This is a genomic window from Pseudomonas sp. S04 (genome assembly GCF_009834545.1).
Lineage (GTDB): Bacteria > Pseudomonadota > Gammaproteobacteria > Pseudomonadales > Pseudomonadaceae > Aquipseudomonas.
The window spans coordinates 5,136,886-5,191,389 of the sequence record NZ_CP019427.1; the positions used below are offsets into that span (position 1 = coordinate 5,136,886).

Annotated in this window: 55 protein-coding genes, 2 tRNA genes and 1 riboswitch (2 of these 58 cut by a window edge); of the genes, 28 read left to right on the top strand and 29 right to left on the bottom strand. The window is 61.2% G+C overall.

Features of this window, described 5'->3' with window-relative positions; all coding sequences use genetic code 11:
- Together PspS04_RS22850 and PspS04_RS22855 are read right to left on the bottom strand one after the other, a co-directional pair.
- Nucleotides 1–129 carry the 5' portion of an OmpA family protein gene (locus tag PspS04_RS22850; protein WP_095168963.1) on the bottom strand. 600 nt of this gene lie to the left of the window's left edge, so only the first 129 of its 729 coding nucleotides appear in the window; it begins with the start codon at nucleotides 127–129; its stop codon lies beyond the left edge, outside the window.
- A gap of 115 nt (nucleotides 130–244) precedes the next feature.
- Nucleotides 245–889, bottom strand: a complete 645-nt coding sequence (locus PspS04_RS22855; RefSeq protein ID WP_095168964.1) for an MBL fold metallo-hydrolase — start codon at nucleotides 887–889, stop codon at nucleotides 245–247.
- Between the two features lie 134 nt (nucleotides 890–1,023).
- Between PspS04_RS22855 and PspS04_RS22860 the strand changes: the two genes are divergently transcribed.
- Nucleotides 1,024–1,230 carry a DUF6434 domain-containing protein gene (locus PspS04_RS22860; protein ID WP_159997913.1) on the top strand — a complete coding sequence of 69 codons (207 nt, stop codon included), beginning with the start codon at nucleotides 1,024–1,026 and terminating at the stop codon, nucleotides 1,228–1,230.
- A 28-nt stretch (nucleotides 1,231–1,258) separates the two neighbouring features.
- On the opposite strand, the gene PspS04_RS22865 is transcribed toward PspS04_RS22860, so the two are convergent.
- Together PspS04_RS22865 and PspS04_RS22870 are read right to left on the bottom strand one after the other, a co-directional pair.
- Entirely contained in the window at nucleotides 1,259–1,759 is a 501-nt protein-coding gene (locus PspS04_RS22865) for a methylated-DNA--[protein]-cysteine S-methyltransferase (RefSeq protein ID WP_159997915.1), read from the bottom strand.
- Between the two features lie 153 nt (nucleotides 1,760–1,912).
- Nucleotides 1,913–3,283: an aspartate aminotransferase family protein gene (locus PspS04_RS22870; protein ID WP_159997917.1), complete on the bottom strand. Its 1,371-nt coding sequence runs from the start codon at nucleotides 3,281–3,283 to the stop codon at nucleotides 1,913–1,915.
- Nucleotides 3,284–3,516: 233 nt separating this feature from the next.
- Between PspS04_RS22870 and PspS04_RS22875 the strand changes: the two genes are divergently transcribed.
- Complete coding sequence (locus PspS04_RS22875; protein ID WP_159997919.1) at nucleotides 3,517–4,437, top strand: LysR family transcriptional regulator; 921 nt, start codon at nucleotides 3,517–3,519, stop codon at nucleotides 4,435–4,437.
- A 15-nt stretch (nucleotides 4,438–4,452) separates the two neighbouring features.
- On the opposite strand, the gene PspS04_RS22880 is transcribed toward PspS04_RS22875, so the two are convergent.
- The 5 genes from PspS04_RS22880 to PspS04_RS22900 all read right to left on the bottom strand — a co-directional run bounded on the left by PspS04_RS22880 (nucleotide 4,453) and on the right by PspS04_RS22900 (nucleotide 14,035).
- Complete coding sequence (locus tag PspS04_RS22880; RefSeq protein WP_095168969.1) at nucleotides 4,453–7,191, bottom strand: LuxR C-terminal-related transcriptional regulator; 2,739 nt, start codon at nucleotides 7,189–7,191, stop codon at nucleotides 4,453–4,455.
- Between the two features lie 223 nt (nucleotides 7,192–7,414).
- The gene (locus PspS04_RS22885) at nucleotides 7,415–8,779 is read right to left on the bottom strand and encodes a DUF1329 domain-containing protein (RefSeq protein WP_159997921.1); all 1,365 of its coding nucleotides are present in this window, start codon (nucleotides 8,777–8,779) and stop codon (nucleotides 7,415–7,417) included.
- Between the two features lie 27 nt (nucleotides 8,780–8,806).
- Nucleotides 8,807–10,681 (bottom strand): DUF1302 domain-containing protein, encoded by a 1,875-nt coding sequence (locus PspS04_RS22890; protein WP_159997923.1) that lies wholly within the window; start codon nucleotides 10,679–10,681, stop codon nucleotides 8,807–8,809.
- Nucleotides 10,682–11,018: 337 nt separating this feature from the next.
- Nucleotides 11,019–12,701, bottom strand: coding sequence for a fatty acid--CoA ligase (locus PspS04_RS22895; RefSeq protein WP_095168972.1), 1,683 nt, complete (start codon nucleotides 12,699–12,701; stop codon nucleotides 11,019–11,021).
- 149 nt (nucleotides 12,702–12,850) lie between these two features.
- Nucleotides 12,851–14,035, bottom strand: a complete 1,185-nt coding sequence (locus tag PspS04_RS22900) for an MFS transporter (RefSeq protein ID WP_095168973.1) — start codon at nucleotides 14,033–14,035, stop codon at nucleotides 12,851–12,853.
- 86 nt (nucleotides 14,036–14,121) lie between these two features.
- On the opposite strand from PspS04_RS22900, the gene PspS04_RS22905 reads away from it, so the two are divergent.
- Nucleotides 14,122–14,895, top strand: coding sequence for an AraC family transcriptional regulator (locus PspS04_RS22905; RefSeq protein WP_095168974.1), 774 nt, complete (start codon nucleotides 14,122–14,124; stop codon nucleotides 14,893–14,895).
- On the opposite strand, the gene PspS04_RS22910 is transcribed toward PspS04_RS22905, so the two are convergent.
- On the bottom strand, nucleotides 14,879–15,508 hold the full coding sequence (locus tag PspS04_RS22910; protein WP_159997925.1) for a LysE family translocator: 630 nt from the start codon (nucleotides 15,506–15,508) through the stop codon (nucleotides 14,879–14,881). The two genes, PspS04_RS22905 and PspS04_RS22910, sit on opposite strands and share 17 nt — an antisense overlap.
- 91 nt (nucleotides 15,509–15,599) lie before the next feature.
- Here PspS04_RS22910 and PspS04_RS22915 point away from each other — a divergent pair, with 91 nt between their 5' ends.
- The 3 genes from PspS04_RS22915 to PspS04_RS22925 all read left to right on the top strand — a co-directional run bounded on the left by PspS04_RS22915 (nucleotide 15,600) and on the right by PspS04_RS22925 (nucleotide 18,445).
- Nucleotides 15,600–16,565, top strand: a complete 966-nt coding sequence (locus PspS04_RS22915; RefSeq protein WP_159997927.1) for a 2-hydroxyacid dehydrogenase — start codon at nucleotides 15,600–15,602, stop codon at nucleotides 16,563–16,565.
- 33 nt (nucleotides 16,566–16,598) lie between these two features.
- Complete coding sequence (locus tag PspS04_RS22920; RefSeq protein ID WP_095168977.1) at nucleotides 16,599–17,597, top strand: class I SAM-dependent methyltransferase; 999 nt, start codon at nucleotides 16,599–16,601, stop codon at nucleotides 17,595–17,597.
- A 51-nt stretch (nucleotides 17,598–17,648) separates the two neighbouring features.
- A riboswitch (yybP-ykoY riboswitch) is annotated at nucleotides 17,649–17,772 on the top strand.
- Nucleotides 17,773–17,860: 88 nt separating this feature from the next.
- The gene (locus PspS04_RS22925) at nucleotides 17,861–18,445 is read left to right on the top strand and encodes a TMEM165/GDT1 family protein (protein WP_095168978.1); all 585 of its coding nucleotides are present in this window, start codon (nucleotides 17,861–17,863) and stop codon (nucleotides 18,443–18,445) included.
- A gap of 36 nt (nucleotides 18,446–18,481) precedes the next feature.
- On the opposite strand, the gene PspS04_RS22930 is transcribed toward PspS04_RS22925, so the two are convergent.
- From PspS04_RS22930 to PspS04_RS22945, 4 genes are all read right to left on the bottom strand, one after another.
- On the bottom strand, nucleotides 18,482–19,300 hold the full coding sequence (locus PspS04_RS22930) for a M48 family metallopeptidase (RefSeq protein WP_159997929.1): 819 nt from the start codon (nucleotides 19,298–19,300) through the stop codon (nucleotides 18,482–18,484).
- Between the two features lie 110 nt (nucleotides 19,301–19,410).
- Entirely contained in the window at nucleotides 19,411–20,031 is a 621-nt protein-coding gene (locus PspS04_RS22935) for an SOS response-associated peptidase (protein WP_095168980.1), read from the bottom strand.
- Nucleotides 20,032–20,066: 35 nt separating this feature from the next.
- Nucleotides 20,067–20,327, bottom strand: coding sequence for a putative signal transducing protein (locus PspS04_RS22940; RefSeq protein WP_095168981.1), 261 nt, complete (start codon nucleotides 20,325–20,327; stop codon nucleotides 20,067–20,069).
- Nucleotides 20,328–20,339: 12 nt separating this feature from the next.
- Complete coding sequence (locus tag PspS04_RS22945; protein WP_095168982.1) at nucleotides 20,340–20,522, bottom strand: CPXCG motif-containing cysteine-rich protein; 183 nt, start codon at nucleotides 20,520–20,522, stop codon at nucleotides 20,340–20,342.
- Nucleotides 20,523–20,662: 140 nt separating this feature from the next.
- Here PspS04_RS22945 and PspS04_RS22950 point away from each other — a divergent pair, with 140 nt between their 5' ends.
- Nucleotides 20,663–21,829: a 1-acyl-sn-glycerol-3-phosphate acyltransferase gene (locus PspS04_RS22950; RefSeq protein WP_159997931.1), complete on the top strand. Its 1,167-nt coding sequence runs from the start codon at nucleotides 20,663–20,665 to the stop codon at nucleotides 21,827–21,829.
- Nucleotides 21,830–22,064: 235 nt separating this feature from the next.
- Here PspS04_RS22950 and PspS04_RS22955 read toward each other — a convergent pair whose 3' ends face one another.
- On the bottom strand, nucleotides 22,065–22,349 hold the full coding sequence (locus tag PspS04_RS22955) for a hypothetical protein (protein ID WP_159997933.1): 285 nt from the start codon (nucleotides 22,347–22,349) through the stop codon (nucleotides 22,065–22,067).
- 174 nt (nucleotides 22,350–22,523) lie between these two features.
- Here PspS04_RS22955 and PspS04_RS22960 point away from each other — a divergent pair, with 174 nt between their 5' ends.
- The gene (locus PspS04_RS22960) at nucleotides 22,524–22,730 is read left to right on the top strand and encodes a hypothetical protein (protein ID WP_095168985.1); all 207 of its coding nucleotides are present in this window, start codon (nucleotides 22,524–22,526) and stop codon (nucleotides 22,728–22,730) included.
- A 70-nt stretch (nucleotides 22,731–22,800) separates the two neighbouring features.
- On the opposite strand, the gene PspS04_RS22965 is transcribed toward PspS04_RS22960, so the two are convergent.
- Entirely contained in the window at nucleotides 22,801–23,385 is a 585-nt protein-coding gene (locus tag PspS04_RS22965) for a YajG family lipoprotein (RefSeq protein ID WP_095168986.1), read from the bottom strand.
- A gap of 182 nt (nucleotides 23,386–23,567) precedes the next feature.
- Here PspS04_RS22965 and PspS04_RS22970 point away from each other — a divergent pair, with 182 nt between their 5' ends.
- A complete protein-coding gene (locus PspS04_RS22970) occupies nucleotides 23,568–23,801 on the top strand; it encodes a hypothetical protein (RefSeq protein ID WP_159997935.1) in 234 nt (77 codons plus the stop codon).
- A gap of 711 nt (nucleotides 23,802–24,512) precedes the next feature.
- Entirely contained in the window at nucleotides 24,513–26,021 is a 1,509-nt protein-coding gene (gene mqo, locus PspS04_RS22975; RefSeq protein WP_159997937.1) for a malate dehydrogenase (quinone), read from the top strand.
- A 67-nt stretch (nucleotides 26,022–26,088) separates the two neighbouring features.
- Here the strand turns inward: mqo and PspS04_RS22980 are convergent, their stop codons facing one another.
- The 3 genes from PspS04_RS22980 to PspS04_RS22990 all read right to left on the bottom strand — a co-directional run bounded on the left by PspS04_RS22980 (nucleotide 26,089) and on the right by PspS04_RS22990 (nucleotide 27,607).
- Nucleotides 26,089–26,376: a PA4642 family protein gene (locus tag PspS04_RS22980; protein ID WP_095168989.1), complete on the bottom strand. Its 288-nt coding sequence runs from the start codon at nucleotides 26,374–26,376 to the stop codon at nucleotides 26,089–26,091.
- Nucleotides 26,377–26,439: 63 nt separating this feature from the next.
- Nucleotides 26,440–26,928, bottom strand: coding sequence for a hypothetical protein (locus PspS04_RS22985; protein ID WP_095168990.1), 489 nt, complete (start codon nucleotides 26,926–26,928; stop codon nucleotides 26,440–26,442).
- Between the two features lie 121 nt (nucleotides 26,929–27,049).
- Nucleotides 27,050–27,607, bottom strand: coding sequence for a hypoxanthine-guanine phosphoribosyltransferase (locus PspS04_RS22990; RefSeq protein WP_095168991.1), 558 nt, complete (start codon nucleotides 27,605–27,607; stop codon nucleotides 27,050–27,052).
- Nucleotides 27,608–27,771: 164 nt separating this feature from the next.
- Between PspS04_RS22990 and upp the strand changes: the two genes are divergently transcribed.
- Nucleotides 27,772–28,410: a uracil phosphoribosyltransferase gene (upp, locus tag PspS04_RS22995; RefSeq protein WP_095168992.1), complete on the top strand. Its 639-nt coding sequence runs from the start codon at nucleotides 27,772–27,774 to the stop codon at nucleotides 28,408–28,410.
- Nucleotides 28,411–28,412: 2 nt separating this feature from the next.
- Complete coding sequence (locus PspS04_RS23000; protein WP_159997939.1) at nucleotides 28,413–29,687, top strand: uracil-xanthine permease family protein; 1,275 nt, start codon at nucleotides 28,413–28,415, stop codon at nucleotides 29,685–29,687.
- Between the two features lie 83 nt (nucleotides 29,688–29,770).
- Here the strand turns inward: PspS04_RS23000 and hemH are convergent, their stop codons facing one another.
- Both hemH and PspS04_RS23010 read right to left on the bottom strand, forming a co-directional pair.
- Nucleotides 29,771–30,799 (bottom strand): ferrochelatase, encoded by a 1,029-nt coding sequence (hemH, locus tag PspS04_RS23005; protein ID WP_159997941.1) that lies wholly within the window; start codon nucleotides 30,797–30,799, stop codon nucleotides 29,771–29,773.
- Between the two features lie 13 nt (nucleotides 30,800–30,812).
- A complete protein-coding gene (locus tag PspS04_RS23010) occupies nucleotides 30,813–31,715 on the bottom strand; it encodes a TIGR01777 family oxidoreductase (RefSeq protein WP_159997943.1) in 903 nt (300 codons plus the stop codon).
- Nucleotides 31,716–31,911: 196 nt separating this feature from the next.
- Here PspS04_RS23010 and PspS04_RS23015 point away from each other — a divergent pair, with 196 nt between their 5' ends.
- From PspS04_RS23015 to PspS04_RS23040, 6 genes are all read left to right on the top strand, one after another.
- Complete coding sequence (locus PspS04_RS23015) at nucleotides 31,912–32,898, top strand: NAD(P)/FAD-dependent oxidoreductase (RefSeq protein ID WP_095168996.1); 987 nt, start codon at nucleotides 31,912–31,914, stop codon at nucleotides 32,896–32,898.
- 146 nt (nucleotides 32,899–33,044) lie between these two features.
- Nucleotides 33,045–34,007, top strand: coding sequence for a YbgA family protein (locus PspS04_RS23020; RefSeq protein ID WP_095168997.1), 963 nt, complete (start codon nucleotides 33,045–33,047; stop codon nucleotides 34,005–34,007).
- Between the two features lie 6 nt (nucleotides 34,008–34,013).
- Nucleotides 34,014–34,946, top strand: a complete 933-nt coding sequence (locus PspS04_RS23025) for a MerR family transcriptional regulator (RefSeq protein WP_237234941.1) — start codon at nucleotides 34,014–34,016, stop codon at nucleotides 34,944–34,946.
- Nucleotides 34,947–34,966: 20 nt separating this feature from the next.
- On the top strand, nucleotides 34,967–36,412 hold the full coding sequence (gene phrB / locus PspS04_RS23030) for a deoxyribodipyrimidine photo-lyase (protein WP_159998920.1): 1,446 nt from the start codon (nucleotides 34,967–34,969) through the stop codon (nucleotides 36,410–36,412).
- A 72-nt stretch (nucleotides 36,413–36,484) separates the two neighbouring features.
- Complete coding sequence (locus tag PspS04_RS23035) at nucleotides 36,485–37,267, top strand: SDR family NAD(P)-dependent oxidoreductase (RefSeq protein WP_159997947.1); 783 nt, start codon at nucleotides 36,485–36,487, stop codon at nucleotides 37,265–37,267.
- 92 nt (nucleotides 37,268–37,359) lie between these two features.
- A complete protein-coding gene (locus tag PspS04_RS23040; RefSeq protein ID WP_159997949.1) occupies nucleotides 37,360–37,665 on the top strand; it encodes a YkgJ family cysteine cluster protein in 306 nt (101 codons plus the stop codon).
- Nucleotides 37,666–37,689: 24 nt separating this feature from the next.
- Here PspS04_RS23040 and PspS04_RS23045 read toward each other — a convergent pair whose 3' ends face one another.
- From PspS04_RS23045 to hemA, 6 genes are all read right to left on the bottom strand, one after another.
- Complete coding sequence (locus tag PspS04_RS23045) at nucleotides 37,690–38,208, bottom strand: acyloxyacyl hydrolase (RefSeq protein ID WP_159997951.1); 519 nt, start codon at nucleotides 38,206–38,208, stop codon at nucleotides 37,690–37,692.
- Between the two features lie 106 nt (nucleotides 38,209–38,314).
- Nucleotides 38,315–39,106 carry a glutamate racemase gene (gene murI / locus PspS04_RS23050; RefSeq protein WP_095169002.1) on the bottom strand — a complete coding sequence of 264 codons (792 nt, stop codon included), beginning with the start codon at nucleotides 39,104–39,106 and terminating at the stop codon, nucleotides 38,315–38,317.
- Nucleotides 39,099–39,854, bottom strand: coding sequence for a molybdopterin-synthase adenylyltransferase MoeB (locus PspS04_RS23055; RefSeq protein WP_159997953.1), 756 nt, complete (start codon nucleotides 39,852–39,854; stop codon nucleotides 39,099–39,101). The genes murI and PspS04_RS23055 overlap by 8 nt, the downstream gene beginning before the upstream one ends.
- The gene (gene prmC / locus PspS04_RS23060) at nucleotides 39,848–40,678 is read right to left on the bottom strand and encodes a peptide chain release factor N(5)-glutamine methyltransferase (protein WP_159997955.1); all 831 of its coding nucleotides are present in this window, start codon (nucleotides 40,676–40,678) and stop codon (nucleotides 39,848–39,850) included. Before prmC ends, PspS04_RS23055 begins: the two co-directional genes overlap by 7 nt.
- Nucleotides 40,679–41,761: a peptide chain release factor 1 gene (gene prfA, locus PspS04_RS23065; protein ID WP_095169005.1), complete on the bottom strand. Its 1,083-nt coding sequence runs from the start codon at nucleotides 41,759–41,761 to the stop codon at nucleotides 40,679–40,681.
- Nucleotides 41,758–43,047 (bottom strand): glutamyl-tRNA reductase, encoded by a 1,290-nt coding sequence (gene hemA, locus PspS04_RS23070; protein WP_095169006.1) that lies wholly within the window; start codon nucleotides 43,045–43,047, stop codon nucleotides 41,758–41,760. The genes prfA and hemA overlap by 4 nt, the downstream gene beginning before the upstream one ends.
- A 304-nt stretch (nucleotides 43,048–43,351) precedes the next feature.
- Between hemA and PspS04_RS23075 the strand changes: the two genes are divergently transcribed.
- The 8 genes from PspS04_RS23075 to ychF all read left to right on the top strand — a co-directional run bounded on the left by PspS04_RS23075 (nucleotide 43,352) and on the right by ychF (nucleotide 50,265).
- Nucleotides 43,352–45,076, top strand: a complete 1,725-nt coding sequence (locus tag PspS04_RS23075; RefSeq protein ID WP_095169007.1) for a tetratricopeptide repeat protein — start codon at nucleotides 43,352–43,354, stop codon at nucleotides 45,074–45,076.
- A 4-nt stretch (nucleotides 45,077–45,080) separates the two neighbouring features.
- Nucleotides 45,081–45,698, top strand: a complete 618-nt coding sequence (lolB, locus tag PspS04_RS23080; RefSeq protein WP_095169008.1) for a lipoprotein insertase outer membrane protein LolB — start codon at nucleotides 45,081–45,083, stop codon at nucleotides 45,696–45,698.
- Nucleotide 45,699: 1 nt separating this feature from the next.
- Nucleotides 45,700–46,551 (top strand): 4-(cytidine 5'-diphospho)-2-C-methyl-D-erythritol kinase, encoded by an 852-nt coding sequence (gene ispE / locus PspS04_RS23085; protein WP_159997957.1) that lies wholly within the window; start codon nucleotides 45,700–45,702, stop codon nucleotides 46,549–46,551.
- Between the two features lie 36 nt (nucleotides 46,552–46,587).
- A tRNA-Gln gene (locus PspS04_RS23090) sits at nucleotides 46,588–46,662 on the top strand.
- Nucleotides 46,663–46,708: 46 nt separating this feature from the next.
- Nucleotides 46,709–47,650, top strand: coding sequence for a ribose-phosphate pyrophosphokinase (locus tag PspS04_RS23095; protein WP_003171603.1), 942 nt, complete (start codon nucleotides 46,709–46,711; stop codon nucleotides 47,648–47,650).
- Between the two features lie 139 nt (nucleotides 47,651–47,789).
- On the top strand, nucleotides 47,790–48,389 hold the full coding sequence (locus tag PspS04_RS23100) for a 50S ribosomal protein L25/general stress protein Ctc (RefSeq protein WP_095169010.1): 600 nt from the start codon (nucleotides 47,790–47,792) through the stop codon (nucleotides 48,387–48,389).
- Nucleotides 48,390–48,557: 168 nt separating this feature from the next.
- Nucleotides 48,558–49,142 (top strand): aminoacyl-tRNA hydrolase, encoded by a 585-nt coding sequence (gene pth, locus PspS04_RS23105; protein ID WP_095169011.1) that lies wholly within the window; start codon nucleotides 48,558–48,560, stop codon nucleotides 49,140–49,142.
- Between the two features lie 22 nt (nucleotides 49,143–49,164).
- Nucleotides 49,165–50,265 (top strand): redox-regulated ATPase YchF, encoded by a 1,101-nt coding sequence (gene ychF, locus PspS04_RS23110; protein WP_095169012.1) that lies wholly within the window; start codon nucleotides 49,165–49,167, stop codon nucleotides 50,263–50,265.
- A 296-nt stretch (nucleotides 50,266–50,561) separates the two neighbouring features.
- Here ychF and PspS04_RS23115 read toward each other — a convergent pair whose 3' ends face one another.
- A complete protein-coding gene (locus PspS04_RS23115; RefSeq protein WP_095169016.1) occupies nucleotides 50,562–51,767 on the bottom strand; it encodes an MFS transporter in 1,206 nt (401 codons plus the stop codon).
- Nucleotides 51,768–52,017: 250 nt separating this feature from the next.
- On the opposite strand from PspS04_RS23115, the gene PspS04_RS23120 reads away from it, so the two are divergent.
- Both PspS04_RS23120 and ggt read left to right on the top strand, forming a co-directional pair.
- A tRNA-Met gene (locus PspS04_RS23120) sits at nucleotides 52,018–52,094 on the top strand.
- A gap of 147 nt (nucleotides 52,095–52,241) precedes the next feature.
- Nucleotides 52,242–54,086: a gamma-glutamyltransferase gene (ggt, locus tag PspS04_RS23125; RefSeq protein ID WP_159997959.1), complete on the top strand. Its 1,845-nt coding sequence runs from the start codon at nucleotides 52,242–52,244 to the stop codon at nucleotides 54,084–54,086.
- Nucleotides 54,087–54,154: 68 nt separating this feature from the next.
- On the opposite strand, the gene PspS04_RS23130 is transcribed toward ggt, so the two are convergent.
- A protein-coding gene (locus PspS04_RS23130) for a GNAT family N-acetyltransferase (protein WP_159997961.1) crosses the window boundary here: on the bottom strand, nucleotides 54,155–54,504 show its 3' portion. It continues 127 nt past the right edge of the window; the window shows 350 of its 477 coding nt (coding positions 128–477); the start codon falls outside the window, past its right edge — the gene reads right to left on this strand; it ends in the stop codon at nucleotides 54,155–54,157.

A 54,504-nucleotide genomic window follows, 5' to 3' on the forward strand; every position in this document is an offset into this window, starting at 1 on the left:
GGCGGTTTTGCTCATGCCCGTGGAGCCACCGTCGGCCTGACCCTGGTTGTCATAAGGGTTAGGGGACGCACAGCCCGACAACAAGGCCACGGCAGTTGCGACAATAATCAAACGACGCGAGGTGAACATGGAGAGCTCCTACTTTTACATTCTGTGGTGCAGCGGACGTTAGCAATGGACCCCTGCGGGCGTTGGAACACGGCAACCGGCAAAAATTCCGTGGCGACCTGTAACACCGGCAGTCCTAGGCGCGGACAAACGGATTTTCACGCATCTCGTCGCCCAGGCGGGTATCGGGACCATGCCCGGTGACCACCGTCGCCTCTTCATCGAGGGTGTACAGGCGTTGCTTGATCGAGCGCACGATAGTCGCCTGGTCACCGCCCCACAAATCCGTGCGCCCTACCCCACGCCGAAACAAGGTGTCGCCGGCTATCAGCAGCTTAGCCTCTGCAAACCAGAAACTCATGGAACCCGGTGTGTGACCTGGTGTGTGCAACGCCACACCACAGCCGCACGCCAGCTCTTCATCATCATCCAGCCAGCGATCCGGAGATGGCACCGGGGTATAGGGCACGCGAAACATCTGGCATTGCATCTCCAGGTTGTCCCAGAGGAACTGATCCTCCTTGTGCAGATGCAGGGTAGCACCGGTTTTTTCCTTCAGTTGGCCCGAAGCCAGGAAATGATCCAGGTGCGCATGGGTATGAATGATGCTCACCACCTTCAGGCCCAGGGCCTCGAGGCGCGCCAGGATCAATTCATGATTGCCACCCGGATCGACGACGATGGCCTTTTTGGTGATCGGGTCGCCAATGATCGTGCAGTTGCACTGCAAAGGGCCGACGGGGAAGGTTTCGCGGATCAGCGCGGGTTTGGCAGCGTCCATGGATGTTCCTGGAAAAAATGGATCGGCTATTCTGGCACAGCCCGCGACAATCGCCGATGGCAGGCCGGTAACAAAACGCCCCCGGCCCTGGCATTCGCCAATGCCTGAACTGCCGCCCCAACACGGACACACCCATGACGTTCAACTGGCACAGCGAACTACTGACAAGCGCAACCCCGCTCGACAAACACTACAAAAACACCCAGAACGTCCGTCGCTTCATGCACGAGCACTGCGGCGCAGACTTGCGCTTCGACCGCGACTTCATGGCCTGGATCCGCAGCGGAACGCCTGCAACCCTGGGCGATGTGGTCGATGAGTGGCGGCGTCGGCAACCGTAGCCGAAGGGCCGCGTATCTAATCCCCCTCTCAAAACGCCAACTGCAACGTCTCCTTCCCCTCCAGCCCCAACAGGTACTGCTTGGCCTCCAGGCCGCCGGCAAACCCGGTCAGGCTGCCTGATGCGCCAATCACCCGGTGGCAGGGGGTGACGATCGAGATCGGGTTCTTGCCGTTGGCGGCGCCCACCGCGCGGACGGCCTTGGGGCTGCCGATCTGTTGGGCGATCTGGCTGTAGCTGCGGGTTTCGCCGAAGGGGATGGTCAGCAGGGCCTGCCAGACCTTTTGCTGGAACTCGGTGCCAACAAAGTCCAGTTGCAGGTCAAAGTGCTCGCGCTCACCGGCGAAGTACTGCTGCAGCTGGCGTTCGGTTTCCTGCAGCAGCGGGCTGTGGATATCTTCCAGCAGCGGGCCGATGCGCACGCGGTTGAGGCGTTCGTTTTCCCAGAGGATCGCGCAGAGTTTGTCGCCGCTGGCGATCAGGGTCAGGGTGCCGACCGGTGACGGCATCCGTTTGAATACGTATGACATGGGTGACTCCTGGATCCGACTGTTCAGGTGCGGTCGTTGAGTGTTGTCAAAGAACGTATTCAGGGTAATCCAGGATTCAAACGCAAGAACTACGTTTCTTGCGTTTGAATTTTCCAGGCGGACAGGGGCCCGCGACAAGGCCTTCAGAAAGGGTTAGAGCCGGCCATACTCCTGCGCCGTGCGATCCAGTGCCCGCAGTGTCTTGGCGACCAGTTCGTCGACTTCTTCGCGGCTGGCGATCAACGCCGGGGCCATGATCATGCGCCCTAGGGTGGAGCGGATGATCACTCCCTCTTCAAAGCCCAGGGTTCGGCAGCGCCAGGCGATGTCATTCTCGTTGACAAACCGTTTACGGCTGCCCCGATCCTCGGCCAGTTGCAAGGCCGCGACCATGCCCACGCCCTGGATATCGCCCACCAGCGGGTGCTGGCCGAACACTTCGCGCAGGCACTGTTGCAGATAAGGCCCGATGTCATCCTTGACCCGAGTGACCACTCCTTCGTCGCGCAGTGCCTTGAGATTGGCGATCGCCACCGCGGCGGCCACTGGGTGCCCGGAATAGGTCAGGCCGTGGGCGAATACCCCGCCCTGCTCCACCAGCACCTGAGCCATTTTCTTCGACAGGATCAGCCCGCCCATGGGGATGTAACCCGAGGTCAGGCCCTTGGCGATGGACAGGGTATCGGGCTCGAATCCGAAGTGCTCATGGGCGAACCATTCGCCGGTGCGACCGAAGCCACCGATCACTTCGTCGGCACACAACAACACGTCGTACTGGCGGCAGATGCGCTGAATTTCCGGCCAGTAACTCTCTGGTGGAAAGATCATCCCGCCCGCGCCCTGGAAGGGTTCGGCGATGAATCCGGCAACCTTGTCGGCCCCCAGCTCGAGGATCTTGGCCTCCAGTTGTTGCGCCGCCCGCAGGCCAAATTCGGCCGGGGTCAGGTTGCCTTCATGGGCAAAAAAGTACGGCTCGTCGATGTGCGCGATGTCCGGCAGCATGCCGCCCATCTCGTGCATGAACTTCATGCCGCCGAGCGCCGTGGCCGCCAGGGTCGAACCGTGATAACCGTTCCAGCGGCCGATCATCACCTTCTTCTCGGGCTTGCCGAGCACCTGCCAGTAACGGCGCACGGTGCGGATCAGCACTTCGTTGGCTTCGGAACCGGAGTTGGTGTAGATCGCGTGGCTGTAATGCCCCGGCAACAGGCTGAACAGCAGCTCCGACAGCTCGATGACCTGCGGGTGGGTAGTGTGGAAAAACATGTTGTAGTACGGCAACTGCTCGAGTTGCCGGGTCGCCGCGGCGGCCAGGTCCTTGCGCCCATAGCCCAGATTGGTGCACCACAGCCCCGACATGCCATCCAGGTAGCGCCGCCCGTCGTTGTCCCACAGGTGCAGGCGCTCGCCTCGCACCATCACGCGCGGCCCTTCGTCGTTGAGGGCTTTCTGATCGACGAACGCGTGGATGTGGTGTGCAGCGTCGGCGGCCTGGTAGTCGCGGGTTTCACGTGGGGTGGTCATCGCCAGTTCTCCGTTGTGGTGATCGATAGTGGCCTAGGTACCCGCAGGGCAAAAATAGTAAAAATGTGTTCGCAGGCGATGAAAAAACTAGGCAGCGATTTCCCCCATGCGCGCGTCATGTGGTTATTGTTCAGGCATGACCCAATCGTCGCCCACGCGGACCTGGGCGGTGCGCAAATTGCTTGGGATCAGCGGTCGAGACCGACACCTGCCCCATCACCCCGAGGTTTGCCGTGGCTGCCTACAATCTGCGTCAACTGAAGTACTTCATCACTACCGTGGAATGCGGCAGCGTCGCCGAGGCCTCGCGCAAGCTGTACATCGCCCAGCCGTCGATCTCCACGGCCATCAAGGGCCTGGAAGACAGCTTCGGGGTGCAGTTGCTGATCCGCCATCACGCCCAGGGCGTCTCCCTCACCCCCAGCGGCGCACGCTTCTATCGCAAGGCCCAGGAGCTGCTGCGCATGGCCAAGGAGTTCGAGCAGAACGCCCTGGCCGACAACGATGTGGTGTCCGGGCAGATCGACATCGGCTGCTTCGAGACGGTGGCACCGTTGTACCTGCCGCAACTGATGGCCGGGTTTTCGGCGCTGTACCCGGGGGTGGAGATCCGCATCCGCGATGGCGAACAGCAGGAGCTGGTGCAGGGGCTGACATCGGGTGCCTTTGACCTGGCGATCCTCTACGAACATGACCTGGATGGCACCATCCAGACCGAACCCTTGATGCCGGCGCAACGCCCTTATGCCCTGCTGCCGGCCGATCACCGCTTCGCCCAGCAGGCCCAGGTGTCACTGCGCGACCTGTGTCTGGAGCCGATGATTCTGCTGGATGTGCAGCCGAGCCGGAGCTACTTCGTCAGCCTGTTCGATGAGCTGGGGCTGACCCCACGAATCGCCTTCAGCTCACCCTCGATCGAGATGGTGCGTGGCATGGTCGGCCAAGGTTTCGGTTTTTCGATCCTGGTCACCCGGCCACATTCGCAATGCACCTACGACGGGCAAAAGGTGGTGTGCGTGGACATCGTCGAAGACGTCACCGGTTCCGGGTTGGTGGCCGCCTGGCTCAAGCGCGGGCAATTGACCAAGCCGGCGCAGTTGTTTGCCGATTACTGCCGGGAGCAGTTGACGGCCAAGGCCCTGGGATCGGCCTGATGTGACGAGCCCTGGTCAGGCCAACAGTCCCAGTTCTTTCGCCCGGGCCACGGCCTGGGTGCGACGCTCGACGCCGAGCTTGCTGTTGATGTGGCTGGCGTGGGTTTTCACCGTGTGCAACGAGATGAACAACTGATCGCTGATTTCCTGGTTCGAACAGCCCCGGGCAATCAGTTGCAGCACCGCTTGCTCACGAACGCTGAGGGCTTCGCCGCCGGGTTGGCTCTCAACGCTTTCGCGAATCGCGACGTGAGGCAAGTGTTCCATCAGGCTCTGGCGCAGAGCCGTGGGTGGACAGTGGGCCAGTTGCTCACGCAGCCAGTCCGGTCGCTCGCGCAATAACCCATCAAAAGGCTGCAACACGCCACCGCTGGCGGCCTCGAACGCCTGGGCCATGGCCCGACGTGCTTCTGGCTCGCGCCCATGGCCCAGCAACAGGCTGACTTTCTGAATCAGCGCCATCACGCTGAGCATCTGCCGCCCACTCTTTTGCCCATGCTCGAACAAGACATTGAGACGCCCTTCGGCCAGCATCGGCTGGTTTTGCATCGACTCCAGCAGGGCTTGCTGCAACTCGATGTGCAGGGGCATTTGCGGGTGGAATTCGGGGGGCGCCGCGGCCTGTTCGCCGTTGTAGGTCTGGCCCAGGCGTGTCAGCCAGGCGCCGGCCAGGTCGGTACGCCCCTGGGCCAGCCACAGTTCACATTTGACCAAGGTCAGCATGGCCAGGTAGTAGATCGGCGGCACGTCCCAGATGTGCATCAGCCGCTCGGCCTCGGCCAGTTCGGCGAACGCCTTGGCAAACTCGCCCCTGCTGCCTTCCAGCCGGGCGATCACGCTGTGGCCGATCAGCACGCTGATGTCGCGGCAGGCCCGTGCTTCCGTCAGGCCGGCGTGCAGGCGGGCAAGCCCGAGTTCGGGTTGCAGGCGCAGGACCAGTAGGAAGCCTTCATACAGGGTCAGGCGCGCGCGCACCGCATACAGCCGTTGCGGCGACAGGCCCTGCAAGCGTTGCTGGCCCTGGTGGACTTCGTCCAGGGCACGCAGGATTTCCCCTCGCGCCTGCAGCACCCGGGCGCGGTCGTAATGGGCCAGCGCTTCGAACAGGGGATTACCGACCCGTTGTGCCAGCTCCAGGGATTCGCGGTTCAGCTCTCGGGCACGCCACAGGTCGGCGTCGGCGATGGCCAGGTTGGACAGGGTCGACAGGCACATCAGCCGCTGGCCATAGCGTTTGTGCGGCAGGCTTTGCAGGGCCTCGGTGCAGTACAGCAAGGTCAAGTCGCGCTGGCCGCGGCCACGGGCGATGATCCCGCTCAAGGCTAGCCACTGCGCCAACATGGATTTTTGCGCGGTGGCCGATGGCGCCGGCAGGAACCGGCTGAGGTGGCTGGCCAACTCTTGCGCAGCGTCCAGTTGGCAGGCAAGGCCCAGGGCCCAGCTGTACAGCACGATCAGCCGTGGGGTGCTGACCAGCAGGCTGTCGGGCAAGTCCATTTTCCAGCGCAGCAACATGCCGACGTTCTGTTCGGCCAGCAGTTGTTCTTCGGACAGGTTTTGCACCAGGTTCGCCGCCACATCCAAGTGCCCGGCCCGCAAGGCCTGCTCTACGGCTTCGTCGAGCAGGCCCTGGGCATTGAACCAGCGACACGCCCGCAGGTGCAGGCTGGCGACGGGCACCATGGCGTTAACGGTCGGGCGGCTGCGCAGCAGGTCGGAAAACAGGTGGTGATAGCGGAACCAGTGCCCCTGCTCGTCGAGCGGGACCAGGAACACCTGGTGGGACAGCAGGTAACGCAGGATTTGCGCACTGTCGTGGGCTTCGCGCACCGCGTCGCACAGTTCGCTGCAAAAGCGCTCCTGGGGCGCGGTGTCGTAGAGGAAGGCCTGGACCTCGGCGGGCAGGCAATCGATGACTTCTTCGAGCAGGTAGTCGCGGATCAGCCCTTCACCACCGTGCAGTGGCGGTGGCAGTGTTGCGCCATTGCCGGCTTCCGACGCCGCGAGCAACCAGAAGCGTAGCCCCGCCACCCAGCCTTCGCTGCGCTCAATCAGGCTTTCCAGCGCCTCGCCACGCAGCGAACTGCTGTGCCGGTTCAATAGGGCCAAGGATTCGTCGTGCGTCAGGCGCAGGTCCTGCTCGTGCAGTTCGAGCAATTGCCGCGACAGGCGCAAACGGGCCAGGTGCCAGTCTGGCCGCTGGCGACTGGTTACCAGCACCAGCAGGCCATCGGGCAGGTGATTGAGGAAAAACTGCAGGCAGCGGTCCAGCACCGGGCCCTGGGCCAGGTGATAGTCATCCAGCACCAGCAACAATGGGGCGCTGGGCGAGAGCTGGACCGCCAATTCGTCGAGTAGCCCGTCCAGCCACTCTTCGAAGGCGAACGGTTGATGACGCTGGCGCATTTTCAGCAGGCCCAGGGCCTGGGCGCCCAGCCGAGGGAAATAGTGCTGCAGGCCTTCGAGCAACCGCTCGAGAAAACGCCCCGGGTCATTGTCACGGGGGCTGAGTCCCAGCCACAGGCTTTGCCAGTGGTCCGGCAGGCTCTGGCAGAACTCCACCGCCAGTGAGCTTTTACCAAACCCGGCCGGGGCGCTGACCAGCAGCAGTCGCCCGGTCAAACCGGCACTCAGCCGCTCGCACAACCGCGGCCGCAGGATGTGGCCGTCGGGCAAGGGGGGGCGGTAAAAGCGCCCTTCCAGCATCGGCACGGCCGGGCCAGGAGGGCTGTGGATTCGGAACAGGTCAGTCATAGCCAACTCTTATTGAAGTGCTGTTGTCGGCATTGCAGATGTCCGCAGACTAGCGGCAAACCGCCAGGGTTTGAAGGCAATTGCTACAAATGGCTACAAAAAGTCTGAGCGCCCTCTGCCGCCGTCACCGATTCGGTGGGTGTCGATCACTTTATCCAAGGCAAAAAAAACGCCCCGAACCAGTCGGGGCGTTTTTCGAGGATGCGGCCTCTGGTGCAGCGTATTAGCGAACACCTTCCTGACGCAGTGCGGCCGGGGTGAAATCGCTGGTGGTGGCGGTGAAGCCGAAGTCGTAAGCCTGTTTCTCTTCGTTCTTCATGCCCAGTGCCAGGTAACGGCCGGACTGCAGGTCGTAGAGGGTTTCCAGGGCATACCACGGCACTTGTTTGTCGTAGTAGTCCTCGGCATGGGCTTCGGCCACGCGCCACAGTTGACCACGACCGTCGTAGTGGTCGATTACCGCAGCTTGCCAGGTGTCTTCGTCGATGTAGAAGTCACGCTTGGCGTAGATGTGACGCTGGCCTTCCTTCAGGGTCGCAACCACATGCCACACGCGGCGCAGCTCGTAGCGGGCCAGGTCCTGGTTGATGTGCCCGGCCTTGATGATGTCGGAGTACTTGAGCTTCGGATCGTCAAGCTTGTAGCTGTCGGAGGCGATGTACATCTCTTTCTTGCCTTCGAGCTTCCAGTCGTAGCGGTCCGGTGCACCGTTGAACATGTCCAGGTTGTCGGAGGTCCGCAGGCCGTCGGCTGCAGTACCCGGGCCATCATAGGACACTTGCGGGGCACGGCGCACACGACGCTGGCCGGCATTGTAGACCCACGCCGAACGCGGCTCTTTGACCTGGTCGAGGGTCTCGTGGACCAGCAGCACACCACCAGCCAGACGCGCCGGCGCGGTTACTTTCTGCTTGAAGTAGAACAGGATGTTGCCCGGGTTTTTCGGGTCGTAGTCCTTCATTTTGTCGCGGAACACGAACTGGTCCTGGAAGTACACCAGGCTGTAGGAGCCGTTGGCTTGCGGCGTGGCCTGGGTGACCAGGCGGGTCACGCTGCCACCACGGTAGCGGGTGATGTGGTTCCAGATCACTTCCACACCGGTTTTCGGGATTGGGAACGGCACGGCCGTTTCGAAGTTTTCCAGGCCGTTGCCACCCGATACAAGGGTGGTGTTGGTGGCGTTGCGCTTGATGGACGCGAACACTTCAGGCGGCACGGTGGCGCCACGGTGAGAGGTGTACACCGGCATCTTGAAGGTTTCCGGGTAACGCTTGAACATCGCGTATTGGCCCGGGGCCAGCTTTTCCTTGTACTTGTCGACGTTCTGCGCGGTGATGGTGAACAGCGGTTGCTCGCTGGCATAGGGATTGGACAGGAAGCCCTTGCTGTCTACCGTGCCGGCATTCTTGGCCAGGGGTTTCCAGCTCGGAATCGAGCCGTCGGCATTGCCGGTCATTTCTGCGCCCATCGGCGTCAGGCTCTTGCCCAGCTTATCGGCTTCGGCTGCCGGAACGGCGCCCATGACGCCGGTCGCCAGCAACGAAAGCCCCAGTCCTGCGACGTACACCAGATTCTTGGTTATTTTCATTTCTTGTTCGTCCTGAAGAAGCAGTGCTTAGAAGTTCACGCCGACGCTGAGCGCGACGAAGTCACGGTCATCCACGGTGGTGTACTTGCCGTCGAAGAAGTTGGTGTAGGCCAGGCTCGCGGTGTAGGTGTTCTGGTACTCGGCATCCAGACCCAGGCTGACGGCCTTGCGACCTTCCTCGAAGTTGCCGCCAGGACCAGGCGAGTAGCCGCTGACGTCATGGGACCAGGCCACGTTCGGCTTGAGGTTGACCCCGGCGAATACGTCGTTGTAATCCCAGATCGCACGACCACGGTAGCCCCAGGAGGTTGGCGTGGTGAAACCTTCATCGTTGCAATTGCGGGTCGCGTTGTTGGTGGCGGTCCCTGGACCGGCACCGGCGATGGTCCGGCCGTTGAGGAATTCGCAGGAAGCACCTGGCAGTTCGCCCGGACCATAGACCGGGTCACGGCCGTAACGGACATCGGAGGTGCTTTCCAGCCCACCGACGTGAGTCACGCCGACTTCACCGACCACGGTCAAGCGGCTGGCGCCCATCACCTGGTCAAAGAAGTGCGTCAGGGTGGTCTGGAACTGGGTCACTTCCTTGCGGCGATAGCCGTGCAGGTCGGAACCCGGTGCTGCCGACAGCAGCGAAGCGTTGGCCAGCGCGCCGCCCAATGGACGAACCCCGGCGAACAGGATGTCGGTGGAGTTGAGTTGTACCGGTGCATTCGGACGGTAGCTCAATTCACCTTGCCACGCCGTGCCGGTAGGCAAGGTGGTGGAGAAGCTCAGGCCGTAGAGGCGAATGTCTTCAGGGTATTCGACGAAGTACTGCGAGTTGCCCGCCACCAGCAGTGGCCCGAGCGCAGCGAATGGCCCCGGCAACGACGCGGCGGTGTTGTAGACCGACTGCGAGGCCCCCGTGGCGCTGAAGATCGGCGCACGGCTGTGGTAGTTCATGAAATAGGCACCGAACTCGGTGTCCAGCGGATCGAACATGTACTTGAAGGACGCGCCCCACTGGCCGCTGTCCCGTGCATCACGGTCCGGACCGCGGCGCACCAGCACACCTTCCTCATTGACGTCGACACCGTTCGCAGCCAATGGCCCCAGGGCGATGGCCGGAATGGTCGAGCGCTTGTTCAGTACGCGCAGGTTGTTGTCGCAACCGTCGGCGACGATGTCCGGCTGGGAGAAGAAGGTGCCGCAGTTATCGACAACGGTCTGGTCCCATTCCAGTTGATAGAACGCCTCGGCCGAGAGGTTTTCGGTCAGGCTCTGGGACACGTAGAACATGTTGACCGGGATCAGGCCTTCCTTGATCTCGGCACCCGGACGACGGAATGCGGACACATCGATCGGGTTGATCGAGTTGATGCCGCCGCCGATGAAGGTACTTTCACCCCAACTGACCACCTGTTTGCCCAGACGCACGGAGCCCGGCTGATCGGCAATCGCGTAGTTGTGGTAGACGAAGGCGTCGAGGATCTGCCCGCCGGAGGACTTGGCGCCTTCCTTGCGGTTGTCGTTGCTGACGTCCTTGAATTCCAGCTCTTCGTTCTGCAGCGCGAAGTCATACCAGTACTTACCCCGGACAAACACGCCGGTGTCACCGTACTTCAGTTCAAGGTCATGAATGCCTTTGAAGATCTTCGAGAACGCTTGCCCGCTCTTGAAGTTCAAGTGGCCGTCATCGGAGGTCTGGGACAGACCGTGCCCACCGTTGTTGACGCCGATGAGGTTCTTGTTTGGCGATTGGGTCGACACACTCATGCCCAACGAGAGGGACGAGTCGAATTGACCTTCGATTTCACCAACGTTGAAACTGACGCCGAATGCAGGCCCGGCGAGCGTAGAGGCGAGACTGACCGCCAAGGGCAGTTTCGCCCGGCGCCAGAACTGGTTTACTGATGTCATCGACGCTACTCCATGTGCTTTTATTGTTATGGCAGTGAGCACTTTTAAAAACGCTCTGGAGGACAGTGAGCCATGCGCTCGCGAAGTCATCCAAAGTTGCATCGCCCCTGTTCGTGCGTGCGTCTCGCTCTTAAAAATCCTTGAACGGACTATATCCAGCAGGCTGTACTGCTTGATCCCTCTAAAGTGTGATTTGCAGCCCCCAACCACTCTGGAACGGTCCTTCTGCCAGTCCGGCAGATGCCGGCACGGCAAGGATGGCTGAAAATTCGGAATTAACAAGCCAAGCGCTTGCTTGGTGGGCGTGTCGTGCCCTTTCGGGCACGACACAGGAGACTTAAAGCGTCGACAGGAAGGTGCTGTTGTTGGCCTGCCACTGTGTGATGTCGAGGCGAATGCGTTTCTTGTCGAGCTTGCCGACACTGGTCTTGGGAATTTCCGTAACAAGGGCGATCTGACTCGGGATGGCCCACTTGCTCAGGTGGCCCAATTCGACGAATGGCTTGAGGTGCTCCTTGAGTTCCTTGGCCCCAATCACGTGGCCCTCACGGATCACCAACAAGGCAAACGGGCGCTCTCCCCACTGCGGATCGGGAATGCCCACTACTGCTACTTCACGTACCGCCACGTGCCGGCTGATCAAGTCCTCGAGGTCCAGGGACGAGATCCACTCGCCGCCGGTCTTGATCACGTCCTTGATCCGGTCGCGGATGTCGATCACTCCCATGCTGTCCAGGGTCGCGACGTCCCCGGTATGCAGCCAGCCCCCGGCCCAGAGTTCTGCGCCCTTCTGCGGCTCGTTGAAATAACCTTCGGTGAGCCACGGTGCGCGCAGCACCAACTCGCCCTGGGACTCGCCATCGGCCGGCAGAAAGTTACCCTCGGCGTCGATTACTGCCGCATCCACCAATGGCACCGGCACCCCGGCCTTGATCCGGTAGGTGGTGCGTTCGTCCTCGGTACCGGCCATCAACTCATCGTTGAGGTGGGCACAGGACACCAGCGGCCCGGTTTCCGACATGCCGTAGGCCGCAGTGAGCTGAATCCCCTTGGCCTTGGCCGCTTCGTACAGCGCACGGTTCAGCGCGCTGCCGCCAATGACGATTTTCCAGCCCGCAAAATCGGTGTTTTGCGCCGCCTTGGAGTTGAGCAGCATTTGCAGGATGGTCGGTACGCAGTGGGAGAAGCTGACTTTTTCCTTGCGCCACAGCTCCACCAGGTATTCCGGGTCGTAACGGCCAGGGTAGACCTGCTTGAGGCCAAGCATGGTGGCCACATAAGGCAGGCCCCAGGCGTGGACGTGGAACATCGGGGTGATGGGCATGTACACATCGTTGGTCCCCAGCAGGCGCACGCTGTCGATGCTGCCCATGATCGTCGACACGCCCATGGTGTGCAGCACCAGTTGCCGGTGGGTGAAGTACACCCCCTTGGGGTTGCCGGTGGTGCCGGTGGTGTAGAAGGTAGTCGCTACCGAGTTCTCATCGAAGTCGGCGAAATCGTACTGCGGGCTCGCCCCCGCCAGCAGTTGCTCGTACTCACCCACCAGGTTTGGCAGCTCGGCAGTCTTTTGCGGCAAGTCGGTGAGCAGGAGGGTTTTCTCCACCGTGGTCAGGTGCCCGGCGATGGCCTGGTACAACCCGACGAACTCACTGTTGACCAGCACGAAGCGGTCCTCGGCGTGGTTCATGGTGTAGAGGATCTGCTCAGGCGACAGGCGTACGTTGATGGTGTGGATCACCGCGCCGATCATCGGGATGGCGAACATGCATTCCAGGTAACGATGGCTGTCCCAGTCCATCACCGCCACGGTATCACCGGCCTTGACCCCTGCCGCCGTCAGCACGTTGGCCAGCCGCGCGACGCGCTCGATCAGGGTCGGATAGCTGTAGCGCAACTGGTCGCGGTAGACAATCTCGCGGGTTTTCTCATACCGACTGCCCGACATCAGCAATCGCTTGATCAACAGCGGGTATCGATAAGCACCTTCGGCTGGCGGAATAACGCGAGTCTGCAACATAAGCATCCCTTTCATCTGACTGCACGGTCTTGGCGTAAAGACTGCACTTTAGTCAGCCTGGACGCGCGCTAAATCAGCCAAAGGAATGATTTGAGAACAGGGCAAATGCTGGCTCTAAGCCAGCACCGCTGTGGAAAAGACGCCCTCCGTCAGGCCGCTTGTCCTACTGCTGCCTCGGCCGGTGTGCGTGGGAATATCAGCGCCGAGAGGAAGGTCAAAGCAGCAAAACCGGCCAGGATCAGGTACAGCCCGACAAAACCCTGGCGGGGCTCGACAAAGGCAATCAGTGGGATGGCCGTGGCGCTGGCACCGAAGGACAGGCAGTAGCGCAAGGCGAACACCCGCGATTGCCATTGCGGCGCAACGAAGTTGGCGACCATCGCGTCATTCACCGTGACCTGCCCGAACACCACGAACATGAAGGCGGCACCCAGCACTATGACGGCCGAGCCCTCGACATAAGCCATGGCAAACAACAGCGGGGCCTGGCACAGGGTGAGGAGCATGAACGGCCATTTCAGGCTGAAGCGATGCAACACCCGACCGATACTCAACTGCGCCACCGCGCCAAAGGCGTAAGCCAGGCTGACCACCACCCCAAGGGTTTGCGGTGAGGCGAACAGGTCATGCAGGCGTTCCTGGAACAACTTCGGATAGGTCATGGTCGTGGCATTGAACACCACGCCACCCGTGGCGGTAGCCAGGGCCAGTACCCCGAACACCATGACCATGGAGATCCGCTGGCCCGCGGCGCCCTTGAGAGGGGCATGGGCGCGCACGGGAATCGGCTCCTCGCGTACCTGCAAGGCAAAGCCGATGCCCAGGGCGATGGCGGCGACACCCGGCAGGATAAACGCCGAACGCCAGCCAAACTGCGCCACCAGCAAACCGGTGACCAAGGCCGAAAACGCCACCCCCAGATTGCCCCACATGCCGTTGATGCCAATTTCCCGGCCTCGGTTCTGGGCGTAGGCCACCAGCATTGCAGTGCCAACCGGGTGATAAATCGCGGCAAACACCCCGATCAGCGTCAACCCCAGGACCAGCATCGGCGCAGAGCTGCTCAGGCCGGTGAAAATCGCCGAGGCGCCAATCCCGAAGAAAAACACCAGCATCATCTGGCGTCGGCTCCAGTGGTCGCCCAGCCAACCCGCCGGCAGCGAACAGGCACCAAAGGCAATGAACCCACCCAGGGACAGGCCGATCATGGCGGCGTAGTCCAGGCCAAAGACCTCGGTCATGCCCAGCACTGCGGCGGGGAAAATCAGCATGAACATGTGGTCGATCACATGGGCGGCGTTGATGTAGCGGATGACATTTCTGGGTTGATGCATGGCGGCACACTATTCGTTGAGGGTGTGGCGTTATGCTAAGTTGGCAATAACACGCATTCCTGACAACAAACTCATCGAATCAGACAATGTTAATCAGCCACTTCCACCATGGCCCGGTCAGCGCCCATCCGCGGGATTACCCGGATGGCGCGCATCAGGAGCGACATATCCATCGCGAGGCGCAATTGCTGTACGCCATGTGCGGCACCATGCGCGTGGTCACGGCCCAAGGTGCGTGGGTGATTCCGCCGACACGGGCGGTGTGGATTGCACCGTGGATCGAGCACGAGATCTTCATGTCGGGCAAGGTCTGCATGCGCTCGCTGTTCATTGACCCCGAACTGTCACCCGCCAACCTCAGCCAATGCTGCGTACTGGCCGTCACCCCGTTGCTGCGCGAGCTGATCCTGAAGGCGGTGCAAGCCCCCCGCCATGCAAAGAACCCGCTGATCCAACAGTTGATGCTCGAAGAAATTGCCGGCCTGGAAAACCTCCCGCTGCACATCCCCATGCCCGAGGACCGACGCTTGCAAGGGATCTGCATGGCCCTGCTGCAAACCCCCGACCATCCCAATACCCTGGAAGATTGGGCGCAACAGGTCGGTGCCAGTTCACGCACCCTGGCGCGACTGTTCCAGCAACAGTTGAAGATGAGCTTCAACGCCTGGCGCCAGCAACTGCGCCTGATGGAAGCCCTGCCGCGACTGATCGCCGGGCAAAGCGTGCAGAGCGTTGCCGATCAATTGGGCTATGGCAGTGCCCGAGCCTTCAGCGCGATGTTCCGGCGGTTGCTGGGGCACAACCCCCGGGAATACCTCGGCGCGCTGAATCAGCTCAGCGCGATCAATGCATCTCGGTAAAGGCCAGCTTCACACCGATGGCGATCAGCACCACCCCCATCATGCGATCGAACCAGTGCCCCATGCGGGCAAATCCGGCGCGCACTCGCTGCTGGCTGAACAGCATCGCCACCAGGCAGAACCAGATGGCAGTCGCCACGGCCAGGTAGATGCCATAGCCGGCCTGAATCGACAGCGGCGTATGCGGGTTGATCACCACGGTGAACAGGGACAGGAAGAACAGCGTGGCCTTGGGGTTCAGGCCGTTGGTGACGAAGCCCGAGGTAAAGGCGCCGCGCGCCGTACGAACGCCGGCTTCCTTGTGCAGGTCTTCAGTGGCTGGCTTGGCCGGCTGCGCGCGCAGGGCCTTGTAGCCGATGTACAGCAAGTAGGCCGCCGCCAGCCACTTCAGGGCGTTGAACAGCACGATCGACTGCGACACGATCAAGCCGATGCCCAGCAACGAGTAACCCACGTGCAGGAAGATCGCGCTGCCTACCCCCAACGCCGTCCAGGTACCCGCGCGCCGACCGTGGGTCACGGACTCGCGCACCACCACGGCAAAGTCCGGACCGGGACTTGCGACGGCCAGCAGGTGAATCAGGGCAACAGTCAAAAACTCTGTCCAGTACATTGGAGCTCCTTGAGGGCAAGCGTAACTATTTATTTCATCTGGTAGGCTCGGCAGATTACGCCTTCAGACTCACGCGCAAAAGGTACAGTTAATGACGAACAATCGCCGCGCCGTTTTCCTTGATCACCCATCACTGGACTTGGGCGACCTCGACCTCAGTGCATTGCGCGACTGCTTCAGCGAACTGCAACTGTTCGCCCAGACCGAGCCCGGACAAGTGGCCGAACGCCTGCAAGGCGCCACGGTGGCGATCACCAACAAGATAATGATCGATGCCAGTGCCATGGCCGCCAATCCGGACCTGAAACTGATCCTGATCACCGCCACCGGTACCAATAACGTCGACCTCGCCGCCGCCCGCGCCCAGGGGATTACCGTGTGCAACTGCCAGGGCTACGGCACACCGTCGGTGGCCCAGCACACGATCATGCTGCTGCTCAACCTGGCCACCCGCCTGGGTGACTATCGCCAGGCCGTCGACGCAGGCCGCTGGCAGCAGGCCAAGCAGTTCTGCCTGCTGGACTACCCAATTGTCGAGTTGCAAGGCAAAACCCTCGGTCTGCTCGGCCACGGCGAACTGGGCGGTGCGGTGGCGCGACTGGCCGAAGCCTTTGGCATGCGGGTGGTCTCGGGCCAGCTTCCTGGCCGCCCAGCCCGGATCGACCGGATGCCGCTGGATGAGTTGCTGCCCCAGGTCGACGCCCTGACCCTGCACTGCCCGCTCAACGAACACACTCGCCACTTCATCGGCGCCCGCGAACTGGCGCTGCTCAAGCCCGGCGCTTTCGTGGTCAACACGGCGCGTGGAGGCCTGATCGATGAACAGGCGTTGGCCTATGCCTTGCGCAGTGGCCACCTGGGAGGGGCAGCCAGCGATGTGCTGAGCGTCGAGCCGCCGACCGCCGGCAATCCGCTGCTGGCCAGCGATATCCCGCGCCTGATCGTCACCCCGCACAACGCCTGGGGCAGCCGCGAAGCGCGCCAACGGATCGTCGGCCAGTTGAGCGAAAATGCCCGGGGCTTTTTCAGCGGTACACCGCTGCGGGTCGTCAGTTGATAAACTGCCGCACTTTTTTTCAAGGAGCAGAGTATGGATCCGCGCAGTGAAGTACTGCTTCGACAGGCTGAATTGTTTCAAGGCAACGTGCTGCTGGCCGGTTTGCCTGCCGACGACTTGCTGGGAAAGTTGCCCGACGCCCATGGCTGGTGCTGGCACGCCGGCGATCAGGCGGCCCTGGACGCGCGTTTTGCCGAGCGCAGCCATTTCGGGGTGAACGCGCCCACGCGTGAGTTTGCAACGGCGGTGCTGTTCCTGCCCAAGTCCAAGGACCTGACCGACTACATCCTCAACGCCCTCGCCTCGCGCCTGGCCGGTTGTGAACTGTACCTGGTGGGGGAAAAACGCAGCGGCATCGAAGGCGCCGCCAAGCAGCTCAACCCATTCGGCAAACCACGCAAGCTCGACAGCGCGCGGCACTGCCAGTTGTGGCAAGTGACCGTGGCCAATGCACCTCAAGCCAAGTCCCTGGAAAGCCTGGCGCAGACGTATGAGTTGCCGCTGGCCGAAGGCCCGTTGACGGTCATCAGCCTGCCGGGAGTGTTCAGCCACGGTCGACTGGATCGCGGCAGTGCCCTGCTGCTCGAGCATCTCGACAAGCTGCCCAGCGGCCATCTGCTGGACTTCGGTTGTGGTGCCGGCGTACTGGGCGCGGCGGTCAAGCGCCGTTACCCGCACAACACCGTGACCCTGCTCGACGTCGACGCCTTTGCCGCCGCCAGCAGCCGCCTGACCCTGGCAGCCAATGGTCTTGAAGCCGAGGTCCTGACCGGCGATGGCATCGACGCTGCCCCCATGGGATTGAGTGCGATCCTGAGCAATCCACCGTTCCATGTAGGTGTCCACACGGACTACTTCGCCACGGAAAACTTGCTGCGAAAAGCGGTTAAACATCTGAAAACTGGCGGCGAACTACGACTGGTAGCCAACAGTTTCCTGAAGTACCAGCCGCTGATCGAAGAGCACCTGGGGCAGTGTTCGATCAAGGCCGAAGGACAGGGTTTCCGCATCTACCGGGCCAAGCGCGGTTAACTCACCGGATGAAAAAGAAGGCTTGCCGAATGGATTTTGCCTAGGCAGAATCCGCTCCGTCCTAGGGGAGTAGTCTCCCACGAGCGCCATGCTCGTCCGGCATACGTCAACATACTTGGTCAACAGGCCATGGCGTATGCGACCCAAGCGTCCGCACAGACGGACCGCAGGGTTTGACAAGACCTATGACACGCACACCTTACCCGGGGCGGGAAGGCTGTACGTGTCATAGCCGTGTCGACCCGCCCCTTAGGAAAACCCTGATGCTGGATTCGCTACTCGTTCCTACCGCAATCGTTGCCTTGGCCGAAATCGGCGACAAGACGCAACTGCTCGCGCTTATTCTCGCCGCCCGCTTCCGCAAACCCTGGCCGATCATCGCCGGCATTGTCGCCGCGACCCTGGCCAACCACGCCGCCGCTGGCGCCGTGGGTGCCTGGTTCGGCAGCTTCTTCTCGGATGCGACCCTGCACTGGATTCTCGCCGCCAGCTTTGCCGCCACCGCGCTGTGGACCCTGGTGCCGGACAAGATGGATGACGATGAGACCAGCACCGCCCGCAAGTTCGGGCCGTTCCTGACCACGCTGATCGCATTCTTCCTGGCGGAGATGGGGGACAAGACCCAGGTCGCCACGGTGATGCTCGCAGCGCAATACCCGGAACTGTGGCTGGTGATCATCGGCACCACCGTCGGCATGCTGATCGCCAACGTACCGGTGGTGCTGGCGGGTAACTTTGCCGCAGACAAACTGCCCCTGACCCTGATCCGACGCCTGGCGGCATCGGCATTCCTGATCCTGGCGATCGTCGCGGTGTACAAGGCGATGCAGAGCAGTGGCTGGGTTTAAGACGGATGGCGCGGCGCTACAAGCGCCGCACACTCCTCAGGACTTCTTGGCTTGCTGATACAGCGGCATGACTTTCGGAATCGCCGCCTGCAACGAGGAAATCCGGCTGGCCGAGGCCGGGTGCGTACTCATGAACTCCGGCGGCGCACCCTCGTTCAGTTTGCTCATCTTGTTCCACAAGGTGATCGCGGCGTTCGGGTCGTAGCCGGCACGGGCCGCCAGCTCCAGGCCGATCAGGTCGGCTTCGTTCTCGTTGGCCCGGCTGTTGGGCAAGGTCATGCCGTAGTTGGCCACGGTATCGGCCAGGGCCAGGGTGTCCTGGCCCAGACCGAGCAAGGCACCCGCACCCTGCTTGGCCATTTCGATGCCATAGGCCTTGGACATCGCTTCACGGCCATGCTCGCGCAGGGCGTGGGCGATTTCATGGCCCATGATCGCGGCGATTTCATCGTCGTTAAGTTTCAGCGTATCGATCAGCCCGGTGTAGAAAATGATCTTGCCGCCAGGACCGCAGTTGGCGTTGAGTTCATCACTCTTGATCAGATTGACTTCCCACTTCCACTGCGCCGAATCCGGACGGAATACCGGGGCCTGGGCGATCAGACGAGTGGCGATGGCCTGGACTCGCTTGGCATCACTGCTGGTCCTGTCCAGCACGCCCTTGCTGCCCGCCTCGCCCACGGTCTTCTGGTAAGACTGGGCGTACATCTGGTTGACCTCGTCGGTCGACAGCATGCTGAACATCCACTGCGAGCGCTCTACGCCCACGGCCCCGCTGCTGGTGGTGTTGACCGACTGACAACCACTGAGCAACAGACTGACGCCCAGCGCACACACAACCCAATTCTTGTTCATGAATACACTCCCTGAAAACATGGCGCGTATCGTAGGCGGTGGCGGGAGTCGGCGCCAGATGTAACAGACGCGCAACCCATCATTAACCGAGTGAAACGTGGCGCAGCGACTCAACCTGGGGTCAGGCACTCCGGGGCATTGAGCTTGGGGTCATTGACCAGGTTCGCCAGTACCCGCTCACGCAGGGCCGCGGGCTCGCTGGCAAGCAGTGCCTGCAGGGCATGCAGCGGAGTCTGCGGGTCAAGCCAGGCCTCCTGGCCGGCAGCGTCGAGAATCAATGGTCGCCGTTGGCTGGCCGCCGGTTGGGTAATCACCGCCGTGCTCAACCACAGTTGTTCCTGCACTGGATAGGCTTCCCAGATGGCCGCAAAAAACAGCGACGATCCCTCACCCGGAGTCAGCCAATACGGGCGCTTGCGCGCGGTGCCGCGCCATTCGTAAAAACCGTTGGCCGGCAGCAGGCAGCGCCGCTGACGGAAGGCCTCACGAAACATCGGCTGTTCGGCGACAGTTTCCGCCCGGGCATGGGCCGGCGTCTTCGACAGGTCAGTCAGCCAGGGCGGCGTCAAACCCCAACGGGCACGTGCCAACGTGCGCTCACCGGCTTCGGCACGCAGGATCAGCACCGAAGCATTCGGCGAAATATTCCACTGCGCCTGCTGATCGGCCGGAAAACCGGGCAAGGCCGCGAACGCGGGGTTCCAGCGAAACAGGGCAAAACGTCCACACATGGGGCAACACGACTCTTGATCAAACGAACGTCAGCCTAACAGACCAGCACGCCCGGGAAGCTATCCGGTTCGTCGCCGGGCATCGGCAACGCCGCATTGTACGCGGCGATCAGCTCACGGGCGTATTGCGCCTGATCATTATCCACCGCCAGGCCCAGCAGGCCGAACACCGGCAACTCCCCCGCCGCCCCGAGCAGATCACGCCCCACCAGGTGGGCCTCGACCCCTTCGCTGGCCAGCATCCCTTGCAGCAACTCACCTTCCATCAGGTTTTCCGGCTCGTAGATGCGCTGCATAGAGGCCACTCCTCACTCGTTTTCACTGTGAACTTCGAGCATCCATTCCTGACCATCGGTCTGCAGCGTGAACACTATCGGCCGACAACACACCGGGCAGTCCTCGACATACGTCTGGTCGCCCCCGGACAAATCCAGGACCGCTTCGGCGTCTTCACCACAATAAGGGCATTCATAGTGCTCGGTTTCCAGCATCGCGGTCTCCCAAGTGACTTGTGCGTATAATCGCCGGTCTATTTGCAGGGCTATTTTTGTTTGAGCAGATTTTTCAGACCGTACCCTGTGTGGATTTGATCCAATCCATTACTTACCCTAGCCGTTTCTAACAAGAGAGCATGATGGGCGAATTCGATGCCATCCGACCTTACGACGACAGCGAAGTCCCAGCGGTGCTGGCACGGCTGCTGAGCGACAAGGCGTTTCTAGATATCCTCACCCACTTTCGCTTTCCGCGGTTTGCCGGCGCCTTGGGCTGGATGCTCAAACCCCTTATAGCTCATCGGCTGCGCCGTGAGTTCGCGGGTGTCAGCTCGGTTGCCACGTTGCAGGACAAAGTCGAGTTCTATGTCGACCACACCATCGAGCGCGCCACCGACGGCGTGACCTATACCGGTGTCGAGCAATTCAAGTCCGGCAGTGCCTATCTGTTCCTGGCCAACCATCGCGACATCGTGATGGACCCGGCCTTCGTCAATTACGCGATCTATCACGCAGGCCTGCCCACGCCGCGCATCGCGATTGGCGACAACCTGCTGCAAAAGCCCTTCGTCAGCGACCTGATGCGCCTGAACAAGAGCTTCATCGTGCACCGCTCCATCAGCGGTCGACGGGAGAAGATGGCGGCCTATCAATTGCTGTCGGCGTATATCAACCACTCGATTCGCAACGATTGCCAATCGATCTGGATCGCCCAGGCCGAAGGCCGCGCCAAGGACGGTGACGACCGTACCGAATCGGCAATCCTCAAGATGTTCCACATGAGCCGCAAGGACGAGCCGTTTGCCGAGGTGATCCTGTCGCTGAACCTGACCCCGGTCTCGATCAGCTACGAGTACGACCCGTGCGACCAGGCCAAGGCTCGCGAGCTGTACATCCGCGCCACCACCGGCAGCTACACCAAGGAGCCCGGCGAAGATGACGTAAGCATCGCCAAGGGCATTACCGGCTACAAGGGCCGGGTCCACGTGAACTTTGCCGCGCCGATCAGCGAGCGATTCGAAGACACCAAGCAATTGGCAATCGAGATGGACCGGCAGATTCTCGGTGGCTACCGCCTATTCCCGGTGCACTACCTGGCCTATGCCCAGTGGCAGGACGCCGACCCACAATTGAGCGTGCCGAGTGCCGCCGAGCTGTTCCCGGCCGACGAACTGGCCAAGGCCCGGCAAGAATGGCAAGACCGCCTCGCGGCGTGCCCCGAGGAGCACCGTCCGTTCCTGGTGCTGCAGTACGCCACCCCTGTGCGTAACCAGTATCGGGTCAAGGCCGGGCTCCCCCTGTAGGGCTCTGCCGGCAATAAAAAACGGCGCCTTGAGCGCCTAATGCCGATCAGTTAAACCCTTTTGTAGGAGCGGGTGCCCGCTTGCGGCTTGCTCGCGAAGAACTCAACGGCGCCGCGTTTATACTGAATACACGCGTTATCGTTGACGTTTTTCGCGAGCAAGCTCGCTCCTACAATTGACAGCGTCGCTTAACTGATCGGCATTACGCCTTGAGCGCCGTTTTTTTATCTGTGCATCAGACCCGGGTGCTGATCCACGACACCAGCAGCGCCAGGCCCAGGCAGGCGAAACCAAAAGCATAGAAGACGCGATTCAGGCGCAAGGTGGCGATGCTCGCCAGATGCATCTGGTTGTCGGCACTGGCACGCCCGGCCTGGGCTGCCAGGCTGGCCCGCGCCTGTTGCTCGCGGCGACGGGTCGAGTGAAGCAGCCAACCACCCGGGCAGGCGAACAGCAGTGCGAGGAGGTTGATCAGCTTGGCGGGATGAGCGGAAAACAGCGACCAGAGTTGCAGTGACATCGTGGACCTCAATCGAAACAGGGCATGCGCGGCGCGAATTCTACCCAAACCCGCACTGTCTGCCCGGGCTTTCCGACAAAAAACCAAACATCTGCCTGACTAATGTTCTGCGTCACGGCTTCGTCATCTAAATACGCCAGTCTGTCGCCCCTCGAAACCGACACGGAGCTTGTCATGCTGCACGCCGAAAACCAGGACCGCCTGTACCTCATCACCCCAACCGACGAACAACAGGCCCTCGTCGGCAGCCTGGCCTTCAATGTCCAGGATCGTCACTGGCTGGTGTATTGCGCCCTGGGCGGACACCAGCATGCCGACTTGCCGGAAACCGACCTGCTGACCGGAGTGAGCGTGCTGGATTTCTATTCGCAGGCAGCGTGAGCGGCTCCCACAGACATTAAAAAACCCGGGCCATGACTGGCACCGGGTTTGGTAAACGCACTACAAAGCGTTACTCGGCCAGGATCTGACCCACAGTCGGGTCCTTGAACAGGCGGGTCAACGCATCACTCAACACATCGCTGACCAGCTTGGTGTTGGTCTCCTGGTTCGGCGCCATGCCAAAGCGCTGGTCCAGCGAGGCACCGTAACGCCCGCTGTAACGACGACCGGCGTTCTGCACATCGGAGCGGAAGGTCGCGCCAATGGTGGCCTCGGTCACGTACATGCCTTCCTTGGGCGACTGATACTTCAGTTCCGCCAGGGTCACCGTCAACTGCGGGGCATTCAGCGCATTGGCGGTCGGGGTGAAGCCCAGCAGCCGCACAGCTGCTTCGGCCTGGGCCTGTAGCTTGGGCAGGATCTGCGCGCTCTGCACTGTGATCGCGCTGGTTTCAGGGTACAAACCACCACGGGTGCCCAGGGTCGGCGACGGACGACCGTCCACCACCTTCACCACCACCGGCTGGCCACGCCCGACCGGTGCCAACTGAGTCGTCAGTTTCGGCTCCGGGGCGAGTTGTTGCGGGCTGTGGGCGCAGCCAACCAGGGTCAAACTGGTCACAGTGATCAAACCGAACAACAGGCGTTGCAACATGCGTTTCTCTCCAGAATCAGGCACAGACAGACGCGCAGTATAGCGGTCGGCACCGGCTGCAAACCAGCAACCCTGAACACCGGCTGAAGACTTGTGCAATGTCATCGCGCGCGACTGCTCGGTCACGGGAGTGTCATGCCACACTGCTAACTTCAACGCTGTCACTGAACGAGGGCATCGCCATGCATTTTCTCTGGTCGCTTTTCGCTCCACGCCGCACCTATCGTTACTTCGCCCGACTCGACAGCGCCGAACGCTGCCTGGCATTCAAGCACTGCCAGGTGCCTCCGATGGGCGATGGCTGGGTCGAAATCAATGAGATTCGCCCCCACTGGTTGCACCAGCCACTGCCCGCCAGCGCCCGCCTGAGCCAGCGCATTCGTCGCCTCAGGTTGCACTCGGCACTGGCCGGCTGACCGAACGGCTAATAAAAGTCATTAAACACGACCATTTCCCTGCGTTTCTTCGCTACAATCTCCCCCCGATTATAAGGACGTCTCCTGATCGGGCCTCGCAGCACCGCTGATACCTGCGTATTGGCACCCCCGCACCGCCCACAGAGAGCCGCCCACACAGATCGAGTGAAGCTGGCGAGCTTGCTGTTTATCTTGCAAACCACCACTTTTCGCGAATCTGCAGAGCTGTCATGACGCTCGGCCACTGAGCTGTTTGCCCGTTTTTAACGCGGGTCCGGTGCCAGGCGCAGATAGCCCTTTTTGAGGTTCACGTCTTCAAAAGAGCGTGAAAAAACGGGTTTTCACAACTTCACAAGAGTGTGGCGAGCAAATGAATAGTTTTGCGTCTGAATATGCACCATTAGCGTCTACAACAGCCCAACGACACAGGACCGGATACGCCTCGAATACCGGAGCCTGAAGCCTGTCCGCTACGGATTTGGTTGCACAAACGGACGTATCGACCATAAGTCGAATTGCCTGCCGCGCGCTGAAATGAGTTCATGGGAACCCTGAGGCCAGTAGGTAACGTCTGTCGAAGTTGCGATAAATTGCGAAGATTCGGACATGGCGATCCTGGCCATGGGTGACCTGGGGCTCTACAGAGCATGCCCCGTAACTCCTGGCAGCTATGCCGACAATTTGGTGCTGCAGATTTTGGAGACGCGTTAAATGGCGCATAACGAAGCAGTCGACGTAGTACTGGTTGGGGCCGGCATCATGAGTGCCACCCTCGCTGTACTGCTCAAAGAGCTCGACCCCGCGATCAAGCTGGAAGTCGTCGAGCTGATGGATTCCGGGGCCGCGGAGAGTTCCAACCCGTGGAACAACGCCGGTACCGGTCACGCCGGCCTGTGTGAGCTGAACTACACACCACAGGCCGCTGACGGCAGCGTCGACATCAAGAAAGCCGTGCACATCAACACCCAGTTCGAGGTGTCGAAGCAGTTCTGGTCCTACCTGACCCGCAAAGGCACCTTCGGCTCGTCGAAATCCTTTATCAGCCCGGTCCCGCACCTGAGCTTCGTGCAGGGTGACGCTGGCGTGTCGTTCCTCAAGGAACGCTTCAGCGTGCTGAAGAAGCACCATGCGTTCGCCGACATGGAATACACCGAAGACAAGGCCAAGATGGCCGAGTGGATGCCCTTGATGATGCCTGGGCGTGACGCTGGCGAGACCCTCGCCGCGACCCGCGTGATCAACGGCACCGACGTCAACTTCGGCAACCTGACCAATCAACTGCTCAAGCACCTGACCAGCGCCGGCGATGCCCAGGTCAAGTACTGCAAGCGCGTGACCGGCCTCAAGCGCAATGCCAACGGCTGGACCGTCAGCATCAAGGACGTCAACAGCGGCAACAGCCGTGAAGTCGACGCCAAGTTCGTGTTCCTCGGCGCCGGCGGCGCGGCCTTGCCGTTGCTGCAGGCCTCGGGCATCGAGGAAAGCAAAGGTTTCGGCGGTTTCCCGATCAGTGGCCAGTGGCTGCGTTGCGACAACCCGGAAGTGGTCAAGCATCACCAGGCCAAGGTCTACAGCCAGGCCGCGGTAGGTTCGCCGCCCATGTCGGTACCGCACCTGGACACCCGTGTGGTCGATGGCAAGACGTCCCTGTTGTTCGGGCCATACGCCGGTTTCACCACCAAGTTCCTCAAGCACGGATCCTTCATGGACCTGCCGCTGTCGGTACGTGCCGGTAACATCGGACCGATGCTGGCCGTGGCCAAGAACAACATGGACCTGACCAAATACCTGGTCAGCGAAGTGATGCAATCCATGGAACAACGCCTGGAGTCGCTGCGTCGCTTCTACCCTGAAGCGAAAGCCGAAGACTGGCGCCTGGAAGTGGCCGGCCAACGGGTGCAGATCATCAAGAAAGACCCGAAAAAAGGCGGCGTGCTGCAGTTCGGCACCGAACTGGTCGCAGCCAAGGACGGATCGCTGGCCGCCCTGCTCGGCGCTTCGCCAGGTGCTTCGGTGACCGTTTCGATCATGCTCGAGCTGATCGAGAAATGCTTCCCGGGCAAAACCAAGGGCGAATGGGCTGGCAAACTCGCGGAAATTTTCCCGGCCCGTGAAAAAATCCTGGAAACCGACGCTGCGCTGTATCGCAAGATCAACGCGCAGAACAACGTCGCCCTGGAGCTGGTGGAAGCCAGCAGCGAGACTCCAAGCTTCGCTTGATCCTCGCCCATGAAAAACGCCCCGCTCTCAATGAGAACGGGGCGCTTTTTTATGGCCTTGAAAAAGCTCAGCCGCGGGCTTTTTCGATCAGCTCGATGTACTCGGCGCTGTTGCGCTGATCCTTGATCACTTCGGCGAAGGTCTGGCCATGCTCATCCTTGCCGTCCAGGTCGTAGCCGGCTTCGACAAAGAACGTCAGGAAACGCTCGAAATCGTCGATGCGCAGGCCGCGATAAGCCTTGATCAACTTGTGCTGGGACGGTGAAGTCGCGTCAACCGGTTCGAAATCGAGGAACAACTTGATCTGCTCATCGCCGATCTCGTCACCAATCACTTGTTTCTTATCTTTACGCATTGCCGACTCCAGCTCGCAGACATTTCACGGGGCAGGCAGTTTACCCCCGCCCTGCCCGATGCCTCAACGACCACGCTTCACTGCACCCGTGTGCAGGTCTGCCCAAATGTGACCATTGGCGTAGCTGAGAAACTGACAATAGACCGTGTCGTTGCGCAACAGGTCCAGCACCACCCGGTACTGGGCCATGGGGTAAAACAGGGTGAGGGTGCGGGTATTGGCGTCGTAGATCGGCTTTTTCAGGCTTTTGCTTTCGCCGTCGAAATTCACCAGCACCTGGCTGATGGTGGCCCCCTTGTTCAGGGGCTTGCCCTTGAGGCGAATCAGCACCGGCGAAGTCACCGGGATCGGCTGCTGATTGGACTGGCGCTGGCTGCCCACCACCACCGAATACTCAGTGACCTGCAACAGTTGCTGCTGCTCGGGCGAGGTGTCGCGCAGGGTCAGGTCGTCGGGCGGCAGGAATTGCCCGTGCATGACCGCAGGCGCGGCCGCCAGTGGCAGGCTGAGGCTCAGCAACAGAACGGCGCAACTGCGGATCAAAAGGCTCATGACGGGCTCCAGAATCGGGCCCAGCACTGTAGCAGCTGACGCAGCCTGCGTCCGGTGGTGCAGCCTTCTCGACCCATTGAGCAACGAGTGCCTGATCGAGAAAGCTGCGGCGCGTTCCGGCTTACATACCTTTAACGGCAAAAATCCCGTTGGCGTTGCGCCAGTAGCCTTTGTAGTCCATGCCGTAGCCGAAGATGTAACGGTCAATGCAAGGCAGCCCGACGAAATCGGCCTTCAGGTCCGGACGCGCCTTGCGGTCGTGGTCCTTGTCGATCAGTACCGCGGTGTGCACTTTGCGGGCACCGGCGTGTTTGCAGAAGTCGATGATCGCGCCCAGGGTGTGCCCTTCGTCGAGGATGTCGTCGATGATCAGCACGTCACGGTCGATGAACGAAACTTCCGGCTTGGCTTTCCAGAACAGATCGCCGCCGCTGGTTTCGTTGCGATAGCGCGTGGCGTGCAGGTAGGACGCTTCCAGCGGGAAATGCAGATGGGTGAGCAACTTGCCAGAGAAGATCAGCCCGCCGTTCATCACGCAGAACACCACGGGATTGCTGTCAGCCAGCTGTTCGTTGATGAGCGCACCGACACGGGCGATAGCCGCCTCGACTTCAGCTTCGGTGTACAGGCAGTCAGCCTCTCGCATGATTTGACGGATATGCTCGAGATCAGCGGACATTGTGCTCTCCAAGGGGTGGCGGATTCGGAAAAGCGAGCAAAGGTACGCATCCCGACCGGTCGAATCAAGCGTTTCTGGACTAACGTACTGAATGTCTATAGGACAACAACCCCGGATAGATTAATCTAGGCCGGTTTTTTTGCCCGCCGCCGGAGCCTTTCCCTATGCCCATCCGTGAGATCCGCCATCCGCTGATCCGACACAAACTTGGCCTTATGCGCCGCGCCGACATTAGCACGAAGAATTTCCGTGAGCTCGCTCAGGAAGTCGGTGCCCTGTTGACCTACGAGGCAACCAAGGACCTGCCCCTGGAAACCTACGACATCGAAGGCTGGTGCGGTACCGTATCGGTCGAGAAAATCGCCGGTAAGAAAATTACCGTGGTCCCTATCCTGCGCGCCGGCATCGGCATGCTCGAAGGTGTCCTGAGCCTGATCCCGGGCGCCAAAGTCAGCGCCGTGGGCGTGGCCCGCAACGAGGAAACCCTCGAAGCCCACACCTACCTGGAAAAACTGGTTCCAGAAATCGACGAACGACTGGCCATGATCATCGACCCGATGCTCGCCACCGGCAGTTCCATGGTTGCCACTATCGACCTGCTGAAAAAAGCCGGCTGCAAGGACATCTGCGCCATGGTCCTGGTCGCAGCCCCCGAAGGGATCGCGGCTGTCGAGAAGGCTCACCCGGACGTGACCATCTACACCGCCTCGATTGACGAAAAACTCAATGAACACGGCTACATCATTCCGGGCCTCGGCGATGCTGGCGACAAGATCTTCGGCACCAAGCAGAAGGACGCGTGAGCATGCAGGATGAGTTCAACGACCCGCTCTGGCGCCAGGTCCTGTCGGGCGCCCAGATGCTGTTCGTGGCGTTCGGCGCGCTGGTGTTGATGCCGCTGATTACCGGCCTCGACCCCAACGTCGCGCTGTTCACGGCGGGCCTGGGGACTCTGCTGTTCCAGCTCGTTACCGGGCGCCAAGTGCCGGTGTTCCTGGCTTCGAGCTTTGCCTTCATCACCCCGATCATTCTTGCCAAGGGCCAGTTCGGCCTGGCGGCAACCATGGGCGGCGTGATGGCGGCAGGTTTTGTCTACACCTTCCTGGGCCTGGCCGTGAAGATCAAGGGCACCGGTTTCATCGACCGCCTACTGCCTCCGGTAGTGATTGGCCCGGTGATCATTTCGATCGGCCTGGCCATGGCGCCGATTGCCGCGAACATGGCCATGGGCAAGGCCGGTGACGGCAGCGAGCTGATTCACTACCAGACGGCGATGATGATCTCGATGCCGGCGCTGCTGACCACCTTGATCGTGGCCGTGTTCGGCAAAGGCATCTTCCGCCTGGTGCCGATCATTTCCGGGGTGCTGGTGGGCTTTGGCATGGCGTTCTACTTTGGTGTCGTCGACACCGCGAAGATCGCTGCCGCGCCCTGGTTTGCCTTGCCGCACTTCACGGCACCGGAGTTCAACTGGCAGGCGATCCTGTTCATTGTCCCGGTGGCGCTGGCTCCGGCTATCGAACACATCGGCGGGGTAATCGCCGTCGGCAGCGTGACCGGTCGCGACTACCTGAAAAAACCGGGCCTGCATCGCACCCTGTTTGGCGACGGTATCGCTACCACGGCAGCCGGCATGCTCGGCGGCCCACCCAACACCACCTACGCCGAAGTCACCGGCGCGGTGATGCTGACCAAGAACTACAACCCGAAAATCATGACCTGGGCGGCGATCTTCGCCATCAGCCTGGCGTTTGTCGGCAAGTTCGGTGCGCTGCTGCAAAGCATTCCAGTACCGGTGATGGGCGGGATCCTGTGCCTGTTGTTCGGCTCGATTGCCGCGGTGGGCATGAACACCATGATCCGCCACCAGATCGACCTGGGCGAAGCGCGCAACCTGGTGATTGTCTCGGTCACCCTGGTGTTTGGGATCGGCGGTGTGCTGATCGGCACCGGCACCGGCCCCGACGACTTCGGCCTCAAGGGCATCGCCCTGTGCGCGATTGTCGCGATCGGGTTGAACCTGCTGTTGCCGGGCAACGACGGCTGGAAGAACAAGCAGCCGGATGAGCCGCTGCTCTAAGGGCTTTACTGCCTGAAAGAACGTTATCGCGGGCAAGCCTTGCTCCTACAGGAACATGGCTTGCCCGCGATGCTTTCGGCCTTCTACAAAACCACTGGCGCCCTTTCACACAGGGTGTTCAACGCCTGCGCCCACTGCGGCTCATCGTTGAGGCACGGCACCAGTACCAACTCCTCGCCCCCCGCCTCGCGGAACTGCTCCAGGCCACGGTCACCGATCTCTTCCAGGGTTTCGATGCAGTCGGCGACAAACGCCGGGCACATCACCAGAATCTTCTTCACCCCACTTTTCGCCAACTCGTCGAGACGCGCTTCGGTGTAGGGTTCGATCCATTTGGCACGCCCCAGGCGCGACTGGAACGACACCGACCACGTGCCATCCGGCAAGCCCAGGCGTTTGGCAAAGTCTGCCGCCGTGCGCAGGCATTGGGCGCGATAACAGGTGGCAAGCACCTCTGCTGGCGCTGCGGCGCAGCAATCGCCACTGTTACTGCATTCAAAGCAATGACCCGGATTGAGCTTCTTCAAGTGCCGCTCCGGCAGGCCGTGAAAACTCAGCAGCAGGTGATCGTAATCCTGTTCCAGATAAGGCCGGGCGCTGGCCACCAGGGCGTCGAGGTACTCCGGCTGGTCGTAGAACGGTTGCAGAATCGCGAACTGCACCTCGAGTTTTTTCTCGCGCACCACCCGCTTGGCCTCCTCGATCACCGTAGTCACGGTGCTGTCGGCAAACTGTGGATACAGCGGCGCCAGGGTGATTTTCTTGATGCCTTGGGCGGCCAGTCGAGTCAGCACCGTCTCGATCGACGGCTCGCCGTAGCGCATCGCCAGTTCGACCGGTCCCTGGGTCCACTGCGCCTTCATGGCCTGCTGCAAGCGCCGGCTGAGTACCACCAGCGGCGAGCCTTCGTCCCACCAGATCGAGGCGTAGGCATGGGCCGACTGTTCCGGGCGCTTGATCAAGATCAACGACACCAGCAGGCGCCGCACCGGCCACGGCAGGTCAATGACGTAAGGGTCCATCAGGAATTGATTGAGGTAGCTGCGCACGTCCGCCACCTGTGTGGAAGCGGGTGAACCCAGGTTGACCAGGAGCAACGCGTGATCGGTCATGCAACGTCCTATTTCAAAGGCGGCTGGACAGGTCGTCCAGAGCCGCACGCAAATCAGTGAAACGAAAGGTGAAGCCTGCCGCCAGTAACCGCATCGGGGTCACCCGCTGGCCGCCCAACAGCAATAGCGACAACTCACCGAGCCCGACCTTCAACACGAACGATGGCAGGGGCATGAAAGCCGGCCGGTGCAGGACACCGGCCAGCGTCTTGGCAAATTCGCGATTGCGCACCGGTTTTGGCGCGCAGGCATTATAAGGACCGCTGGCCATATTCTGATGCAGAAGAAAATCAATCAGCGCGATTTGATCGTCGATATGAATCCATGACATCCACTGCCGGCCATTGCCGATAGGCCCGCCCAGCCCCGCTTTGAAGGGCAGGCGCAGGCGCGACAAAAAGCCGCCTTCGGCCGACAGCACCAGCCCGGTCCGCACCAGCACCACGCGCAGGCCCAGGGCCTCGGCGCGTTGTGCGGTCTCTTCCCAGGCGATGCACAGCTGGCTGGCGAAGTCCTCGCTAACCGGTGGCGAATCCTCGGTCAGCTCACGCTCGCCGCCATCGCCGTACCATCCCACCGCCGACCCGGAAATCAGCAAGTGGGGTTTTTGCTCAAGGCTTTCCAGCCAGGCCAGCAGGGTTTCAGTCAGGCTGATCCGGCTGCTCCAGAGCAACGCCTTGCGCCTATGGGTCCAGAGTCGATCGGCAATCGGCGCACCCGCCAGATTGATCAAGACATCCACCGGCTCCTGTCCGATCTCCTCCAGACGCGCGATGCCTCGCACCTGGGCGCCACACAGGGTCGGCACTTTTTCGGGTTTGCGACTCCACACCGTCAGGCTGTGGCCCTGACTCAACCAGAGTCGGCAAAGCTGGCGTCCTATCAATCCAGTACCGCCGGTCAGCAATATGTGCATGACATGTTCCTCGCGTGGCGTTTTACCTCGATCACTAGTCTATTTTTATAAGCAGGGATGTTTCGGATCGGGCGGGCTCTGTGATTAACAATAGGCCAAGCTGTCAGAACGAGAACGCTGAAAGTTATACCAAAAAATATAATTGTACAGGTTTAACCCTAAGCGTAGCCTGAAGAGAAAGGTAAACGAGGCCCCTATGACTCTACCCATCGCAATTATCGGCACCGGCATCGCCGGACTCTCCGCCGCCCAGGCTCTGCAAGAGACCGGCTACGTCGTGCAACTGTTCGATAAAAGCCGTGGCAGCGGTGGGCGCATGTCGAGCAAACGCAGCGACGCTGGCGCACTCGACATGGGGGCGCAGTATTTCACCGCCCGCGACCGGCGCTTTGTCACTGAAGTGCAGCGCTGGCAAGCCAACGGCTGGGTCGCCGAGTGGACACCGCAGCTCTACAACTTTCAGGGCGGCCAGCTCAGCCCGTCGCCAGACGAGCAGACCCGCTGGGTCGGCACGCCGCGCATGAGCGCCATTACCCGCGCCCTGATTGGCGACCTGGAAGTGCACTTCGCCTGCCGCATCACCGAGGTCTATCGTGGTGAACAGCACTGGCATCTGCAGGATGCCGAAGGCTTCACCCACGGCCCCTTCAGCCATGTGGTCATCGCCACACCCGCCCCTCAGGCCACAGCCCTGCTGGCTGCCGCACCGAAGCTGGCCGGGGTCGCCGCCGGGGTGAAAATGGACCCGACCTGGGCCGTCGCCCTGGCATTCGATACGCCGCTGGATACCGCTATGGAAGGCTGCTTCGTGCAGGACAGCCCGCTCGACTGGCTGGCCCGCAACCGCAGCAAACCGGGGCGCGACAACAGCCTGGACACTTGGGTGCTGCACGCCACCAGCAGTTGGAGCCGACAACACATCGACCTGTCCAAGGAAGCGGTGATCGAACAACTGCACGGCGCCTTTGCCGAACTGTTGCACAGCGCCATGCCCGCCCCGACCTTCAGCCTGGCTCACCGCTGGCTGTATGCGCGCCCTGCCAGCAGTCACGAATGGGGCGTACTGGCCGATGCCGACCTGGGCTTGTATGTGTGCGGCGACTGGTGCCTGTCAGGGCGGGTCGAAGGCGCCTGGCTGAGTGGCCAGGAAGCCGCCCGCCGCTTGCACGAGCATCTGCAGTAGTCGCTTCCCGTAGCTAGGCTTTGGCGGCTACGGGGGCGCTCGATAAAAGCTATACAAAAAAATTGACTTGTACACCTTTCGACCTATGATCAAAACATGTTGTACAGCGAACAGCGCTTGTACAGGTTTTAATCCGAGGTCTGCCGATGTCGAGTGAATCCCCGCGCAAGCCGAAAATTGCCATCAGCGCCTGCCTGATGGGCGATGAGGTGCGCTACAACGGTGGGCATAAAGAATCCCAGCTCTGCAGTCGTACCCTCAGCAATTATTTCGAGTTTGTCCCGGTGTGCCCCGAAGTCGCCATTGGCCTGGGAATTCCCCGCGAGCCGATTCGCCTGGTCGGCGATCCGCAGCACCCGAGCGCCATCGGCAGCGTCAACCGACAACTCGACGTCACTCAGCCGCTGGCCGACTACGGGCAACGCATGGCCGCTGAATTGACCGATCTGTGCGGTTACATCTTCATGCACAAATCCCCGTCCTGCGGCCTGGAACGGGTCAAGGTCTATCACGCCAACGGCAATCCGCAGGACGGTGGTGGCCGGGGTATCTATGCCGCGGCGTTTTGTGCCCGCCACCCGGACCTGCCGGTGGAAGAAGACGGCCGACTCAACGATCCGGTGCTGCGCGAGAACTTCCTGACCCGAGTGTTTGCCTACGCCGCCTGGCAGGATTTGCTGCAGCAGGGTCTCAGCCGCCATGGCCTGACCGACTTCCACGCGCGCTACAAGTACCTGCTGATGGCCCACAACCCGCTGCAGTACAAGGCCCTGGGCAAACTCCTGGGCAGCATGGGCCAGAGCGACCCCGCAGAACTTGGCCCGCGCTATTTCAGTCTGTTGATGAAGGCGCTCAAGCAATGCGCCACCCGCGGGACCCACAGCAATGTACTGCAGCACCTGTGCGGCTATTTCAAACAGAGCCTGAGCGTCGAGGACAAACAGGAAGTCCAGCACGTGATCGGCCAATACCGCCTCGGCGTCGTGCCGCTGGTGGTCCCGCTGACCCTGCTCAAGCATCACCTGCGTCATCATCCCGATCCGTACATCGCGCAACAGGTCTACCTGCAGCCGCACCCGGAAAACCTCAGCCTCAGAAATGCGATTTGAATGAACATGCCCAGCGCTACTCACACCCAAGAGCCCGACACCGACTACCAGCAGGCGCTGGACGAAGGCTGGCTGCCGATCCGCGAAGTCGCCCGCGTGACCGGCGTCAACGCGGTCACCCTGCGCGCCTGGGAGCGTCGCTACGGGCTGGTGGTGCCGCAACGTACCCCCAAGGGTCACCGGCTGTTCTCGGCCGAGCATGTGCAACGCATTCACGACATCCTGACCTGGCTCAATCGCGGCGTCGCGGTGAGCCAGGTCAAGCAGTTGCTGGACACACCGCAAGCGTTCAGTTCGCCGGTGGAAAATGACTGGCAGATCCTGCGGCAAAACCTCGCCCAGGCCATCTTTCGCCTGGCCGAGCGCCAGGTCGATGACCTGTTCAACCAGGCCATGGCCCTGTACCCACCACGGACCTTGTGCGAGCAACTGCTGATGCCATTGCTGGCAGAGCTCGAACAACGCTGGCAAGGGCAATTCGGCGCACAGATGGAGCGCACGTTTTTCTACAGCTGGCTACGCAGCAAGTTCGGTGCGCGGATCTACCACAACAACCGCCAGTTACGCGGCGCCCCACTGCTGCTGGTCAATCACTCCGACCTACCGCTCGAACCTCACCTGTGGCTCTGCGCCTGGCTGATCAGCAGCGTCGATTGTCCGGTGGAAGTGTTCGACTGGCCTTTGCCGGTGGGTGAACTGTCCCTGGCGGTCGAACACCTGCAAGCGCGCGCGGTGCTGCTGTATTCGAGCAAAACCAGCAACCTGAAACAGCTAACGAAACTCCTGAACAATGTCAGTTGCCCAAAGCTCATCGTCGGACCAACGGTATGTATCCACCAGGCCGGTTTGTCCGAGATCGCCACTGAAATCGCTGATGTATTACTGGCCGACGATCCCCTGTCGGCTCACCAGGTATTGATTCAGCGAGGACTGATCTGATGTCCAGTGCGCAAGCGACCCTGCAATTGATCTGGCTGCGCAGCGACCTGCGCCTGCATGACAACACGGCTCTGAGCACCGCCGCCAATCGTGGCCCGAGCGTCGCGGTGTATCTGTTGAGCCCCGAGCAATGGCTGGCCCATGACGATGCCCCCTGCAAAGTGGATTTCTGGCTGCGCAACCTGCGCGAACTGAGCCAGGCGTTGAGCGCTCTGAATATCCCGCTGCTGATCCGCAGCGCCCCTGCTTGGGACGATGTACCCCGAGTGCTGGCACAGCTGTGCAGCGAACTGAACGTCGAAGCGGTTCATGCCAACGAAGAGTACGGCGTTCACGAAACCCGCCGGGATGCCGCCGTTCGCCTGGCCCTCGACACCCAAGGCATCACCCTGCATCGCTATCTGGATCAGTTGCTGTTCCAACCTGGCAGCGTCCTGACCAAGACCGGTGGCTACTTCCAGGTCTTCAGCCAGTTCCGTAAAGTCTGCTACGCCCGCCTGCACGGCGCTCTGCCACGATTGGTGACGGCACCCGGGATGCAAGCGCCGACGGGTATCGACTGCGACCCGGTCCCCGAGCAAGTGCAAGGTTTCACGCCCTCGAGCGAGCAGCTTCGCGCACTCTGGCCGGCCGGTGAGGATGAGGCGCAGCGACGCCTGGAGCACTTCACCGATGCCCAGATCAACTACTACAAGGACGAACGCGACTTACCGGCCAAACCCGGTACCAGTCAGCTTTCAGCCTATTTGGCAGCCGGGGTGATTTCGCCTCGCCAGTGCCTGCATGCGGCGTTGCAAGCCAATCAGGGCGAGTTCGAAAGCGGCAGCGTCGGCGCTGTTACCTGGATCAACGAACTGCTGTGGCGCGAGTTCTACAAACACATTCTGGTCGGCTACCCCCGTGTTTCCCGGCACCGCGCCTTTCGCCCGGAAACCGAAGCCCTGGCCTGGCGGGATGCGCCCGACGAACTGGCCGCCTGGAAGGAGGCGCGCACCGGCCTGCCGATCATCGACGCCGCCATGCGCCAGTTGCTGGAAACCGGCTGGATGCACAACCGCCTGCGGATGGTGGTGGCCATGTTCCTGACCAAGAACCTGTTGATCGATTGGCGCGAAGGCGAGCGGTTTTTCATGCGTCACCTGATCGACGGTGACCTGGCGGCCAATAACGGCGGCTGGCAATGGAGTTCGTCCACCGGGACCGACTCTGCGCCCTACTTCCGGATTTTCAATCCGATCAGTCAGTCGGAGAAATTCGACACCGAAGGCCTGTTCATCAAGCACTGGCTGCCGGAACTGGCGGGGCTGAACAAAAAAGATATCCACAACCCGGCCGCCATGGGCGGGTTGTTTGGCGTGGCGGATTATCCGCTGCCTATCGTCAACCTCGGCCAATCGCGCGAGCGCGCACTGGCAGCCTTCAAACGTCTGCCCACGCGTCTTGAGGTGAACAGTTCAGAGGGATGACGGATGGCGATACTTTGCCTAGAGTTTCCCCAGACCAACGATTCGGGATGACGGCTTGAACAGGAGCAAAGGATGATTCGGATACCCACACGACGTTATTGGTTAACCGATGCCAGCAATGGCCTGGGTGCCGCCCTGGCCGAGCATCTGCTCAAATCCGGTGCGCACCTGGCGTTGAGCGCTCGCGCCGTGGCTCCCCTCAAAGCCTTCGCCCGCCGCTACCCTGGGCAAGTACTGGTAGCCCCTGGCGACCTGACCAACAGCCAGACCGTGCGCGAGATCGGTGAGCAGATCCAGCAGGACTGGGGCGCGCTGGACACCGTCATCCTCAATGCCGGGACCTGCACGTACGTCGACGCCGCGCAGTTGGACACCAACCTGATCGAACACCTGGTGCGCTGCAACCTGCTTGCCAGCAACTATTGCATCGACGTTGCCTTGCCGCTGCTGCGCACGGGCATCGCGCCGTACCTGGTGGGCATAACCAGTTCTGCGACTTACCTGTCACTGCCGCGAAGCGAAGCCCAGGGAACGTCGAAAGCCGGCCTGCGTCACCTGTTCAAAGCGCAGCGCATCACGCTGGCCGAGGACGGCATCGAAGTCACCGTGGTCACCCCAGATTTTATCGCCAGCCCCCTTGGCGGACACGATGTCTTGCCACTGCCGTTGAGCTGGACCGCCGACAAGGCTGCCCGCTACATCATCGACAACCTCAAGTTGCGCCCGCTGGAACTGCCCCTGCCGGCGCTGTCCATGACCGCGCTGTGGCCGCTGTCGAAACGCCCCGGTGAAGGCCAACTGGCGATTGGCAAACCCATGGCCTGGAGCGCGCCACCGATCAAGGACCTACCGTAACCCCCCACGGACGGTCCCGCCTGGGCGCCCGACAAGCGAGCGTCCGTCAGTGCTTTCACACAGGCGCAGCGCACTGCCTTACACTGGCGCCCATGAATACCATCCCCCTCACCGAAATCGTCGAGCCGGCGGTCACTTGCTCGACGTGCGCGGCCTGTTGCTGCCAGCTCGAAGTGATGCTGATCACCGACACCGGCGTGCCCGAGCGCTTTATCGATACCGACGACTGGGGTGGAGAAGTCATGCTGCGCCTGGACGACGGCTGGTGCGCAGCGCTGGATCGGGACACGATGATGTGCACCATCTACGAAAAACGCCCGCTGATATGCCGGGAGTTCGAAATGGGCGCACCGGAATGCATCGAGGAACGCCTGGGGATAACTACGGCCTACAGGTGATGGCGTTCCTTCGCCAGCAAGGTCCTATAGGGCCATGGTGTAGTGCAAGGCGTAACTTTCGACGCCGTCGTTGGGACTGCTGATCCCGGCGTTGGAGTAATGGGTGGCGCGGATCCCCACCTCATGTCCACCGGCAAAACGCAGGCCGGCGCCAAAGCGGTCTTCGAACTGGAAGGCCGAGCCGAGCTTGTTGTTCTCAACTTCCGTGTGGGCAAAAACAGCCACCCCGATGCCGACTTCAAGATAGGGCCTGAGCGATTCCCCGGCGAACTCATACACCAGCACCGGCGAGAACGACAGGCTGTGGTTGCTTGTCCTCTTGTCACCATCCCAAAAGGTGTAGGCCCCGTCCCAGTAGCCGGTCAGACGCCCAACTTCGCTCTGCCACCAACTCTTGTCCCATTCAGACTGCAGCCCCAGGCGATACGTCATGGTCGAATCACTGGTTTGCCCGACTGCAAACTCGATACCCGCCGCTTGTGCGCTGTAGCCATGCCCCAACAATACGGCCGCAAGCGCAGCCAGACAGAACACTCGCTTCATAGGAAACATCCTTTTTATGCGAACGATTGTTTTAGGTTTTTTTGCGTAACAGACGCTGTAATAGAATCTCGCCCCCAAGCAGAAGTTCAGCTGAATTTCAGCGTGTCTACTGGTTGAAGCTTTGCACAACGCCACCGTTATGCCAGAGCAGCGGCAGGATATTTCTCAGGTGCTCGGGACTAGCGCTGGTCCAGAATTGCGCGGGTTGGGCAGGACCGTCCGCCAGCAGTTCACGCTCAGCGAGCAAGCGCTGGGTTTGCCGGGCAACGGCAGCGCCGGTGTCGATCAGACTGATGTCGGCGGGGAGCATTTGCGCGAGGATTGGCTTGAGGAAGGGGTAATGGGTGCAGCCGAGGATAATCGTGTCGCAGCCCTCGTCCAGCAGGGGCTGCAGGTAGCTGCCCAGCAACTGGCGCAACGCCGGGCTCTGCAAGTCACCGGCTTCGATCAACTCCACCAGGCCCGGACACGGCTGGGTGACTACCCGTACATCGGTGGCGAAGCGGTCGAGCAAGGCGGCGAACTTGGCACTCTGCAAGGTTCCGGTGGTGGCCAGCACGCCGACTACCCCGCTGCGGGTCGCCGCCGCTGCCGGCTTGACCGCTGGCTCCATGCCGACGATGGGCCACGACGGGTAGTCGCGACGCAAATCCGCCACGCCGGCCACGGTTGCCGTGTTGCACGCCACGACCATGGCCTTGGCGCCTTGGGCCTGGAGAAAATCGGCCATCACTGCGCAGCGTTGGCGAATGAACGCCGGGGACTTCTCGCCGTAGGGAATGTTGCCGCAATCGGCCACGTACAGCAGCGACTCATTGGGCAGCAGCCGGTGAATCTCCGCCAGCACCGACAGCCCGCCAACGCCGGAATCGAACACGCCGATAGGCGCCTCACGCATGTTTGGCACCACAGACGCTGCAGCTCGGATCACGCTTGACCCGCAGCTCACGGAACCGCGTGCCGAGGGCATCGATCAACAACAAGCGGCCCACCAGCGGCTCACCAAAGCCCACCAGCAGTTTCAACGCTTCCAGGGCTTGCAGGCTGCCGACCAGGCCCACCAGCGGGCCGACCACGCCGGCTTCGCTGCAGGTCAGTTCGGCCTCGCTGCCGTGCCCGTACAGGCAGTGGTAGCAGGGGCTTTCGGCGCGACGCGGGTCGAACACCGACAACTGACCTTCCAGACGAATTGCCGCGCCGCTGACCAAGGGCTTGCCCGCCGCCACGCAGGCCGCATTCACGGCTTCGCGCGTGGCAAAGTTGTCGGAACAATCGAGCACCAGATCGACCGCCGCTACTGCCGCCGCCAACGAGTCGGCGTCCAGCGCGGTGCGATGGGCAACCAGTTGGATCTCGGGGTTGATCGCGCTCAAGCGACGGAGCGCCGAATCAACCTTGCTCATGCCGACGCTGTCGGTGTCGTGGATGATCTGGCGCTGCAGGTTGGTCAGGTCGACTGTGTCGAAATCCGCCAGGTGCAATTCACCCACGCCCGCAGCCGCCAGATACAGCGCCACCGGTGCACCCAAGCCACCAAGGCCGATGATCAACGCGCGGCTTTGCTTGAGTCGCAACTGGCCGTCAATGTCGACGTGCTGCAACAGAATCTGCCGGCTATAGCGCAACAGCTCTTGATCATTCAGCACGGCAGGCGCCCCAGGCTGATCCGTTGGTGACCGCCGAGGTCCACGCGGCTGTGGACCTCTACGAAATCCTGGGCCAGCAGTAAATCACGCACGGCTGCCGCCTGATCGTATCCATGTTCGAGCATCAACCAGCCACCGGCATCGAGGTGTTGCGGCGCCTGGGCGATAATCACCCGCAAATCATCCAGGCCATCGGTCCCGGCCACCAGCGCGCTGGCCGGTTCGAAGCGCACGTCACCGGCAATCAGGTGCGGGTCGGCGGCAGCAATGTACGGTGGGTTGCTGATGATCAGGCTGTAGCGATGGTCCTTGAGGGCATCGAACCAGTGACTGCTGAGCACTGTGACGTTATGCAGATGCAGGCGCTGGCGATTGCGCTCGGCCAGGGCCACCGCCTCCAGCACGCGGTCCACCGCCGTCACCTGCCAGGCCGGACGCTCGCTGGCCAGCGCCAGGGCGATCGCCCCGCTACCGGTACCCAGGTCGAGCACCTTGGCCGGTGTCGCCGGCAACAGTTCAAGGGCGGCTTCCACCAGTAACTCGGTGTCCGGACGTGGGATCAGCGTATGCGGTGCGACCTCCAGGTCCAGCTTCCAGAAGCCCTGTTGCCCGAGGATATAAGCCACTGGCTCACCGCCGCGACGACGCTGCAGGTAGTGGGCAAAGGTCAGTGCGGCATCACTGGGCACGATGCGCTCGGGCCAGGTGTGCAGGAAGCTGCGGGATTTGCCCAAGGCAGCGGCCAGCAGCAGTTCGGCATCCAGGCGCGCGGTAGGCGAGTCAGGCAGGTCGGCTGCGCGCAACAAACTGGCAATGATGGTCATTTATTCACCTATCGCCGCCAGTTGGTCCGCCTGGTACTCGGCCAGCAGTGGCTCGATCACGGCATCAACGCCACCGGCGAGGATTTCATCGAGGGAGTACAGGGTCAGGTTGACCCGGTGGTCGGTGACTCGACCCTGGGCGAAGTTGTAGGTGCGGATCCGCTCGGAGCGATCACCCGACCCCACCAGCAGTTTGCGCTCGCTGGCGATGGCATTGGCCGCCGCGCTGGTCTGCTGGTCGTTCAACTTGGCCGACAACCAGGACATCGCCCGCGCCCGGTTCTTGTGCTGCGAACGCTCTTCCTGGCATTCGACCACGATGCCGGATGGCAAGTGGGTGATACGAATCGCCGAGTCGGTCTTGTTCACGTGCTGACCGCCCGCACCAGAGGAGCGGTAGGTGTCGACCCGCAAATCCGCCGGGTTGATCTCGATCGCTTCCTGCTCGTCCGGCTCCGGCAACACCGCCACGGTGCAAGCCGAGGTGTGGATCCGGCCCTGGGATTCGGTGGCCGGGACCCGTTGCACGCGATGCACACCGGATTCGAACTTCAGCTTGCCATAGACATTGTCGCCTTCGACCCGGGCGATGACTTCTTTATAGCCACCGTGCTCACCGATGTTCTCCGACAGGATCTCGACCCGCCAGCCACGCCGTTCGGCATAACGCGAATACATGCGGAACAGGTCGCCGGAAAAAATCGCCGCCTCGTCGCCACCGGTGCCGGCACGAATCTCGAGGAACACGTTGCGCCCGTCATTCGGGTCCTTGGGCAGCAGCATGCGTTGCAGGCTGGCTTCCAGTTCGAGCAGTTGCTCCTTGGCTTCGCGGACTTCTTCCACGGCCATTTCGCGCATGTCCGGGTCGCTGTCCTTGAGCAGGGCCTGGGCCCCTTCGAGGTCGCCCTGAACCTTGAGCAACTGTTTATAGGTGGCGACAATCGGCTCGACTTCCGCGTATTCCTTGGAATAGGTGCGGAACTTGTTCTGATCGGAAATGACTTCGCCATCGCCAAGCAAGGCGGTCAGTTCCTCGAAACGGTCCTGGAGGATGTCCAGCTTATTGAGCAGTGACGCTTTCATTGCGGTTTTTTATCCGAAGAGCTATCCGACGCGCCCTCACCGAGGGCAAAGAGTTCCTGGGCCATGGCCAGCGCATCGAGGCGGCCTTCGGCAGTCAGCTTTTTCAACTGCACGCTGGGCGCGTGCAGCAGTTTGTTGGTCAGGCCACGAGCCAGTTGCACCAGCACGTCCTCGGCGCTGCTGCCATTGGCGAGCAGGCGCTGGGCCTTTTGCAATTCTTCATCACGCAGGCGTTCGCTCTGTTGACGATAGGCCTTGAGCACATCGACCGCAGCCAGTTCGCGCAGGCGCACCATGAAGTCGTCGGCGCCGATTGCCACCATCTCTTCCGCTGCCTGGGCTGCACCCTGGCGACTCTTGAGGTTTTCGGCGACCACTTCGTGCAGATCGTCGACGCTGTACAGGTAGACGTCGTCCAACTCACCCACTTCCGGCTCGATATCTCGCGGTACGGCAATATCGACCATGAATATCGGCTTGTGCTTGCGCAGTTTCAAGGCGCTTTCCACGGCGCCCTTGCCCAGGATCGGCAACTGGCTGGCGGTGGAGCTGATCACGATATCGCTGCGCACCAGTTCCGCCGGGATGTCCGAGAGCAACACCGCGTGGGCGCCGAACTGTTCAGCCAACAGGCTCGCGCGCTCCAGGGTTCGGTTGGCGACCACGATGCGCTTGACCCCCAGTTCGTGCAAATGGCGGGCGACCAGGGTGATGGTCTCGCCGGCGCCGATCAGCAACGCCTGGCTGCGTTGCAGATCACTGAAAATCTGTTTGGCCAGGCTGACGGCGGCAAACGCCACCGACACCGGGTTCTCGCCGATGGCCGTGTCGGTGCGCACCTGCTTGGCGGCATTGAACGTCGCCTGGAACAACCGCCCGAGCAATGGGCCGATGGTGCCGGCCTCACGCGCCACGGCGTAGGCCGATTTCATCTGGCCGAGGATCTGCGGCTCACCCAGGACCAGCGAGTCGAGCCCGGAGGCGACCCGCATCATGTGACGAACTGCCGCATCATCTTCGTGCACATAAGCACTCGCGCGCAGCTCTTCGAGGCTCAAATGGTGATAATCGGCCAGCCAACGCAGCACGGTATCGGCACTCAGTTGATCCTGTTCTATATAGAGTTCGCTGCGATTGCAGGTGGAGAGGATCGCAGCTTCGCGGCTGTCGGTGAGTCGGCAGAGCTGCTGCAAGGCCTCAACCAGCTGCTCCGGAGTAAAGGCCACGCGCTCGCGGACGTCTACGGAAGCAGTCTTGTGGTTAATACCGAGTGCAAGGAAGGCCATTCAAGATCGCTGATGATGTCGAGAAGCCGACAATTGTCCTACTTCGCCAGACCGAGAACAACCACCGTTAACTATTGTCCTACTACCTTGTGCCTTTATAGGTGCATGAAGGAGCGAGGTTGCTCGCGAAAAACTCAAGGCATCGCGCTATTTCAGGGTGCCCGCGTCAGCGTTGACAACCATCGCGAGCAAGCCGCAAGCGGGCGCCCGCTCCTACATAAAGAGATAAAGAGCGCCCCGGTTATGTTTGGCCGAAGGCTTGTGTCATGATGATCCGACCGCAGGTTAGTCGTCCTCTTCCTATATGAATAGATCTTCCGCGTTGCTCCTCGCTTTTGTCTTCCTCAGCGGCTGCCAGGCCTTAGCGCCCGTTTCGACGGACGGTACGCCGCCGGTCGCAGGCAGCACAGCAGCCCCTGAAAAGCCCAAGGTTTACAGCTCCTTCAGCGAAGAGACGATCTTCAGCCTGCTGAGTGCCGAACTGGCTGGCCAGCGCAATCGTTACGACATTGCCCTGGACAACTACGTGACCCAGGCCATCAACACCCAGGACCCGGGCATTTCCGAGCGGGCATTTCGCATTGCCGAATACCTGGGAGCTGACCAGGCGGCACTCGATAGCGCACTGATCTGGGCCAGAAATGCCCCAGAGGACCTCGAGGCACAACGCGCCGCCGCCATCCAGCTGGCGCGCAGCGGCCGTTATGACGACTCCATGGTCTACATGGAGAAAGTCCTGCAGGGCAAGGGTGATACCCATTTCGACTTTCTCGCCCTGTCGGCCGCCGACACCGACCAGGACACCCGCGACGGCCTGATGAACAGTTTCGACCGTTTATTGCAGCGCCACCCGAACAACGGCCAACTGATTTTCGGCAAGGCCCTGCTGCTGCAACAGAATGGCGACTCCCAAGGGGCGCTGAGCCTGCTGGAGAAAAATCCGCCGGAAGCTGGCGAAGTGGCGCCGATCCTGCTGCGTGCGCGCTTGCTGCAGAGCCTCAACCGGGGCGATGAAGCACTGCCGCTGATGGAAAAAAGCATCCGCCAGTACCCGGACGACAAGCGCCTGCGCCTGACCTATGCCCGCCTGCTGGTGGAACAGGACCGCATGGATGACGCCAAGACCGAGTTTTCCAGCCTGGTCCAGCAGTACCCGGATGACGATGAGCTGCGCTACTCCCTAGCCCTGGTATGCCTGGAAGCCAAGGCCTGGGACGAGGCCAAGGGTTACCTGGAAGACCTGATTGCCCGGGACAGCCACGTCGACTCCGCGCACCTGAACCTGGGGCGCATTGCCGAAGAGCGCGGCGACCCCCAAGGTGCCTTGATCGAGTATGCCCAGGTCACGCCAGGCAGCGAGTACCTGCCAGCCCAATTGCGCCAGGCCGACATCCTCATGGAAAACGGCCGTAGCGTCGAAGCCCAGAGCCGCCTGGCCAAGGAACGTGACGAGCAGCCGGACTACGCGATCCAGCTGTACCTGATCGAAGTCGAGACCCTGGCTGCAAACAAGCACGAAGACCGCGCCTGGAGCGTGCTCGATAAAGCCTTGAAGCAGTACCCGGACGATCTCAACCTGCTCTACACCCGCGCCATGCAGGCGGAAAAACGCAACGACCTGGCGCAGATGGAGCGTGACCTGCGGCAAATCATCAAGCGCGACCCGGATAACGCCATGGCATTGAACGCCCTGGGTTATACCCTGTCCGACCGTACGACCCGCTACGCCGAAGCCAAGACGTTGATCGAACAGGCGCACCAGTTGAGCCCGGAAGATCCCGCCGTCCTCGACAGCCTCGGCTGGGTCAATTTCCGCCTGGGCAACCTCGACGAAGCCGAGCGGTATCTGCGCCAGGCCCTGGAGCGTTTTCCCGACCAGGAAGTCGCCGCGCATCTGGGTGAAGTCCTGTGGGCCAAGGGCAAACAGCGAGAAGCCAAACAAATCTGGGCCAAATTCCTCAAGGAACAGCCTGACAGCCCTATCCTGCGCAGCACCATCAAGCGCCTGACCGGATCCGAGACTCTTTAAAATCATGTTTTTGCGCCACATCATCGTTTTCAGCTTCATCGCCCTGCTCGCCGGCTGCGCCGGCTTTGGCGCCCGTGAATCGGTCGAGGGCCACGGCGACCCCGCGTCATGGCGCGAGCACAAACTGCAATTGACGGCCCTCGATGGCTGGCAGATCGACGGCAAGATCGGCATTCGCGCCCCGAAAGACTCAGGCAGCGGCACCCTGTTCTGGCTGCAGCGCCAGGACTACTACGACATTCGCCTGTCCGGCCCGCTGGGTCGTGGGGCCGCACGCCTGACCGGCCGCCCCGGCGACGTCAGTCTGGAAGTGGCCAACCAAGGCCGCTACAGCGCCGCGAGCCCGGAAACCCTGCTCGAAGAACAGATGGGCTGGAAACTGCCGGTCTCCAACCTGGCCTGGTGGGTCCGCGGACTGCCGGCACCGAGCAGCAAGAGCCGCCTGACCCTGGATGCCGACAGTCGCCTGGCCAGTCTTGAGCAGGACGGCTGGCAGGTGCAATACAGTGCCTATACCCAGCAAAACGGCTACTGGCTGCCCGAGCGCATCAAGCTGCACGGCACCAACCTTGATGTCACGCTGGTGATCAAGGCCTGGCAACCGCGCAAATTGGGGCAGTGACATGCCTGCCACTCGCCTGACATTACCTTCGCCAGCAAAACTCAACTTGATGCTGCACATTCTTGGGCGCCGCGAAGACGGCTACCACGAACTGCAGACGCTGTTTCAGTTTCTCGACTACGGCGATGAAATCACCTTTGCCGTACGCGAAGACGGCATCATCCAGTTGCACACCGAATTCGAAGGCGTACCCCACGACAGCAACCTGATCGTGAAGGCCGCGAAAAAACTCCAGGCGCAATCCGGATCGGCACTGGGCATTGATATCTGGATCGACAAAGTCCTGCCCATGGGCGGCGGAATCGGTGGCGGCAGTTCAAATGCGGCCACCACCCTGCTGGGTCTCAACCACCTCTGGCAACTGGGCTGGGATGAAGATCGCCTGGCCGCGCTCGGCCTGACACTGGGCGCGGACGTTCCGGTTTTTGTGCGCGGACATGCAGCGTTTGCCGAGGGTGTGGGGGAGAAACTGACCCCCGTAGAACCCGAAGAACCCTGGTATCTCGTACTGGTACCGCAAGTATCTGTAAGTACAGCAGAAATTTTTTCCGATCGGTTGTTGACACGTAACTCGTCTGCCATTAAAGTGCGCCCCGTTCCCAAGGGAAACAGTCGAAATGACTGCTTACCGGTGGTAGCAAGGCGTTATCCAGAGGTACGTAACGCTTTGAATTTGTTAGGTAAATTTACCGAAGCAAAACTCACCGGAACTGGAAGTTGTGTGTTTGGGGGCTTCCCAAGCAAAGCTGAAGCTGATAAAGTCTCGGCCCTTCTTACAGAGACCCTTACAGGGTTTGTAGCAAAGGGAAGCAACATTTCGATGTTGCATCGCAAGCTGCAAAGTCTGCTCTAAAGGAATCGATTACTGGGTAATCGTTGCAACAGATACAGGGGCGTCGCCAAGCGGTAAGGCAGCAGGTTTTGATCCTGCCATGCGTTGGTTCGAATCCAGCCGCCCCTGCCATTTTCCTATTCTCATCCAGGTTACCCTCAGCCTTCAGGTACTGCGCGTGTCCAAGATGATGGTCTTTACGGGGAACGCTAACCCCGATCTGGCTCGGCGTGTCGTACGTCAGCTGCATATCCCTCTCGGTGACATCTCTGTCGGTAAGTTTTCCGACGGCGAGATTACAGCCGAGATCAATGAAAATGTCCGCGGTAAAGACGTCTTCATTATTCAGCCGACTTGCGCTCCGACCAACGATAATCTGATGGAACTGGTAGTGATGGCCGACGCCTTCCGCCGCTCCTCAGCCACTCGAATCACTGCGGTGATCCCCTACTTTGGTTATGCCCGTCAGGATCGCCGTCCGCGTTCCGCACGTGTAGCTATCAGCGCGAAAGTTGTTGCTGACATGCTTACCGTAGTCGGCATCGATCGTGTTCTCACGGTTGATTTGCATGCTGACCAGATCCAGGGCTTCTTCGATATTCCGGTAGATAACATCTACGGCTCCCCTGTATTGGTGGATGACATCGAAGACCAACGCTTCGAAAACTTGATGATCGTGTCCCCGGACATTGGCGGCGTCGTGCGTGCACGTGCCGTTGCCAAATCCCTGGGCGTGGATCTCGGGATTATCGACAAGCGCCGTGAGAAAGCTAATCACTCTGAAGTGATGCATATCATCGGTGATGTCGAAGGGCGTACCTGCATCCTGGTTGACGACATGGTCGATACCGCCGGCACCCTGTGCCACGCGGCTAAAGCCTTGAAAGAGCATGGCGCTGCCAAAGTCTTTGCCTACTGCACACACCCTGTGCTGTCGGGTCGGGCTATCGAGAACATTGAAAATTCCGTGCTGGACGAGCTGGTGGTGACCAACACCATCCCGCTGTCCGCTGCAGCACAAGCCTGTGCACGTATCCGTCAACTGGATATCGCACCGGTTGTTGCCGAAGCGGTTCGCCGCATCAGCAATGAAGAATCGATCAGCGCGATGTTCCGTTAAGGGCCCTGCCCTTCGGACTTCTCGATGACGAAAAGCGCCCCGCCCCGGCATACCTGTCGGGGCGGGGCTTTTTTGCCCATATCGCCTTTAGCGCTGGTCGCAAACGCTGGGGCGAATGTGGTTATTTTGGAGATACAACATGAACGATTTTACTCTGAATGCTGAAGCGCGTTCCGACCTGGGGAAAGGTGCGAGCCGCCGCCTGCGTCGTCTCGCAAGCCTGGTTCCAGCTGTAGTTTACGGTGGCGAAAAAGCCCCTGAATCCATCAGCATGCTGGCCAAAGAAGTTGCCAAACTGCTCGAAAACGAAGCGGCCTACAGCCACATCATCGAGCTGAACGTTGGCGGCACCAAGCAAAACGTAATCATCAAAGCTCTGCAACGTCACCCGGCCAAAGGCCACGTGATGCACGCTGACTTCGTACGCGTTGTTGCTGGTCAGAAACTGACCGCTATCGTTCCTGTGCACTTCATCAACGAAGCTGCTCCAGTGAAGAAAGGCGGCGAGATCTCGCACGTTGTTGCAGAAATCGAAGTTTCCTGCCTGCCAAAAGACCTGCCTGAATTCATCGAAGTTGACCTGGCTAACGCCGAAGTCGGCTCGATCATTCACCTGTCCGACATCAGCGCTCCTAAAGGCGTTGAATTTGTTGCTCTGGCTCACGGTAACGACCTGGCTGTTGCCAACGTTCACGCTCCACGTGTTGCTCCAGAAGCTGCAGAAGGCGCTGCAGAGTAATTTACTCTGTACGCCGGAGTGACCGAGTAACATCGCGGGCTGGAACGTAGCGAGAAAGCGGGCGGAACGCGGAGTTTACATCATGGTAAATGAGCACTTTTCGTCCACTTTCGCCGCACATCTCCATGGCTGCGATGTTACTAACCACTCCAAGGAAGGGCCCCTGACGTGACTGCCATAAAACTGATCGTTGGCCTGGGAAATCCAGGCGCCGAATACGAACAGACCCGGCATAACGCAGGGGCCCTTTTTGTTGAGCGCATCGCGCACGCGCAAGGGGTCAACCTTGTCGCCGATCGCAAATATTTCGGCCTGACCGGGCGCTACTCGCACCAGGGTCAGGATGTTCGCCTGCTGATTCCCACCACGTACATGAACCGCAGCGGCCAGGCCGTAGCGGCCCTTGCAGGTTTCTTCCGCATCAAGCCTGAAGAAATTCTCGTGGCGCATGACGAACTCGACCTGCCTCCCGGCGTTGCCAAGCTCAAGCAAGGCGGCGGCCATGGCGGTCACAACGGGTTGCGCGACATCATCGCGCAACTGGGCAATCAGAATACGTTCTACCGCCTGCGGCTTGGCATTGGCCACCCGGGCGTCGCCAGTATGGTTTCAAATTTCGTCCTGGGTCGTGCGCCACGCGCCGAACAGGAAAAACTCGATGCCAGCATCGACTTTGCCCTCGGCGTGCTGCCGGATATCCTCGCCGGAGAATGGAACCGCGCGATGAAAAACCTGCACAGCCAGAAGGCCTGACTTTTACCCGAGGGGAAACACCATGGGATTCAATTGCGGCATCGTCGGCCTGCCTAACGTCGGCAAGTCCACCCTGTTCAACGCCCTGACCAAGTCCGGTATCGCGGCCGAGAACTTCCCCTTCTGCACCATCGAGCCGAACAGCGGTATCGTGCCGATGCCGGATCCACGCCTGGACGCCCTGGCGGCCATCGTCAATCCAAAGCGCATCCTGCCGACCACCATGGAATTCGTCGACATCGCTGGCCTGGTAGCCGGCGCTTCGAAAGGTGAAGGCCTGGGCAACAAGTTCCTGGCCAACATCCGCGAAACCGATGCTATCGCCCACGTGGTCCGCTGCTTTGAAGACGACAACGTGATTCACGTCTCCAACAGCGTCGACCCGAAACGCGACATCGAGATCATCGACCTGGAACTGATCTTCGCCGACCTCGACAGTTGCGAGAAGCAATTGCAGAAAGTCGCGCGCAACGCCAAGGGTGGTGACAAGGACGCCGTGGTCCAGAAGGGTCTGCTGGAGCAACTGATCGCCCACTTCACCGAAGGCAAACCGGCGCGCAGCCTGATGAAGAACATGAGCACCGACGAAAAAGCGGTGATCAAGGGCTTCCACCTGCTGACCACCAAGCCAGTGATGTACATCGCCAACGTCGCCGAAGACGGCTTCGAGAACAACCCGTTGCTCGACGTGGTGATGGCCATCGCCGAAGAAGAAGGCGCCATCGTTGTCCCGGTGTGCAACAAGATCGAAGCGGAAATCGCCGAGCTCGATGACGGCGAAGAGAAAGACATGTTCCTCGAGGCCCTCGGCCTGGAAGAGCCTGGCCTGAACCGTGTGATCCGTGCCGGCTACGAGATGCTGCACCTGCAGACCTACTTCACCGCCGGTGTCGAAGAAGTCCGCGCCTGGACCGTACGCGTCGGCGCCACCGCCCCGCAAGCTGCTGGTGTGATCCACACCGACTTCGAAAAAGGCTTCATCCGCGCCGAAGTCATCGCCTACAACGACTTCATCCAGTTCAAGGGTGAAGCCGGTGCCAAGGAAGCCGGTAAATGGCGCCTGGAAGGCAAGGACTACATCGTCAAAGACGGCGACGTGATGCACTTCCGCTTCAACGTGTAAGCCACACGCCAAAGCAAAAAGCCGCGTTTGATACGCGGCTTTTTTGTGCCTGTTTTTTTTGCCACACCACACTCCCCTATGGGAGCGAATCGGACGGCGCAGTGAACCAGGCCTGCCGCGTCACCGTTGGCGACCATCGCGAGCAAGCTCGCTCCCACAGGGATTCGGAGTGCTCGCAGGTCCCGCATGCAGCCACAAACCTGTGTAGGAGCGAGCTTGCTCGCGATGGTGGCGGATCGGGCACCATCGATGCTGAATGTTCAGCCTCCGTGGCGCCCACAGGAATATTTTTCGGCTCAGGCCTTTTTGGTGCGCGGCAGGAAGATCGCCAACACCCCGAGCAGCGGCAGGAACGAGCACAGGTAATACACGTACTCGATGCCGTGGATGTCCGCCAGGTAGCCCAGCAGCGCCGCACCAATCCCGCCAAAACCGAACATCAGGCCGAAGAACACCCCGGCGATCATTCCGACATTGCCCGGCACCAATTCCTGCGCATAGACCACGATGGCGGAGAAGGCCGAGGCCAGGATGAAGCCGATCACCACGCTGAGGACGCTGGTCCAGAACAGGTCGACATGGGGCAGCAGCAAGGTGAACGGCGCCACACCCAGGATCGAGAACCAGATCACCGCCTTACGGCCGATCTTGTCGCCGATCGGCCCACCGAAAAAGGTCCCCGCCGCCACCGCGCCGAGAAACAGGAACAGGTGCAACTGGGAGCTGGCCACCGACAGGTCGAACTTCTCGATGAGGTAGAAGGTGAAGTAGCTGGTCAGGCTGGACATGTAGAAGTACTTGGAGAACACCAGCAGGCCAAGCACCACCAGCGCACTGAGTACCCTGCCCTTCGACAGCCCGTGGGTCGCCGCCTGGCCCTGCTTGAGCTTGAACAGGCTCAAGTGGTTGGCGTACCAGCGGCTGATGCGGTACAGCACCAGCAGGGCGAACACGGCGAACAGACCGAACCAGGCCACATTGCCCTGGCCGAACGGAATGATGATTGCAGCGGCCAGCAAGGGGCCGAATGCCGAGCCGGCGTTACCGCCCACCTGGAAGGTCGACTGCGCCAGGCCAAAGCGTCCACCAGAGGCCAGCCGTGCCACTCGCGAGGCTTCCGGGTGAAAGGTCGAGGAGCCGATACCGATCAACCCCGCCGCCAGCAGGATCAAGGGGAAGCTGCCGACCTGGGACATCATCAGGATGCCGATCAGGGTGCAGATCATGCCCAGCGGCAGCAGATAAGGCTTGGGGTGACGGTCAGTGTAGTAGCCGACCCAGGGCTGGAGCAGCGAGGCAGTGAGCTGGAAGGTCAAGGTGATCAGGCCGACTTGAGTGAACGTCAGCCCGTAGTTCTCCTTGAGCATCGGATAGATCGACGGCAGCACCGCCTGGATCAGGTCGTTGATCAAATGCGCCAGCGCCACCGCGCCGATGATGCGCATGACCAAGGGGCTACTTTGCGCCGCAGGGGCGGCCACTTGAGGATTACTGGTTGCCATGAAAGTTTCCAAACAGCAGATGGGTGCGCAAGTGCAGGTGCGCCAATGTGCCATTTTTCAGTGCGGCAACGCCATCCCCTTAGCCTGCTAACGACTTGAAACAATCCACCTATAGGATGATTTGCCCGGGAGCGAAGCAGAAAAACCGGGGTTTTTCCGCGGCCGGAGGATAAGCGGTTGAAAGCGTAGAGAAATATTTTAGATTTATGCTTGACACATCGTCGTTCCAAGCCAATAATGCGCGCCACTTGGCTACATAGCTCAGTTGGTTAGAGCATAGCATTCATAATGCTGGGGTCCGGGGTTCAAGTCCCTGTGTAGCCACCAAGTACTAAAAACGGCTTACCGCAAGGTAGGCCGTTTTTTTATGCCTGGAGAAAAGTGCCACCCCGCCGACATCCGCCCCGACGTTGCAGCTGGCGTCTGCCGCCGATACAGTCGCCCACTCTATTTCCCCACGGACGGAGTGCCCTCGTGTTCCCAGCCTTCCCTACACGCCGCTTGCGCCTTGGCGCCCTGTCGCTGCTCGCCACCGCACTGACTCTCGCCGCCTGTAGCGCGCCACCCGCCTCGACCACCGTAAGCACCCTGCCCGCAGCGCCGGAAATGGCCTCGGGCTTTCGCACCGACCTGAGCACCCAATACGCCAGCAAACACATGGCGGCAGCGGCCAACCCACTCGCCGCTGCCGCCGGGCGGGAGATGCTGCGCCAGGGTGGCTCGGCCATCGACGCCGCTATCGCCATGCAGGCAGTGTTGACCCTGGTAGAACCCCAGTCCTCGGGGATTGGCGGCGGCGCCATGATCGTGCTGTGGGACGGCAAGGCCGTGCGCACCTACGATGGCCGTGAAACCGCACCGGCGGGTGCCAACGAACGCTTGTTCCTGCAGGCTGATGGCAAGCCCATGCCGTTCCCGCAGGCGCAGATCGGTGGGCGTTCCGTCGGCACACCGGGGGTCTTGCGTGCACTGGAGATGGCGCATCGCGAACACGGGCGCCTGCCATGGGCCAGGCTGTTCGAGCCGGCCATCGAGCTGGCGCAAAAGGGCTTTGCGATCTCGCCACGCTTGCACACGATGATTGCCTCCGATCCGTTCTTGCCGCGCTCCCCCGACATGGCCGGGTATTTCCTCAACCGCGATGGCAGCCCGAAAGCCGTCGGTACCCTGCTGCAGAATCCGGCCCTGGCCAAGGTCCTCGAGCGCATTGCCAAGGAAGGTCCGGACGCCCTGTATCAGGGGCCGATTGCCGAGGAAATCGTGGCCAAGGTCCAGGGCCACGCCAACCCCGGCAGCCTGTCGCTCAACGACCTCAAGGGCTACCGGGCCAAGGAGCGCGCCGCGCTGTGCAGCGACTACAAGCGCTGGCAGGTCTGCGGCATGCCGCCGCCCTCTTCTGGCGGGATCGCCGTGGCGCAGATCCTCGGCACCTTGCAGGCCCTGGAAGGCCGCGACAGCCGTTTTTCCCTGGCGCCCCTCAGGCCGATCAAGAACGACCGTCCGGCCGGCCTTGAACCCGCTCCTGAGGCCGTGCACCTGATTGCCGAAGCTGAACGCCTGGCCTACGCCGACCGGGCCCTGTACATCGCCGACTCGGACTTCGTGCCGGTGCCGCTGGCCGGCCTCCTCTCCCCTGCTTATCTCGACAGCCGCGCCGCCTTGATCGGCGAGCGCAGCATGGGCACCGCCAAGCCGGGCACACCGACGGGCATCCAGGTGGCGTACGCGGCGGATCGTTCGCCGCTGCGCATCTCGACCTCCCAGGTGGTGGCGGTCGATGACTTGGGTGGGGCGGTGTCGATGACCACCACCGTGGAAGCTGCCTTCGGCTCGCACCTGATGGTGCAGGGCTTCATGCTCAACAACCAGATGACCGACTTCTCGTTCATCGCCGAAGAACACGGCCAGCCAGTGGCCAACCGGGTCGAGCCGGGCAAACGCCCGCGTTCATCCATGGCGCCGACGTTGGTCTTCGATCGCCAGAGCGGCGAACTGCTGGCCACCGTGGGTTCGCCCGGCGGCTCGCAAATCATCGAATACGTCGCCAAGTCGCTGATCGGCATGCTCGACTGGCAACTCGACCCGCAAGCCGCCATCAGCCTGCCCAACTTCGGCAGCCGCAACGGCCCCACCGAACTGGAACGCGGCCAGTTCAGCCCGGCGCTGATCCAGGCGCTCAAGGACAAGGGGCATACGGTAAACGAGATCGACATGACCAGCGGCACCCAGGCCATCATTCGCGTCCGCGACGCGCAGGGCAAGGCTGCCTGGGCCGGTGGCGCCGATCCACGGCGTGAAGGTGCAGCGCTGGGGGATTGACCGGAAAACGGGACACAAACTGCGCTTCGCGGCAGCGGCGAGCGCGCTTGCTCGCCACTGCCCGCCGTCTACGCCGCTATACGCAAATGCACCAAGGCCAGCCGGCGGCCCTCGGAGTCCTGGCGTTCTTCAATGGCAAACGGGGTAAACCCCAGTTTGGGGTAGAGCAACAACCCGGCCACGTTAGTGTTGAAACACGACAGCGTCACCTCCCGGGCCTGGTGCCGGGTGCGGGCAGTCGTGATCATCTGTTCGATCAATTGCGCACCGATTCCCTTGCCCCGCACCTCAGGGTCGACGATCACGTTGCCGATAGTGCAGGTGCCCGCCGTTGCCCATTGATAGAAATTGGCAAAACCGACCACCACACCGTCCAGCTCGATCACTGTGGAGTCCGAACGTTTGTCGATCGAACCCT

What these genes read in the sequence shown, in the direction of transcription:
- PspS04_RS22855 (WP_095168964.1), bottom strand. Translation starts at nt 889, where the DNA reads ATGGACGCTGCCAAACCCGCGCTGATCCGCGAAACCTTCCCCGTCGGC.
- PspS04_RS22860 (WP_159997913.1), top strand. Translation starts at nt 1,024, where the DNA reads ATGACGTTCAACTGGCACAGCGAACTACTGACAAGCGCAACCCCGCTC.
- PspS04_RS22865 (WP_159997915.1), bottom strand. Translation starts at nt 1,759, where the DNA reads ATGTCATACGTATTCAAACGGATGCCGTCACCGGTCGGCACCCTGACC.
- PspS04_RS22870 (WP_159997917.1), bottom strand. Translation starts at nt 3,283, where the DNA reads ATGACCACCCCACGTGAAACCCGCGACTACCAGGCCGCCGACGCTGCA.
- PspS04_RS22880 (WP_095168969.1), bottom strand. Translation starts at nt 7,191, where the DNA reads ATGACTGACCTGTTCCGAATCCACAGCCCTCCTGGCCCGGCCGTGCCG.
- PspS04_RS22885 (WP_159997921.1), bottom strand. Translation starts at nt 8,779, where the DNA reads ATGAAAATAACCAAGAATCTGGTGTACGTCGCAGGACTGGGGCTTTCG.
- PspS04_RS22890 (WP_159997923.1), bottom strand. Translation starts at nt 10,681, where the DNA reads ATGACATCAGTAAACCAGTTCTGGCGCCGGGCGAAACTGCCCTTGGCG.
- PspS04_RS22895 (WP_095168972.1), bottom strand. Translation starts at nt 12,701, where the DNA reads ATGTTGCAGACTCGCGTTATTCCGCCAGCCGAAGGTGCTTATCGATAC.
- PspS04_RS22900 (WP_095168973.1), bottom strand. Translation starts at nt 14,035, where the DNA reads ATGCATCAACCCAGAAATGTCATCCGCTACATCAACGCCGCCCATGTG.
- PspS04_RS22905 (WP_095168974.1), top strand. Translation starts at nt 14,122, where the DNA reads ATGTTAATCAGCCACTTCCACCATGGCCCGGTCAGCGCCCATCCGCGG.
- PspS04_RS22910 (WP_159997925.1), bottom strand. Translation starts at nt 15,508, where the DNA reads ATGTACTGGACAGAGTTTTTGACTGTTGCCCTGATTCACCTGCTGGCC.
- PspS04_RS22915 (WP_159997927.1), top strand. Translation starts at nt 15,600, where the DNA reads ATGACGAACAATCGCCGCGCCGTTTTCCTTGATCACCCATCACTGGAC.
- PspS04_RS22920 (WP_095168977.1), top strand. Translation starts at nt 16,599, where the DNA reads ATGGATCCGCGCAGTGAAGTACTGCTTCGACAGGCTGAATTGTTTCAA.
- PspS04_RS22925 (WP_095168978.1), top strand. Translation starts at nt 17,861, where the DNA reads ATGCTGGATTCGCTACTCGTTCCTACCGCAATCGTTGCCTTGGCCGAA.
- PspS04_RS22930 (WP_159997929.1), bottom strand. Translation starts at nt 19,300, where the DNA reads ATGAACAAGAATTGGGTTGTGTGTGCGCTGGGCGTCAGTCTGTTGCTC.
- PspS04_RS22935 (WP_095168980.1), bottom strand. Translation starts at nt 20,031, where the DNA reads ATGTGTGGACGTTTTGCCCTGTTTCGCTGGAACCCCGCGTTCGCGGCC.
- PspS04_RS22940 (WP_095168981.1), bottom strand. Translation starts at nt 20,327, where the DNA reads ATGCAGCGCATCTACGAGCCGGAAAACCTGATGGAAGGTGAGTTGCTG.
- PspS04_RS22945 (WP_095168982.1), bottom strand. Translation starts at nt 20,522, where the DNA reads ATGCTGGAAACCGAGCACTATGAATGCCCTTATTGTGGTGAAGACGCC.
- PspS04_RS22950 (WP_159997931.1), top strand. Translation starts at nt 20,663, where the DNA reads ATGATGGGCGAATTCGATGCCATCCGACCTTACGACGACAGCGAAGTC.
- PspS04_RS22955 (WP_159997933.1), bottom strand. Translation starts at nt 22,349, where the DNA reads ATGTCACTGCAACTCTGGTCGCTGTTTTCCGCTCATCCCGCCAAGCTG.
- PspS04_RS22960 (WP_095168985.1), top strand. Translation starts at nt 22,524, where the DNA reads ATGCTGCACGCCGAAAACCAGGACCGCCTGTACCTCATCACCCCAACC.
- PspS04_RS22965 (WP_095168986.1), bottom strand. Translation starts at nt 23,385, where the DNA reads ATGTTGCAACGCCTGTTGTTCGGTTTGATCACTGTGACCAGTTTGACC.
- PspS04_RS22970 (WP_159997935.1), top strand. Translation starts at nt 23,568, where the DNA reads ATGCATTTTCTCTGGTCGCTTTTCGCTCCACGCCGCACCTATCGTTAC.
- mqo (WP_159997937.1), top strand. Translation starts at nt 24,513, where the DNA reads ATGGCGCATAACGAAGCAGTCGACGTAGTACTGGTTGGGGCCGGCATC.
- PspS04_RS22980 (WP_095168989.1), bottom strand. Translation starts at nt 26,376, where the DNA reads ATGCGTAAAGATAAGAAACAAGTGATTGGTGACGAGATCGGCGATGAG.
- PspS04_RS22985 (WP_095168990.1), bottom strand. Translation starts at nt 26,928, where the DNA reads ATGAGCCTTTTGATCCGCAGTTGCGCCGTTCTGTTGCTGAGCCTCAGC.
- PspS04_RS22990 (WP_095168991.1), bottom strand. Translation starts at nt 27,607, where the DNA reads ATGTCCGCTGATCTCGAGCATATCCGTCAAATCATGCGAGAGGCTGAC.
- upp (WP_095168992.1), top strand. Translation starts at nt 27,772, where the DNA reads ATGCCCATCCGTGAGATCCGCCATCCGCTGATCCGACACAAACTTGGC.
- PspS04_RS23000 (WP_159997939.1), top strand. Translation starts at nt 28,413, where the DNA reads ATGCAGGATGAGTTCAACGACCCGCTCTGGCGCCAGGTCCTGTCGGGC.
- hemH (WP_159997941.1), bottom strand. Translation starts at nt 30,799, where the DNA reads ATGACCGATCACGCGTTGCTCCTGGTCAACCTGGGTTCACCCGCTTCC.
- PspS04_RS23010 (WP_159997943.1), bottom strand. Translation starts at nt 31,715, where the DNA reads ATGCACATATTGCTGACCGGCGGTACTGGATTGATAGGACGCCAGCTT.
- PspS04_RS23015 (WP_095168996.1), top strand. Translation starts at nt 31,912, where the DNA reads ATGACTCTACCCATCGCAATTATCGGCACCGGCATCGCCGGACTCTCC.
- PspS04_RS23020 (WP_095168997.1), top strand. Translation starts at nt 33,045, where the DNA reads ATGTCGAGTGAATCCCCGCGCAAGCCGAAAATTGCCATCAGCGCCTGC.
- PspS04_RS23025 (WP_237234941.1), top strand. Translation starts at nt 34,014, where the DNA reads ATGCCCAGCGCTACTCACACCCAAGAGCCCGACACCGACTACCAGCAG.
- PspS04_RS23035 (WP_159997947.1), top strand. Translation starts at nt 36,485, where the DNA reads ATGATTCGGATACCCACACGACGTTATTGGTTAACCGATGCCAGCAAT.
- PspS04_RS23040 (WP_159997949.1), top strand. Translation starts at nt 37,360, where the DNA reads ATGAATACCATCCCCCTCACCGAAATCGTCGAGCCGGCGGTCACTTGC.
- PspS04_RS23045 (WP_159997951.1), bottom strand. Translation starts at nt 38,208, where the DNA reads ATGAAGCGAGTGTTCTGTCTGGCTGCGCTTGCGGCCGTATTGTTGGGG.
- murI (WP_095169002.1), bottom strand. Translation starts at nt 39,106, where the DNA reads ATGCGTGAGGCGCCTATCGGCGTGTTCGATTCCGGCGTTGGCGGGCTG.
- prmC (WP_159997955.1), bottom strand. Translation starts at nt 40,678, where the DNA reads ATGACCATCATTGCCAGTTTGTTGCGCGCAGCCGACCTGCCTGACTCG.
- prfA (WP_095169005.1), bottom strand. Translation starts at nt 41,761, where the DNA reads ATGAAAGCGTCACTGCTCAATAAGCTGGACATCCTCCAGGACCGTTTC.
- hemA (WP_095169006.1), bottom strand. Translation starts at nt 43,047, where the DNA reads ATGGCCTTCCTTGCACTCGGTATTAACCACAAGACTGCTTCCGTAGAC.
- PspS04_RS23075 (WP_095169007.1), top strand. Translation starts at nt 43,352, where the DNA reads ATGAATAGATCTTCCGCGTTGCTCCTCGCTTTTGTCTTCCTCAGCGGC.
- lolB (WP_095169008.1), top strand. Translation starts at nt 45,081, where the DNA reads ATGTTTTTGCGCCACATCATCGTTTTCAGCTTCATCGCCCTGCTCGCC.
- ispE (WP_159997957.1), top strand. Translation starts at nt 45,700, where the DNA reads ATGCCTGCCACTCGCCTGACATTACCTTCGCCAGCAAAACTCAACTTG.
- PspS04_RS23100 (WP_095169010.1), top strand. Translation starts at nt 47,790, where the DNA reads ATGAACGATTTTACTCTGAATGCTGAAGCGCGTTCCGACCTGGGGAAA.
- ychF (WP_095169012.1), top strand. Translation starts at nt 49,165, where the DNA reads ATGGGATTCAATTGCGGCATCGTCGGCCTGCCTAACGTCGGCAAGTCC.
- PspS04_RS23115 (WP_095169016.1), bottom strand. Translation starts at nt 51,767, where the DNA reads ATGGCAACCAGTAATCCTCAAGTGGCCGCCCCTGCGGCGCAAAGTAGC.